This is a genomic window from Rhizobium sp. P32RR-XVIII (genome assembly GCF_012641395.1).
Lineage (GTDB): Bacteria > Pseudomonadota > Alphaproteobacteria > Rhizobiales > Rhizobiaceae > Rhizobium.
The window spans coordinates 1-56,977 of record NZ_JABAIH010000012.1 but is presented as its reverse complement, the minus strand read 5'-3'; the positions used below and the strand labels follow the sequence as shown (position 1 = coordinate 56,977).

The window sequence follows — 56,977 nt, the reverse complement described above, 5'->3', positions numbered from 1 at the left end:
ACGGGACCGCTCGGGTCCCTTCCGGCGATCTGCTCGTCAGCGTTAGAAGGCGGAACCGCGTCAGAGGAGCTGCTTTGTTCCGGCGCTCTTGCCGTCGGAACTTTTCGAACGTTCCTCAAAACGCTCGGAACCTTTCGCAAGGTCTGAGCCCTTCTTGGCCTCCACTTTCTTTTCCTCCGCCGCGGTGGTCTTCCTCAATCCCCGCGCCGCTTGTTTCCCTTTTTCCGTCGGAGCTTGCTCGATACCCATGACATTTCCTCCGCTGCTACTGTGCCAAAGCTTCAACGGCTAAGCTTCCGGTTCGTTCCTTCTATTCGTTGGCCCCTGAGCCTTGCGGCTGCTCCCGAACATTAGACCTCGGAACGTTCGCCTGGCATGTAAGTTTATCTGGAGTGAAAGCATCATAGCTCTGGAGAATTGGCGTTGCTGCCGCACTGGATGAAGGAATGTGAATGCGATTTTTCCGCGACAACGGACTGACCATTGTTCTCCTCACGGCGACACTTGTCACGATCGCCGGCATGCTGCTCAGCGGATGGCAAAGCTTGAACCAGGAGCTTGCGGAACACGGTTTCCCCCAGCTGCCACTGCTGGAATACGCCGGGTCGGGTCATTTCCTCTCGGCACTGTTCGAGAACTGGGAGAGCGAATTCCTGCAAATGGCCACCTACGTGGTTTTGACGGCCTTCCTCTTTCAACGCGGCTCGGCAGAATCGAAAGATCCGGATGACACCTCATCGCAGGACGAGCATGTCTTGGTCCCTGCCCATGATCCTCACGTGCCGGGGCCTTTGAGAGGCGGGCGGCTCGCGCAGAAACTCTACGCCTATTCGCTGGGCATAGTGCTGGTGGTCCTGTTTGTCGCAAGTTTCATTCTTCATCTGTTCGGCAGCGCCCAAAGGGAGGCACTTGAGGCCGCCCTGCGTGGCCACCCGGCGACGAGCCTTGTCGACCATCTGGGCAGTGCGCAATTTTGGTTCGAGTCATTTCAGAACTGGCAATCCGAGTTCTTTTCCACCGCCGTTCTTGTTGTCCTGTCCATATTCCTGAGGTTCAAGGGCTCGCCGGAATCGAAACCCGTCGCCGCACCGCATCACCAAACTGGCGGGTGAAAGCCTAGAACCTTAATTGGCAACTGGTTCAACCCAGTCGCATCGGAAGGCCAGAACGGGCTTCGAAAATCCCTTCAGACGCCGGCGCGTGGCGTGGGCGAAAAGATCTGAGGCGCCGTATTCCCGGAAAATGTTCTCCGATACCAAAATCTGGTCGCTGGAGGCGGCGCCGCACAATCGCGCTGCAAGTTGCACCGTGGAGCCGAACAGGTCGTTACTATCCTCGACGGGCTCGCCGCAATCGAGTCCGATGCGAACATGAATTGGTTCAGGATTGCCGCGGTTGTACCGCTTGAACTCCTGCTGAACCATTCTTGCACATTCGACCGCTGCAGGGATCGAGGCGAACGTCGCCATGATTCCGTCGCCGGTATGCTTCACCTCGCGGCCGGCACAGTGGCCGAGGCACCTGCGCACGAGGGAGTCATGCGCCCTGACCATTTCGGTTGCCATGCGGTCGCCAAGGCGCGATGTCATCGCCGTCGAGCCGACGATGTCGGTAAACAGGATGGCGCGGTGGCCGGCATCCACAGTGGCCGAGGATTGCCCGGGCGCCGGCTTTGGATCGGTAATGCGGCCGAGAAAGGCCTCTACCGCCGACAATGCAACTTCGACGATCTCGCCGGCGACAAAGCCGTGGGCTTCCCGGTGCACACATTGTGCCGTTTCCGCATCGGGCGCATCTACGAGGCAGAACACGGTCCCCCGGGGCTGGTCGTACCAGTAGGTGAGGAATTTGACCCCGTACTGATCCTGAATCTCGATGTCCTTGCGGTGTGCCTCGGCAATGTCGGCGGCTGTGGTTCCCGCGAGATCATGCCGGTCTATGAAGATAGGCATTGGCGCTCTCCTTCCGGAATCCTCCGCATATAGGAGGCATGCATTCTACGGCCTGCATACGAATCCGTCCACATTCTCGAACGGTTGATTTCCGTCATCGCCAGCGGGCCGGGATACGGTCAAAAGCCTCGTCATCACCAGCCTTCCCAACAAGCCTGGGTGCTCTAGCTTTCTGGTTGTGAAAAGGAGGAATGCTATGTCTGACGCTACAAATCAGACGATGCCGACCCGCAAAGTGCTGCGCGGCCGACCTTACAGTATGAGCGAATTTGCTCGGAAATATCGCTTGGATGAAAAGGAAGCCAGGCGGCTTTACGAAAAGTTCGGGCCTTCGGCGACCGAGCTCGACCTCTTGATGGCCGCCAAGCGGAGGCCGCCGAAATTGCCGCCGGACCTCGATTCCTGATGAAAATCCGCACCGGGGGCTGCCTTTGTGGCGCGGTCAGATATGAAGTGAAGGGTGAGCCGCTTCGCGCCGGCCTGTGCCATTGTGCAGATTGCAGAAAGGAGAGTGGCTCGGCCTTCGTCACCTTCGCGGTATGGCCACGCACCGCATTCGACTATTCCGGCGGGGTCGCGACATTTGAAGGCCGCAGCTTCTGTGCGGCATGCGGCGGGCGGCTGTTCTGCCTCACGGAGAACGAGGCGGAACTCAGGCTCGGTTCGCTGGACGAGGCGCCGATGGAAATTGCTCCAACTTATGAAGTATGGATCAAGCGGCGCGAAAGCTGGCTCCATCCGATGCAAGGAACGCAGCAGTACCACGAAGACGCCGACTAAACCGGATTTTCATTACCAAGATTTAATGCATTTTTTCGCTATTCCATGCCGATGCGCCTCTCGCAGTTAGTTCCGGTTCATCTTCGCTATGACTATTTACATGGCGAAGGAGCAGGCGCTCCCATGGTGGTTTGAGGATTTCATGAACGATTCCGAATCCGGAAGCGGCGCGAAAGCCGTATCGGCCAGGCCCGATCTTGCTGAGGTACTGGCAACCTCCGGCAAGCGTGGCCAGGGTCGCCGCTGGCGCGGCCGGCTCATAGCGGCAGCCATCGTCATCGCCGTCGCCGGTAGCGGCGGCTATGCCTATTACGGCCGCAACGGCAATGAATACAGCTATACGACCCAGCCGACAAAGCGCGGCGATTTGACGGTCCTGGTGACGGCAACCGGCTCGGTGCAGCCGACGGAACAGGTCGACATATCGAGCGAGCTTTCGGGCACCGTGCGCGACGTCAACGTCGATTACAACAGCGAGGTGAAATCCGGCGAGGTGCTGGCAGTTCTTGATACGAACAAGCTGGAAGCCGACGTGAAGAGTTCGCGCGCGAAGGTCGTATCCGCCAAAGCGAACGTTGCCAAAGCCGATGCTGACCTGCTTTCGGCGCAGAGCTCGCTGGAACGCTTGAAAAGTCTGGTCAAAAGCAACGTCTCGACGCAGCAGAGCCTTGAGGACGCATCCTACAAATATGAGTCTGCCGTCGCCGCAAAGCAGATAAACGAAGCGGACGTGCTCTCGGCCGAAGCGGACCTGCAACTGGCAGAGGTCAACCTTGCGAAGGCCAAGATCGTTTCGCCGATCGACGGCGTCGTACTGACCCGCTCGGTCAATCCTGGGGCAACCGTTGCCGCCTCGCTTTCGGCACCGGTGCTCTTCACGATCGCCGGCGATCTCAGGAAGATGGAACTCCAGGTGGACGTCGACGAAGCCGATGTCGGACAGATCGCAGTCGGGCAGAAGGCGACCTTTACGGTCGACGCCTATCCGGACAAGACCTTTCCCGCCGAGATCGAGCAGATCCGTTTCGCCTCCGCGACAACCAACAACGTCGTCACCTATAAGGCCGTGCTTTCGGTCGACAACGCAGGCCTGCTGCTACGCCCGGGCATGACGGCTACCTCGGACATCACGGTCGAAGCCGTCAAGAATACGCTGATGGTGCCGAATACAGCCCTGCGCTACGCGCCGCCGGAAACCGCATCACGCGGGCGCGGCATCTTTGCTCTTTTCCGTGCGCCCCGCATCGGCCGGCCGCGCGGAGGCGCTGGCGGCAGCGAGGCCCTGACTGGCGCAAAGCGGCGCGTGTGGGTGCTTCGGAATGGCGTACAGGTGCCGTTGGTCATCCAGGTCGGCTCCTCGGACGGTCAGTTCACCCAGGTCGTCTCCGGTGAATTGAAGGAGAACGATCGGCTCGTGACCGACGCAACGGCGCTGACGCAATAGATGGACAGGAAAATGACCAGTCCGCCGCTTCTCGAATTCAGACAGGTATCGAAGGTCTATGGCCATGGCGAAGCGGCTATCCGCGCGCTCGACCGCGTCGACCTGCGGATCGGTACCCATGAATTCGTCGCGATCATGGGGCCGTCGGGTTCCGGAAAGTCCACGGCGATGAACATCCTCGGCTGCCTCGACGTGCCGAGCGCCGGCGACTACGTCTTCCAGGGCATTTCGACGAAAGGTTTCGACCGGGGGCAACTGACACTGCTCAGGCGCCATATGCTGGGCTTCGTCTTCCAGGGCTTCAATCTTCTCGCACGCACATCAGCGGTCGAGAACGTCGAGCTGCCGCTGACCTACCGGGGGATTGCCGCGCGAGAGCGCCGCGAGCGTGCCATTGAAGCGCTTGGTCTGGTCGGCCTGGCTGGACGTGAACACCACAAGACACAGGAGCTTTCCGGCGGCCAGCAGCAGCGCGTGGCGATCGCGCGGGCGATCGTCACCGAACCCGCCCTGCTTCTCGCCGACGAGCCGACCGGCAATCTCGACACCAGGACCAGCGCCGAAATCATGGATCTGATGACCCGCCTTAACCGGCAGCAGGGCATCACCATCGTCATGGTCACGCATGAGCCGGACATCGCCGTCTATGCGCAGCGGATACTGCGTTTCGTTGACGGAAGGCTCGAAGCCGAGGTTGCGCCTCGGGAGGAGGCGGATCATGTTTCTTGAAACGCTGAAACTCGCGCTGCGCGCCATCAGCCGAAACATGCTGCGCTCCTTTCTCACCGTGCTTGGCGTCGTCATCGGCGTCGCAGCCGTTATTGCACTGGTCACGATCGGCAACGGTACCACCGAGCAGGTCTCCACCGAACTTTCGCGGCTCGGAACCAACATGCTGTTCGTGCGGCCGGGGCAGTTCGGTCCGGGGCGGGCGAGTGCCGAGGCGAGGCGGTTCACCGTCAAGGACGTCGATGCAATCCGCGATCAGCTGACGGGCGTTCGCGCCGTGGCGCCGCTCAACCAGACGACGGCGACGGCGATCTACGGCGGACAGAGCCATTCGACCACCATCATGGGCACAACGAACGACTATTTCATCGCCCAGGACTGGGACATTGCGCTTGGCCGCACATTCGAGGCGGCGGAGGAGCGCGGACGCGCCAGGTGCATCCTCGGTGAAACGGTGCGGTCGGAGCTTTTCGGCGCGGCCAATCCAACAGGCCAGCAGATCCGCGTGGGCAAGGTGTCCTGCAGCGTCATCGGCGTTTTGGCGAAACGCGGGCAATCGGGCATGGGCAACGACCAGGACGATGTGGTGATCCTGCCCGTGAAGGTCTATCAGCGCCGTGTTGGCGGCAGGGCCAATGCCACGGTTCAGATGATCGTCATCTCGGCGCGCGACGGCGTCTCGACCTCGAAGGTGCAGGCGGAAACGGAAAACCTGCTGCGCGAGCGCCGCAAGATCGTTCCGGGCCGCGACGACGATTTCACCGTCAACGACATGACGCAGATCGCCGCGGCGATGACGGGGACGACGACGCTGCTCACCGGACTTCTGGGAGCGGTGGCGGCAATCAGCCTGCTCGTCGGCGGCATCGGCATCATGAATATCATGCTGGTTTCCGTGACCGAGCGCACGCGCGAGATCGGCATCCGACTTGCGATCGGCGCGCTCGAAACGCAGGTCCTGATGCAGTTCCTCGTGGAAGCCATAGCGCTGTCGCTCTTCGGTGGCATTACCGGCATCGTCCTCGGGATGGGGATCGGCTTTGTCTCCGTCACGCTCCTGAAGGTTCCCTTCGTCTTCAGCCCCATGATGATCGCCGTTGCTTTCCTCTTCTCGGCTGCCATCGGCATGATCTTCGGTTATTTTCCGGCTCGCCGGGCCGCACAGCTGAACCCGATTGACGCCTTGCGCCACGAATAAAATGGCTTCACGTTCGCTTTCCTGGCTCTGAATTATCACGGCAGCTTGCCATCCTCATTTCTGCCATGTCACTATGTGATATATCAGTTTGAAGCATGGATCCCGGAATGCAGAATTCGCAGAGCCATTTGGCCTACCTCGCACTGGAGCACGCGATCGTGACGCTGGTGTTGAAGCCCGGCGCGCTCGTGACGGAAAAGCAGCTGATCGATCTGGCAGGACATGGGCGCACGCCGGTACGGGAAGCGATTCAGAAGCTTGCCTGGCAGGGGCTCATCATCGTCAGGCCGCGCGTCGGGTTGCAGATTGCGGAGATCAAGGCGGGTGACCATGCCGATGTCATGCAGGTGCGCAGGGAACTGGAGCCGATCGCGGCATCGCTCGCTGCCGAGCATGCGACGGACGAACAGCGGGCGGCGCTGACCGAATGCGCCCGCGCCATGGCGGACTGTACCGTCAACGGCGATCTTGATGCTTTCTTCGCGGCCGACAAGGCGTTCGACGAAATTCTCGAAGAAGGCTGCCCGAACACCTTCATCACGGTAGCACTCGGGCCCGTGCAGACGCATTCACGGCGTCTCTGGTATTCCACCGCCAATCCGGATCGGATGAACCGCTCGATCTCGCTTCACGTCGCAGTCATTCACGCGATTGAGGCGGGCAGGGTGGAAGAATCGCGCAAGGCAATGGCAACCTTGATCGACTACCTGAGCCACAAATGAAAACGGCTCCGTCTCCGGAGCCGTTCATCAATTCGTGCAAAGACCATCAGCCGACAAAGGCGCGTTCGATGACGAATTCGGCGGGTTTGCTGTTGGCGCCTTCTTCAAGGCCCGCTTTTTCCAGAAGTTCCTTGGTGTCCTTCAGCATGGCGGATGAGCCGCAGATCATGCCCCGGTCGATTGCCGGGTCGAGCGCCGGAACGCCGAGATCCGTGAAAAGCTTGCCGGAGGAAATCAGATCGGTGATGCGGCCGGTGCGCTCGAAATCCTCACGCGTCACGGTCGCATAGTGGCGCAGCTTATCGCCGACGATTTCGCTCAGCAGTTCATCATTGCGGATTTCATCAACAAGGTCGAAGCCGTATTTCAGCTCGGCGACGTCGCGGGTCGTGTGCGTGAGGATCACTTCCTCATACTTCTCGTAGGTTTCCGGGTCGCGGATAAGGCTGGCGAAGGGGGCAATGCCTGTTCCGGTCGAGAACATGTAGAGCCGCCTGCCGGGGGTGAGGGCGTCGAGAACCAGCGTGCCCGTCGGCTTCTTGCGCATCAGGACCTGGTCGCCCGGCTTGATAGCCTGAAGATGCGATGTCAGCGGCCCGTCCGGCACCTTGATCGAGAAGAATTCGAGTTCTTCGGCCCAGGCCGGGCTTGCGATCGAATAGGCGCGGAACACCGGCTTGCCTTCGACCATCAGGCCGATCATCGCAAACTCGCCCGAGCGGAAACGGAACCCCTGCGGCCGGGTCATCGTGAAGCGGAAGAGCCGGTCGGTATAATGCGTGACGCTCAGCACCTTCTCGGCATAGACATTTGCCGGGATGGCGGAGGCGAAATCTTCAGTCTTTGCAGGAGCGTTCATTTTTCTTAATCGGATCCCGTATTCGTCGGATGATCGTGCGGATGCGAGGCAGATATTACAAATCCGCCTGAAGTTAAAGGCAATCCATTCTCCGGCGCGCTACCAAGAGGAAATATGCATGTCATGCTCATGATTCAATGCCTGTGCGCCATGTTGCTTTTGCGCTGGCGAAGCGAAGCAAAGGATGCATATTAGGCCAAAACGCCGCCTGCAGGTTTTAAGCGGCGATAGGCGGTGGGGAAACATGAAGATTTTCAACTACAAGCGCGTTCCTTATGCAGAAATACGCGCGTTTTCCGTCCATATTTTGACGGCATCCGGCTCCTTCCTTGCCTTTCTCGGCGTGGTCGCCGCCGCCGAGCATCGTTTCATCGATATGTTCTGGTGGCTGGGTCTCGCTCTGCTCGTCGACGGGGTCGATGGCCCGATCGCGCGCAAGGTGCGCGTAAAGGAAGTCCTGCCCAACTGGTCGGGCGACACGCTCGACAATATCATCGATTATGTGACCTACGTCTTGCTGCCCGCTTTCGCATTGTATCAGAGCGGCATGATCGGCGAGCCCTGGTCTTTCGTCGCGGCCGGGATGATCGTCGTTTCGAGCGCCATCTACTATGCCGACATGGGCATGAAAACGGATGAGTATTTCTTCTCCGGCTTCCCCGTCGTCTGGAACATGATCGTCTTCACGCTCTTCGTCATCGGTGCCGATGCCGCGACCGCGTTGAGCGTCGTGGTCGTCTCGGTGATACTCACCTTCCTGCCGATCAATTTCCTGCATCCGGTCCGCGTCCAGCGCTTGCGGCCGCTCAATCTCGCGGTCTTCTTTCTCTGGTCGGCGCTCGGCATGTATTCGTTGCTCATGCATTTCAGCATGCCGCAATGGGCGGTTGTTCTCTTCGTGATCAGCGGCATCTATCTCTATTGCATCGGCGCCGTACTGCAGTTCTTCCCGGCGCTGGGCCGCAGCGAATAGGAGACACATATGACAAAGACGCAGGCGATCGCATTCAGCCGCAATGGCGGAGCTGAGGTTCTGGAATATGCCGATATCGACCTGCCGCCGCCGTCCGCCGGCGAGGTGCAGATCAGGCATGCCGCGATAGGCCTCAACTTCATCGACGTGTATTTCCGCGATGGCACCTACAAGGCACCGCATCTTCCCTTCGTTCCGGGCAAGGAAGCCGCAGGCACCGTCACCGTGGTCGGACCGGGTGTGACGGATTTCGCCGTTGGCGATCGGGTTGCCTATGCCGGTGCCGATGGCGCCTATAGCGTCGAACGGAATGTCGCGACCAAGCATCTCGTCAAGGTGCCGGATGGCATTAGTCTGGAGACGGCGGCTGCGATGCTGAAGGGCATGACCGTCGAGTATCTGCTGAACCGGACCTTCAAGGTGGGGCCGCAAACCGTCCTGCTGTTTCACGCTGCGGCAGGCGGCGTCGGGCTCATTGCCGGGCAATGGGCAAAGGCGCTCGGGGCAACGGTGATCGGCACCGCAGGCTCGGAAGACAAGGTGAAGCTCGCGCTCAAGCACGGCTATGATCACGTCATCAATTACCGGACGGAAAACTTTCTCGATCGTGTGCGTGAAATCACCGCCAGCAAGGGCGTGGACGTCGTCTATGACTCGATCGGCCGCGACACCTTTCCGCAATCGCTTGACTGCCTGAAGCCGCGCGGCCTGTTCGTGTCATTCGGCCAATCCTCCGGCCCGATCGAGAACTTCACAATGGCAATGCTGGCGCAGAGGGGCTCGCTTTTTGCGACGAGGCCGACCCTTTTCACCTACATTGCGACGCGCGAGGAACTGACCGCCTGTGCAAACGCGCTATTTGATGTTGTGCTAAGCGGCAAAGTGCGTATCAATGTCAATCAAACCTATCCATTGCGTGAGGTGGGACGGGCTCACACGGATCTGGAAACAAGAAGAACTACCGGAACTACCCTGCTGATTCCATGAAAGATCCGGAACGGACGGATCGGCAGAGAGAAATGAGGGGAACGTGTCGTCATTGAATGCGCTGTCGTCCGGTGCGTTACTGTCGGTTCAGAAGCTGACGAAATTCTTCGGTAGCTTTGCTGCCTGCAATGAAATCGATCTCGATATTGCCCCAGGCGAAATTCACGCGCTTCTGGGAGAAAACGGCGCGGGAAAATCCACGCTGGTAAAGATGCTGTTCGGCGTCCTGGAACCGACCGGCGGCCAAATCTTTTGGTCGGGAAAATCGGTTGCGATCGACTCTCCGGGAGAAGCCCGCAAACTCGGCATCGGCATGGTCTTCCAGCATTTCTCGCTTTTCGAGGCGCTGACGGTCGCCGAAAACATCGCGCTTTCCCTCGATGACAGAATTCCGATCGGCAGGATTGCCGAAGAGGCGAGAGCACTGTCGCGCGCCTACGGTCTGCCGCTCGATCCGCACGCCCATGTCGCCGACCTTTCCGTCGGCGAGCGCCAGCGCATCGAAATCGTCCGCGCGCTGCTGCAGAACCCGAAGCTGATCATTCTCGATGAGCCGACTTCCGTTCTGACGCCGCAGGAGGCGGACAAGCTTTTCGAAACACTCTTCAAGTTGAAGGCGGAAGGCCGCTCTGTCCTCTACATCAGTCATCGTCTCGAGGAGGTGCAGCGTCTTTGCGATCGCGCCACGGTGCTGCGCCACGGCAGGGTGACGGGCATCTGCGATCCGAAGCGCGAGACGCCCGGTTCGCTCGCCAGAATGATGGTGGGTTCCGACGTGGCGAGCGTAACACATCCCGATCGCGGCAATCCAGGTGATGTTCAGCTCGCGGTGACAGGCCTCTCGGTCGCACCTCGCACGCCCTTTGCCATGCCGCTCAAGGATGTATCGCTTGCCGTTCGCTCCGGTGAGATTCTGGCAATTGCCGGTGTCGCCGGAAACGGGCAGGGCGAACTCTTCGACGCGCTGTCCGGAGAGTATCCGGTGGCTTCTGCGGATGCGATCGTCATCCGCAGGCAACCCGTCGGAACAAAGGGCATCGCCGCCCGCCGTCTGCTCGGCGCAGGCTTCGTTCCGGAAGAGCGCCACGGGCACGCCGCCGTTCCAACCATGAGGCTCTCCGATAACCTCGTGCTCGCGCGCAGCCAGTCGGATCGCAAGACCTTCCTGGCAGGCGGTTTCCTCAAAGTGATCCGGCGCGGAGCCGTGAAAAACGCTGCAAGACGCATCTCGGAAGTCATGGATGTTCGCAAGAGCGGCGAGGATCCACCGGCCGGATCGCTCTCCGGCGGCAATCTTCAAAAGTTCATCGTCGGCCGCGAACTGGATCGCCAGCCTGCGGTTCTGGTGGTCAATCAGCCGACCTGGGGCGTCGACGCAGGTGCTGCGAGCCGCATTCGTCAGGCGCTCGTCGATCTCGCACGCGCCGGCTCTGCCGTCATCGTCATCAGCCAGGACCTCGACGAGATATTCGAAGTGGCGACCGAAATCGCGGTCATCTCGGAAGGACGCCTCTCGCCGCCGTTTCCTGCCGGCGAACTGACACGTGAGAAAATCGGCCTGTTGATGGGCGGCCTGCATCAGAGCGGGTCCGGTGCGGAGATCGCCCATGCGCATTGAACTCGAGAAGCGACCCCAGACGTCGAAACTCTTCGGATTCGTTTCGCCGCTCCTGGCATTGGTCCTCACGCTGATTGCAGGCAGCATCATGTTTAGCCTGCTTGGCAAGGACCCCGTCGAGGCGTTGGATGCATTCTTCGTCGAACCTTTGCTCGAGGTCTGGTCGCTGCACGAGCTGGCGATCAAGGCCGCACCGCTGATCCTGATCGCCGTCGGTCTTTCCGTTTGCTACCGCTCGAACAACTGGAATATTGGCGCCGAGGGCCAGTTCACGATGGGTGCGATCGTAGGCTCGATCTTGCCGATTGTCTTCTACGACTGGCATTCGCCGTTGGTCCTGCCGCTGATGCTCATCATGGGCGCGATTGGCGGCGCGCTCTTCGCCGCCATCCCGGCGCTCCTGAAAGCGCATTTCAATACAAATGAAATCCTGACCTCGCTGATGCTGGTCTATATCTCTCAGCTTTTCCTCGATTGGCTGATCCGCGGTCCCTGGCGCGATCCGCAGGGCCTCAATTTTCCGGTTTCGCGTGATTTCGCGCCGGAGGCGATCGTCCCCGCTATTTGGGAAGAGTCCGGACGCGCCCACTGGGCTTTCATCTTCGCGATCCTGGCCGCGATCCTCGTCTGGTTCATGATGCGCTATACGCTGAGGGGCTTCGAAATTGTCGTGCTCGGCCAGTCCGAGCGGGCAGGGCGGTTTGCCGGCTTCTCCTCGAAGGGCATGATCTGGTTCAGCTTCCTGTTTTCCGGCGCGCTTGCCGGTCTCGCCGGCATTTCGGAAGTGTCGGGTTCGATCGGCCACCTTCAGCCGGCGATTTCGCCTGGCTACGGCTTTACGGCTATCATCGTCGCCTTCCTCGGGCGTCTCAATCCGCTTGGCATCATCGCCTCGGGTCTGGTTCTGGCGCTGACCTATCTCGGCGGTGAGGCGGCGCAGCTTTCGATCGGAGTATCGGACAAGGTGACACGTGTTTTCCAGGGGCTTTTGCTCTTCTTCGTGCTCTCCTGCGACACGCTGATCTTCTACAGGATCAGGATCGTCTGGTCGCGCGTTCATCAGGCGGTCGTCGGAAAGGCAGCGGAATGATTTTCGAAGCCATTCTGCTGACCGTCATCACGGCCTCCACGCCTCTCGTGATCGCTGCCCTTGGCGAACTGGTGGCCGAGCGCTCCGGTGTCTTGAACCTCGGCGTCGAGGGCATGATGATCATGGGCGCAGTCGGCGCCTTCGCGGCTGCGCAAGTCACCGGTTCGCCCTATGTCGGGTTGCTGGCTGGGATCGCTACCGGCGCCTTGTTCTCGCTTCTCTTCGGCTTTCTGACGCTGACTCTGGTAACCAATCAGGTTGCGACGGGGCTTGCGCTGACGATCCTGGGGCTCGGTGCGTCCGGCATGCTGGGGGAGCCCTATGTCAGCGTTCCCGGTATCCGGCTGACGCCGATCGCCTTTCCTTTCCTGTCGGAAATCCCTTTGTTGGGGCCAGCCCTGTTCCGCCAGGATATCATCTTCTATCTCTCTATCGCCCTTCTTTTCGGTGTCAGCTGGTATCTCTTCCGCAGCCGAAGCGGCCTTAAGCTGCGCGCGATCGGCGACAACCATTCCTCGGCGCATACGCTCGGCATAGAGGTCATCCGCACGCGCTACCTGGCCGTTATCTTCGGCGGCGCCTGCGCGGGTCTCGCCGGCGCGCAGCTCTCGCTTGTCTATACGCCGCAATGGGTGGAAAACATGTCATCGGGGCGAGGCTGGATCACGCTCGCGCTCGTGGTCTTCGCCTCATGGCGTCCCTGGCGCGTCTTTGCCGGAGGCTATCTCTTCGGTGCGGTCACGATCTTGCAGTTGCACGCTCAGGCCTTGGGCATCGGCATTCCGGCGCAATTCCTTTCAATGCTGCCCTATGCGGCCACTATTGTAGTTCTCGTCATCATTTCTCATAATCGGCGTACGACGTTGATCAATACGCCCGCGTCGCTTGGAAAGGCCTTCGTGCCGGAGCGATAGAAGAACAAAGAAACGGGTTTCCAGAAGATCTTCAAACCAACAGGGGTTATCATGAAGAAAATAGCACTCGCACTCGCCGCGTCGGCAGCCGCGGTTATTGGCGCCGGTTCCGCCCATGCCGCAGACAAGACCAAGATCTGCTTCGTCTATGTCGGTTCGCACACCGACGGCGGATACTCGCAGGCGCACGATCTCGGCCGCCAGCAGGTCCAGCAGGAGTTCGGCGACAAGATCGAAACGCCGTACCTCGAAAACGTTCCTGAGGGTCCGGATGCCGAACGCGCTATCGAGCGCCTGGCTCGCTCGGGCTGCAAGCTGATCTTCACCACATCCTTCGGCTTCATGGATGCGACGGTAAAAGTTGCCGCCAAGTTCCCGAAAGTGAAGTTCGAGCATGGCACGGGTTACAAGACCGGCCCGAATCTCGCCACCTACAATTCGCGCTTCTATGAAGGCCGCTACATTCTCGGCCAGATCGCCGCCAAGACCTCGAAGAACCACGGTGCCGCCTACATCGCTTCCTTCCCGATTCCGGAAGTGGTGATGGGCATCAACTCGTTCGAACAGGGCGCCAAGTCGATCGACCCGGACTTCAAGCTCAAGGTGATCTGGGTCAACACGTGGTTCGATCCGGGCAAGGAAGCCGACGCCGCCAAGGCGATGGTTGACCAGGGAGTCGACGTGCTGACGCAGCACACGGACACGACCGCGCCGATGCAGGTTGCCGAAGAGCGCGGCATCCATGCCTTCGGTCAGGCATCGGACATGATCGCAGCGGGCCCGAAAGCTCAGATGACGGCTATCGTCGACACCTGGGGCAACTACTACTCCAAGCGTATTCACGCGCTTCTGGACGGTACCTGGAAGTCCGAACAGAGCTGGGACGGCCTGAAGGACGGCATTCTAAAGATGGCGCCTTACACCAACATGCCGGATGACGTGAAGAAGATGGCCGAAGAGACCGAGGCCAAGATCAAGTCTGGCGAGCTGCATCCGTTCACCGGCCCGATCAACAAACAGGACGGCACTCCGTGGCTGAAGGCCGGCGAGAAGGCTGATGACGGCACGCTGCTCGGCATGAACTTCTACGTCGAAGGCGTCGACGACAAGTTGCCGCAATAATTCTGCAGGTATTTTTGCTGCTGCCAAGGCGCTCCGGTTCGGGGCGCCTTTTTTGTTGCGCTGCATCCTAAAATAGCAATTTACAAAAGTAATACTATATGATTTTTTCTCTCTAGCCGCGAGGAGCGGCATTTGGGAGAGACAATCATGAAGTTGAAAACTGCACTTTTGAGTGCCACGGTTCTGGCTGCCTGCATGTTCGGTTCCGCGTCTGCGGCCCAACTCGTCGTGGGCTTTTCGCAGATCGGCTCGGAATCAGGCTGGCGCGCTGCTGAAACGACGGTGACGAAGCAGGAAGCCGAAAAGCGCGGCGTTGACCTGAAATTTTCGGACGCCCAGCAGAAGCAGGAGAATCAGATCAAGGCGATCCGCTCCTTCGTCGCCCAGGGCGTCAACGCCATTTTCCTCGCACCGGTCGTTGAAACCGGTTGGGACGACGTTCTGAAGGAAGCCAAGGAAGCCGAAATTCCGGTCATCCTTCTCGACCGTACGATCAAGGCTCCGGAAGACCTCTACCTGACGGCCGTTACCTCCGACCAGGTTCATGAAGGCAAGGTCGCGGGCGACTGGCTCGTCAAGAATGTCGGCGACAAGAAGTGCAACGTCGTCGAGCTCCAGGGCACCACCGGTTCCTCGCCGGCGATCGCCCGCAAGAAGGGCTTCGAGGAAGCCATTGCCGGCCATGACAACTTCAAGATCGTTCGCAGCCAGACGGGTGACTTCACCCGCGCGAAAGGCAAGGAAGTCATGGAAAGCTTCCTGAAGGCCGAGAATGGCGGCAAGGACATCTGCGCCCTCTACGCCCATAACGACGACATGGCTGTCGGCGGCATCCAGGCGATCAAGGAAGCTGGCCTGAAACCCGGCAAGGACATCCTCGTCGTCTCGATCGACTCGGTTCCGGATATCTTCCAGGCGATGGCAGCAGGCGAAGCCAATGCGACGGTCGAGCTCACACCGAACATGGCTGGCCCGGCATTCGATGTGCTCGACGCCTACCTGAAGGACAAGAAGGAGCCGCCGAAGTGGATCCAGACGGAATCGAAGCTCTACACGCAGGCTGACGATCCGATGAAGGTCTACGAGTCCAAGAAGGGCCTCGGCTACTGATCGACGCTTTGGAACCGCACCGGCCCGTCATGGACCGGTGCGGCGTTGCCCACGCGAGCAAGACATCATGTCTGCAACTGCAAGGGCACAAGGGGTCAATATCAGGAAAATACCGAGCCATGATTCACGATTTCGAGAACATTCTCGCCGCGTCCGGAATATCGAAGTTTTTTCCCGGCGCGGTGGCGCTGGACAAAGTTGATTTCACGCTTCGCAAGGGCGAGGTGCATGCGCTGCTCGGTGAAAACGGAGCCGGCAAATCGACGCTCATCAAATGCCTGAGCGGCGCCTATCGCCGCGACGAGGGACGGCTCGCGCTAGAAGGCAGCCAGATCGATCCTGCCGATACGCTGGCCGCTCAGAAGCTTGGCATCGGTACCGTCTATCAGGAGGTAAACCTCCTTCCCAATCTCAGTGTTGCAGAAAACCTTTTCCTCGGCCGCCAGCCCCGGCGTCTTGGGATGGTCGATGCCCGCGCCATGAACCGGATGGCACGCGAGCTCCTGGCGCAATATGGCTTGAACATCGATGTAACGGCGCAGCTCGATCGCTTCTCCGTCGCCGTTCAGCAAGTGATCGCCATTGCCCGGGCGGTCGATCTTTCCGGAAAGGTCCTGATCCTTGATGAGCCGACCGCAAGCCTTGATACCCACGAAGTCGCGATGCTTTTCGACATCGTAAAGAACTTGAAGATGCGTGGGTTAGGCATTGTTTTTATTACGCACTTCTTGGAGCAGGTCTATGAAATCAGCGATCGCATCACTGTGCTCCGCAACGGTAGATTGGTCGGCACCCGGGAGACGGCGGACTTGCCTCGGCAGGCGCTGATCCCGATGATGCTCGGCCGCGAATTGGCCCAGACGGAACAGGCGGCAAGCGAGCGTGCGGTTGCAGTTGGCGATACCAAGTACCGCTTCGAAGGGTATGGCAAGCGCGGCAAGGTGAAGCCATTCAATCTCGACGTTCGCACCGGCGAGGTAGTGGGCATAGCGGGCCTGCTGGGATCGGGACGCACCGAGACTGCGGAACTTCTCTTTGGCATAGAGCGCGCCGATAGCGGCAAGGCCGAGATCGATGGCAAAGCCGTGGCGCTATCAAGCCCGCGTGCCGCGATCATGAACGGCTTTGGCTTTTGCCCGGAAGACCGCAAGACCGATGGAATCATCGGCGACCTGTCGATCCGCGAAAATATCGCGCTGGCGCTTCAGGCTCGCCGCGGGTGGGCGCGGCCGCTTTCGCGCAGCGAGCAGAACGCCCTCGCGGACCAGTATATAAAGGCGCTCGATATCCGCACCACCGACCGCGAGAAGCCGATCCGCCTGCTTTCGGGCGGCAATCAGCAGAAGGCCATCCTGGCTCGCTGGCTTGCTACCAATCCGGATTTTCTGATCCTCGACGAACCAACGCGTGGCATCGATGTCGGAGCCCACGCAGAAATCATCAAGCTGATCGAGGAACTTTGTGCAAAGGGCATGTCTCTGATCGTAATTTCCTCAGAACTGGAAGAGCTTGTCGCCTACAGTTCACGCGTCATTGTTCTTCGCGACCGCGAGCATATTGCCGAGCTTGCCGGAGACCGCGTGACTGCAGCCGCCATCATCGATGCAATCGCAGCCGCTGAAAAGAAAATGGAGGATGCATGAGTTCCTCGCTCAAGGCGCTTGCCATACGCCTCGCGCCGCAATTGATTGCGCTTGCGGTTATTCTTTTGTTGAATTTCATAATGTTCCCGCAGTTTTTTAATGTCGTGGTGCAGAATGACCGCCTCTATGGCAGTCTGATCGACGTTCTCAATCGCGGCGCACCGGTCGCACTGCTTGCGATCGGGATGACGCTGGTCATCGCGACGAAGGGCATCGATCTTTCTGTCGGCGCAGTGATCGCGATCTGCGGCGCGGTTGCAGCATCGTTGATCGTCTCCGGCAATTCGCTTGCTTACACGCTGATCGTGACCCTCGGCACCGGATTGCTTTGCGGCGTTTGGAACGGTTTCCTGGTCGCGATCCTGAATATCCAGCCGATCATCGCCACGCTCGTTTTGATGGTGGCGGGGCGTGGCATCGCCCAGCTGATTACCGAAGGTGTGATCATGACCTTCAATGATCCGGGGCTCATCTTCCTCGGCAGCGGTTCCTTCGCCTACCTGCCGATGCCCGTGGTGATCTGGCTGGTCGCCGGTGCGTTGGTGATCCTGCTCGTCCGCCGCACCGCTCTTGGCATGCTGATTGAAGCAATCGGCATAAACCGCCGGGCTAGCAGGCTTTCCGGCGTTCGCACTCCCGTCCTGCTGATGGCGGTCTACATGCTGAGCGCGCTCTGCGCGGCCGTGGCCGGCATCATCGTTGCGGCCGACATCAAGGGGGCAGATGCGAACAATGCGGGTCTTTGGCTGGAGCTTGATGCGATCCTCGCGGTGGTCGTCGGCGGCAATTCCCTGCTTGGCGGGCGCTTCAGCATTCTTGGCTCGCTCATCGGGGCGATGATTATTCAGGCCGTCAACACCGGCATTCTGCTCTCGGGCTTTCCTCCTGAATTCAACCTCATCATCAAGGCGGTGATCGTCCTGGTCATCCTGATCATCCAGTCGCCGGCGCTGCAGTCCACGGCGATCTTCTTCAGCCGCAAGCCGGAAGTCAGAGCGGAGCTGTCGAAATGAACTCGAAATACCTGCCGCTGCTGGCGACCATCGTCATCTTCGTGCTGTCCTATGTGGCCTGCGCGCTGCAATACCCGAACATGCTGTCGACCCGTGTCGCCGGCAATCTTTTGACCGACAATGCATTCCTCGGCATTGCCGCCGTCGGCATGACCTTCGTCATTATTTCAGGCGGCATCGATCTCTCGATCGGCTCGGTCATCGCCTTCACGGGCGTATTCCTTGCCGTCATCCTGCGGGACACCTCGATCCATCCGCTCGCCGCATTCGCGCTGGTTCTCGTCATCACGGCCGCTTTCGGCGGGTTGATGGGCGCCGTGATCCATTATCTGAAGATGCCGGCTTTCATCGTGACGCTGGCAGGCATGTTCCTGGCCCGTGGCATGTCCTATGTGCTTTCGATCGACAGCATCCCCATCGAGCACGAATACTATTCGACGCTGACCGGCATCTACTACCGCCTCCCGGGCGGCGGACGCCTGACGCTGATCGGCGGCATCATGCTGCTTGTCTTCATCGCAGGCATCTTCATCGCGCATCGCACGCGCTTTGGAGCAAACGTTTACGCGCTCGGCGGCGGCGTCCAGACGGCCGAGTTAATGGGTGTGCCGGTTGGCCCTACCACCATCCGCATCTACGCGCTTTCCGGCTTTCTGGCGGGACTATCGGGAATCGTCTTTTCGCTCTATACCTCTGCCGGCTATTCGCTGGCGGCGGTCGGTGTGGAACTTGACGCCATTGCCGCGGTGGTCATTGGGGGGACGCTGCTGACGGGGGGAGCGGGATTCGTGGCGGGAACTTTTATCGGTCTCTTGATACAAGGGCTCATTCAGACGTACATCACCTTCGACGGGACGCTTTCGAGCTGGTGGACAAAAATCCTTATCGGCCTTTTGCTCTTTGCGTTTATTCTGATGCAAAAGGCCATTCTGTTCGTTTCCAGCCTGAACAAGAGGTACGCCTGACGGAGGACTTGTTACTTGCGCAACCGATTGCTTGAGACACGAAGGAGCGGTCGCAGGACCCGCACCAGCCACGCGCAGGTCGTAGATGAGCTCGGCAAGGCTATCGTGGCCGGGACCTATCCGGTCGGCTCGATTCTGCCTGGCGACGCCGAGCTTGCGCAGCGTTTCAAGGTCTCCAGAACGGTTCTTCGCGAAACGATGAAGACGCTCGCGGCCAAGGGCATGGTTGTCGCCAAGGCGCGGGTCGGCACCCGGGTCACCGAGAAGACCTTCTGGAACATGTTCGACAGCGAGATCATCGCTTGGCATTTCGATCACGGCGTTACCGAAGAATTCCTGTTGCAACTCTACGACATTCGGCTTGCCGTGGAGCCTTTCGCCGCCGGGCTGGTTGCAGAGCGCGCGAACGGCGATGACATCGCCACGCTGCGTGCCTTGGCGCTCGATATGGCCGAACCCGGCCACACGGCAGAAAGTCTCGCGTTCGCCGACCTGAAATTCCATCTGGCAGTCGCGGATGCCTCCCACAATCCGTTCATGCGCACGCTAGGAAGCCTGATCGAGGCTGCACTGGTTGGCATGTTCCGGCTCAGCACGCCGCCGTCCCAGAACGGCTTCGCCAACATCGCCGATACGCATATGCGCATTGTCGATGCGATCGTTGCAGGCGATGTCCCGGCCGCCCGCACGGCAATGGAAGCCGTCATCATCGAAGGCCGGGGGCGCGTTCGCGATGCCTACGCGGCGCTCACCCGGGTCTCGGCCTGACCAATTTCATCTTTGTCGACGGTTCGCCTTGCTGCTATGAGGCAGAACGTTGCCGAACAATGGATTCTCGGAGCCCGCCATGGAACGCACCTGCCTCGCCGTTATTCTTGCCGCCGGTGATAGCACTCGCATGAAGTCCTCAAAATCGAAGGTGCTGCATCCGGTCGCCAACCGGCCGATGATCGCACATGTCGTGGAGGCCGTGGCAAAGGCAGGTATTTCCTCCGTCGCGCTCGTTGTCGGGCGCGATGCCGAAGAGGTCGCCAAGGCAGCCAGCATCGGCGGCGTCGAGGTCGAGGCGCATCTGCAGAAGGAGCGTCTTGGAACCGGGCACGCGGTGCTTGCGGCACGCGAGGCGATTGCCCGCGGCTACGACGATATTCTCGTGACCTATGGCGATGTGCCGCTGCAGACCGAAGGTCCGTTGAGGGCGGCGCGTCAGGCGCTGGCGGAAGGCAGCGACATCGCCGTCATCGGGTTCCATACGGACCGGCCGACCGGTTACGGTCGGTTGCTGGTGAAAGATGGTGAACTGATCGCGATCCGCGAGGAAAAGGATGCGACCGACGCCGAGCGCGCCGTCAAATGGTGCAATAGCGGCCTGATGGCGATCAACGGCCGCAAGGCGCTCGATCTGCTGGCGCGGATCGGAAACGGCAATGTAAAGGGTGAGTATTACCTTACAGACCTCGTCGAAATCGCCCGTTCGCTGGGCGGCCGGGTGACCGCCGTCGATGCCCCGGAAGTCGAAATGACCGGCTGCAACAACAGGGCTGAACTCGCAGCGATCGAGCGTTTCTGGCAGGAGCACCGCCGTCAGGAAATGATGATCTCTGGCGTGACGATGATCGCGCCGGAAACGGTTTTCCTGTCGTACGACACCGTCATCGGTCAGGATGCGCTGATCGAGCCGAACGTCGTGTTCGGTCCGGGCGCGGTGATCGACGGCGGCGCGGTGATCCATTCCTTTTCCCATATTGAAGGTGCGCATGTAAGGGCGGGTGCGGCGGTCGGTCCTTTTGCCCGCCTGCGTCCCGGCGCCGATCTTGGCCAGGGTTCGAAGGTCGGCAACTTCTGCGAGGTGAAGAACGGCCAGATCGGCGAGGGCGCCAAGGTCAACCATCTGACCTATATCGGCGATGCGGTCATCGGAGCGGGTACTAACATCGGCGCGGGCACTATCACCTGCAACTATGACGGCGTGAACAAATTCGAGACCCGAATCGGCGCCAATGCCTTCATCGGCTCGAACAGTGCATTGGTTGCTCCGGTCAGCATCGGCGACGGCGCCTATATTGCATCCGGCAGTGTCATCACCGACGATGTCCCCGCCGATGCGCTCGCCTTCGGCCGGGCTCGCCAGGAGGTGAAGCCTGAGCGCGCCAAGGCAATTCGCGAAAGCGCACTGGCCATCAAGGCGGCAAAAAAAGCCAAGGCTGAGTAACGGCCGGAAATCGAAAGTGACCAGCTGAGCGATTGAGAAATAACAGGAAATCGCTAGGTACTGGTCTCGTTATTTCAAAGCGTTGGGGACATTTTCATGTGCGGTATCGTGGGCATCGTCGGCAGTCGTCCTGTTGCGGAGCGGTTGGTGGATGCGCTGAAGCGGCTCGAGTATCGAGGTTATGATTCCGCCGGTGTTGCGACGATCCACAACGGCGTGATGGATCGCCGCCGCGCCGAGGGCAAGCTCTTCAACCTGGAGAAGCGCCTCGACGCCGAGCCGCTCCTCGGCACGACGGGCATCGCCCACACCCGCTGGGCAACCCATGGCGTTCCGAACGAGACCAATGCACACCCGCACTTCGTCGAAGGCGTGGCTGTCGTCCACAACGGCATTATCGAGAACTTCTCGGAGCTACGCGACGAACTGAGTGCCGATGGTGCGGTATTCGAAAGCCAGACGGACACCGAAGTCGTCGCTCATCTGATGGCGAAGTATTTGCGCGAGGGACTTGAGCCGCGCGCGGCCATGCTCAAGATGCTGAACCGCGTGACGGGCGCCTATGCGCTCGTTGTCATGCTGAAGAACGATCCAGGCACGCTGCTGGCCGCGCGCTCCGGCCCGCCGCTCGCTGTTGGCTTTGGAAATGGTGAAATGTTCCTGGGGTCGGATGCGATCGCTCTTTCACCCTTCACCAGCGACATCACCTATCTTGTCGACGGCGACTGCGCGGTCATCACCCGTGAGGGTGCTACGATCGTCGATTTTTCTGGCAAGCCGGTGAACCGCCCGCGGCAGATTTCCCAGGTGGCGGCCTATGTCGTCGACAAGGGCAACCATCGCCATTTCATGGAGAAGGAGATCTACGAGCAGCCTGAGGTGATTTCCCACGCTCTCAGCCACTACATGGATTTTGCTGAGAACACGATTGCTGCCAATGCATCGGAGATCGACTTCCGGACGGTAAGCAGCCTCGCTGTCTCGGCTTGCGGCACGGCCTATCTCGCTGGCCTGGTCGGCAAATACTGGTTTGAGCGCTATGCCCGCTTGCCGGTCGAAATCGATGTTGCCTCGGAGTTCCGCTATCGCGAGATGCCGCTGCAGCCGTCGCAGGCAGCACTCTTCATCTCGCAATCGGGTGAAACCGCCGATACGCTGGCTTCCCTCCGCTACTGCAAGGACCATGGCCTGAAAATCGGAGCCGTGGTCAACGTTCAGGAGTCGACCATTGCGCGCGAATCCGACGCCGTCTTCCCGATCATGGCCGGCCCTGAGATCGGCGTTGCCTCGACCAAAGCCTTCACCTGCCAGCTGGCGGTCCTTGCATCGCTCGCAATCAGCGCCGGCAAGGCGCGCGGCACCGTCAGCGCGGACGAAGAAAAGGCGCTCGTGCGCCATCTCGCCGAAATGCCGCGCATCATGAGCCGTGTGCTGAACCTCGTGCAGCCGCAAATGGAAAGCCTGTCGCGTGAGCTCTCCAAGTGCCGTGACGTGCTTTATCTCGGCCGCGGGACCAGCTTCCCGCTGGCAATGGAAGGCGCGCTGAAGCTCAAGGAGATTTCCTATATCCATGCCGAGGGATATGCGGCGGGCGAATTGAAGCACGGGCCGATTGCGCTGATCGACGAGAATATGCCGGTCATCGTCATCGCGCCTTACGACCGCTTCTTCGACAAGACCGTTTCGAACATGCAGGAGGTCGCGGCCCGCGGCGGGCGGATCGTCTTCATCACCGACGAAGCGGGCGCTGCCGCGTCCAAGCTGCCGACCATGACGACGATCGCGCTTCCGAACGTTCCCGAGATCATCGCGCCGATGATATTCTCCCTGCCGATCCAATTGCTTGCCTACCACACCGCGGTGTTCATGGGCACCGATGTCGATCAGCCGCGAAACCTCGCGAAATCGGTCACGGTGGAGTGAACCGCAAGGCGGCTGCACCGCTTGTACAAGGTGTCGAATTCTGGCAGCCTCGTTCGGCAGGTGCGGGGGCGCCTGATCACGACATCCGGTAGACCCAAGGGAGTTCATCGCGAGCGATGACGAACAAACTGCACCGATTGCCGATAGCAACGCGCATTAGAAACAACTTCCTGGCGGGCCTCATCATCTGTGCCCCGATCGCGATCACGCTCTGGCTCACATGGTCGATTGTCCGCTGGGCCGACAGCTGGGTGAAGCCGTACATTCCCGCCCGTTACGATCCCGACAGCTACCTGAATTTTGCGGTTCCCGGTTCCGGCCTGATCATCGCGATGATCTTCATCACCATCATCGGCTTCCTGGGGAAAAACCTCATTGGCCGGGGCATCGTGCAGTTCGGAGAGTCGCTGGTACACCGCGTCCCGCTGGTGCGCAGCATCTACAAGAGCGTGAAGCAGATATTTGAGTCGGTGCTGAAGGAGCAAAACAATTCCTTCAAGAAGGTAGGCCTCATCGAATATCCGAGCCCCGGCCTCTGGGCGCTGGTGTTCATCGCCACTGATGCGAAGGGAGAGATCGCTACGAAGTTCAACGCGATGGGGCATGATATGGTCAGCGTCTTCCTGCCGCCGACCCCGGTGCCGACGGCCGGATTTCTGATTTTCGTCCCGCGCGAAAAGATCGTTGTTCTCGACATGTCGCCGGAAGATGCGGCAAAGCTTTTGATCTCTGGCGGACTTGTGGCGCCGGATGAACTTGCAAGCCGGGCCGCGAAGGAAAAGCGTTCCCGCAAACAGTTGCGAGCGCCCGCGGAAACCTGATCCGCACTTCTGAGCCTGTCACGTAAGTATCACGTTGCCGCCCTACACCGCTCTTCGGGAGGCTTTCGGGCGCAATCTCATCGAACAGCTTCATAAACACCGAAGCGAGCCGTTCATATTTCGAAGCGGCCTACGGGCTTGCGTCCTGATGAAATCCTTTCCGAAAAAGCTTTTATCAAGAGGACATTGCCCCATGAAATATTCGTATTTTCTAAGGCTTCGGTTACTGGCCGCAGCCTTGATCACATCCGCCGCTCTGACGCCGGTTGCCGCGCTTGCCGATAATTCTGTCACTGTCGGCGCCACGACTTTCGTCAATAAAGGTCTCGTCGGCATCGGCCGCATGCCGTCGAACCAGCGCGACAAGTTCGGCGAAACCTTTGGCTCCGGTTCCGGCATGTCGATCGACGAGTCGAGCTGGACGCGCGATGGCGATACCTACAAGGGCTCGCTGTGGCTGCTGCCCGACCGCGGTTACAATGCCGTTGGAACGACCGATTATCGCCCACGTCTGAATACGATCGACATTACGTTCACGCCGGTAGCGCCGGGCGCAACGCCTCCGGCCGGCAAGGAGCAGTCCGGCGTTCAGGCTACGCTCGCCGATACGATGATGCTCGTGGACGACAAGGGTGCGGATACGACCGGCCTCGACCCGGAATCCGGCGTTCGCGCAGCCGCCGGCGACATGCCGCCGCTGCCTGAAGCGACGAACGGCAAGGTCGCCCTCGACAACGAAGCGATCATTCGTCTGCCGGACGGCTCCATGTTCATCAGCGACGAATACGGCCCCTATATCTACCGCTTTTCCGCCGATGGTCACCTGATGTCTGCTACCCAGCCCTCCAAGGCGTTGTTGCCGATGCGCAAGGGCACGCTGAGCTTTGCATCGAACAATCCCGGCCCGGGCGCGGCTGCCCCCGATCCCAAGGATCCCGATACCGGCCGTCAGAATAACCAGGGCCTCGAAGGCATGGCGATGACACCGGACGGCAAGTATGTGATCGCCGTGCTGCAGTCGGCGGCCCGTCAGGATGGTGGCGATTCCAGCTCGACCCGCCAGAATACGCGCGCGATGATCTACGACGCCTCCGACCTCGCGCATCTGAAGATGGTGCACGAATATGTCGTGCCGCTGCCCGTCTTCAAGGATGCCAAGGGCAAGACGACCATCGCCGCGCAGAGTGAAATCGTCGCGCTCTCTGACACGAAATTCCTGATGCTGTCGCGCGACAGCGGCAACGGTTCGATGCTGAAGGGCGACACCTCGCTTTATCGCAATATCGGCATCGTCGATGTCTCGGCCGCGACCGACATTCTCGGAACCGATTTCGACGGCGCCAAGCCGGTCGCTCCGAAGGGTGTCGTGGATCCTTCGGTCAAGCCTGCAACGCTGACGCCGTTCATCGACATGAACGACAACGCTCAGCTTGCCCGCTTCGGTCTGCACAACGGCGCACCAAACGACCGCAACAACCTGTCCGAAAAGTGGGAGGCGGTGTCGCTCGTAAGCGTCAAGGATCCAAACCTGCCGGACGACTACTTCCTATTCGTGGCGAACGACAACGACTTCTTCACGCAGGATGGTTTCCAGGTCGGGGCAGCTTACAAGGCCGAAGGTGGTGCGGACGTCGACACCATGTTCCAGGTCTATCAGGTCACCCTGCCGGGACTGTCGGGCAAGTAACCTCTACCGAAACAAGCGGACGCGCATGTCGCGTCCGCACTCAGCCCGCACGCAGGAAGCGGATCGCCTCATCGCGCCGGAATAGATAGAGCAGCGTGCGGATCGCCGTACCGCGTTCGCTTGTCAGGTCTGGGTCGCGCTCGATCACATAGGCGGCGTCCTTGCGGGCGATCTCCAGAAGGTCGGCATGGGCCTCCAGGCTGGCGATCTGAAAGCCGGGCGTGCCCGACTGGCGGGTGCCGAGCACTTCGCCTTCGCCACGCAGTTTCAAGTCCTCCTCGGCGATCCTGAAGCCGTCCTCCGTCTCCCGCATGATCGAAAGCCGAGCGTGGCCGGTTTCGCCGAGCGGCCCCTTGTAGAGCAGGATGCAGGTCGATGCCTCGTCGCCGCGGCCGACGCGTCCGCGAAGCTGGTGCAACTGCGCCAGTCCGAAGCGTTCTGCGTGCTCGATCACCATGATCGTCGCGTCCGGCACGTCGACACCAACTTCGACGACGGTCGTCGCGACGAGCAGCCGCAGTTCGCCGCTTTTGAACGACATCATCACGGCATCCTTCTCCGGCCCGCTCATGCGGCCGTGGATCAGACCGATGCCCGGACCGAGAGCAGAGACAAGCGTGGAATGCCGCTCTTCGGCCGACATCAGGTCGAGTTCTTCGGACTCCTCGACCAGCGGGCAGATCCAGTAAGCCTTCTTGCCTTCGGCAAGCGCGCTCTTCAGCCGCTGGACGATCTCGCCGGTCCGTTCGCTGGGAACCGTTATCGTCTGTATCGGTTTGCGGCCTGCGGGTTTCTCGGTGAGTTTCGAGACATCCATGTCGCCGAAGGCCGCAAGCACCAGTGTGCGCGGAATGGGGGTGGCGGTCATCACCAGCATATGCGGCGAGATACCCTTCGCGGTCAGCCTCAGACGCTGATGGACGCCGAAGCGATGCTGCTCGTCAACGACCGCCAGCATCAGGTTCTTGTAGTTGACGCTGTCCTGGAAGAGCGCATGCGTGCCGATAATGATCTGGGCCGCGCCGGAGGCGATCCGCTCAAGAATGTCGTCGCGCTCGCGCCCCTTGGTTCGGCCCGTCAGCACTTCGATGCCGAGACCGGCAGAGGCCGCGAACTTCGAGATCGTCGCGTGGTGCTGCCGCGCAAGAATTTCGGTGGGCGCCATCAGCACGGCCTGTCCGCCGCTCTCGATCACGGCAGCCATTGCCATCAACGCCACCAGAGTCTTGCCGGAGCCGACATCGCCCTGGAGAAGCCGCAGCATACGGTCTTCGCTAGCCATATCCTTTAGAACGTCGGAAACGGCCTCTGTCTGACTGCGCGTCGGGGAGAAAGGTAGCGTGTCGAGGATTTTCCGGCTGATCTCGCCGGTGGCATGGACAGGTTGCCCGGCGACCTTGCGAAGCCGCTGGCGCACGAGCGAGAGCGACAACTGACCGGCAAGAAATTCGTCATAGGCCAGTCTTCGCCGGGCAGGGGCCTGCGGGTCGATGTCCGTGGGGTCGCGGGGTTCGTGCAGCATATGAAAGCTGTCGGCGGTCGAAGGCAATCCCTGCTTCTGTGTCAGCGAAAGATCAGTCCATTCCGGCAGTTGCGGTATCCGAGGCAACGCCGCCTCGATAATCTTGCGCAGGGTCTTCGGCGAGAGCCCGGCCGTGAGCGGGTAGATCGGCTCGACGAGCGGCAGGTTTTCCGCATCGCTTGCCTTCACGATGTAATCCGGATGGACCATTGTTGCCCGGCCATTGAACCAGTCGATCTTGCCGCTGACGATGACCTCCTCGTCGATCGGGAGTTGTTTCTCCAGCCATCCCGCCTGACCGCGGAAAAAGACGAGCGACAATTCGCCCGTCTCATCGTGAAGGAAGACACGGTAGGGAATATTGCTCTTTCCCCGGGGAGGCGGCTGATGCCGGTCGACACGCGCCGTGATCGTCACAATCGCACCTTGGGGGGCGCGGGCAATTCCCGGTTGGTTGCGCCGGTCGATCAGCGAATGCGGCGCATGGAAGAGCAGATCGATGATCCGGGTATCCTCCGGCGCCTCGCGCCCGAGCAGCTTTACCAACAGCTCGGCGATCTTCGGGCCGACGCCCGGAAGAGCCGAAACGGGGGAAAACAGCGGATCGAGAATGGCCGGGCGCATGCTGCAAAATGCGATGAACATTAGGGCATTGGCAAGGCTGACAAGCCGCTTTCGAGGGGCTATAGAGGCCCATCAACAGGAAGGTAATGCCATGACAGGTGTGACACTCTCGAGTGCCGGTCTCGATCCGCGCCGCCGACGGATACTCTTTCGCTGCTGGCATCGCGGGCTGCGCGAGATGGATCTGGTCTTCGGTCAGTTCGCCGAGGCCGAGATTGCCTCGCTTTCCGAGGCCGAGCTTGACGAGCTGGAAACCATCATGGGCGAGGAGGACAACGACCTTCTGCGTTGGGTCATGGGAACCTGGCCGGTGCCGGAGCGTTTTCAGACACCCATGTTCGAGCGCCTCGCCGCCTTCAAGCCGGATTTTCAGTACCCGGCGGATACCGCATCCAGGAAACCGGAATGATCCCAGGATTTGATGGAAGTAAGCTCGCAGCCGCTGCCGAGCCGCTGACGATCGGCAATGTGCCGTCCGGCCTGGAGCCGCTTCTGCTGGCGGAACTTGCACGCGCCGGCGAGCCCGTCGCCTACGTGCTGTCTGACGGGCAGCGCATGGCCGATCTGGAACAGATGCTCGGCTTCGTCGCCCCCGAGATCCCGGTGCTGACGCTGCCGGCATGGGACTGTCTGCCCTATGACCGTGTTTCTCCGAGCGCCGATACCTCCGCCCGCCGCCTGGCAGCTCTCAGCGGCCTAATCGCTCACCGCAAGAAGCCGCATGCGGCAATCGTCCTCGTGACGGTCAATGCCATGCTGCAGAAGGTTGCGCCGCAGGATGTGATCGAAAGCCTGGGCTTTTCGGCCCGTCCCGGCAATCAGGTCCGCATGGACGACGTCGCCGGCCGGCTGGAGCGCAACGGCTTCGATCGCGTCGCGACGGTGCGCGAAGTCGGTGAATACGCGGTGCGCGGCGGCATTCTCGATGTTTTCGTCCCGGGCGCGGAAGAGCCCGTTCGTCTCGACTTCTTCGGGGATACGCTCGAAAGCATCCGCAGTTTCGATCCGGCAAGCCAGCGCACGACGGGGCAGGTGCGCTCCCTCGACCTCAACCCGATGAGCGAGGTAACGCTGACTCCCGACACGATCAGCCGCTTCCGCAAGAACTACCTGTCGGCCTTCGGTGCCGCGACGCGTGACGATGCGCTCTACCTTGCCGTCTCCGAGGGCCGTCGTTATCCCGGCATGGAGCACTGGCTGCCGCTCTTTTATGAAAAGCTCGAGACGGTCTTCGACTATCTGAAGGGCTTTCGTCTGGTGACGGATCACACCGTCCGCGAGGCGGCGGAAGAGCGCTCCAAACTCGTTCTCGACTACTATGATGCGCGCCTGAATGCCGGCCAGCAGGCAAAGGGTCAGATGGCGCAGGGGACACCCTACAAGCCGATCACGCCCGGCCAGCTCTATCTCGACGGCAAGAGCTTTGCTCAAACGCTGGATGTATTCAATGCCATGCGGATTTCGCCCTTCAACGAGCACGAGGGCGAGGCACGGCGCGTTGTCAATGTCGATGCGCGTCAGGGAGAGCGCTGGGCGCGTACGAGTGCCGAAAGCGGCGACGGCAACGCTGAGCGCGTCAACATCTTCGACATTGTCGTCAAGCACATAGCCGACAAGCGGGCAAGCGGCGCAAAGGTTCTCATCACCGCCTGGACGGAAGGCTCGCTTGAACGCCTGCTGCAGGTCCTAAATGAACATGGTCTGGAACGCGTCAAGACAGTGGAAACTCTGAAGGCCGTCGACTCGCTGGATCGAGGTGAGGCGGCTGCGGCGGTGCTCAACCTCGAGTCTGGCTTTGAGGCCGGCAACCTGATCGTCATCGGCGAGCAGGACATTCTCGGCGACCGCATGGTTCGCCGTACCAAGCGCCGCAAACGCGCCGCCGATTTCATTTCGGAAGTTGCCGGGCTCGATGAAGGCTCAATCGTCGTGCACGCCGAACACGGCATCGGCCGCTTCGTCGGTCTGCGGACGATCGAGGCCGCGGGCGCCCCGCGCGCCTGCCTCGAGCTGCAATATGCCGACGACGCGAAGCTCTTCCTGCCGGTCGAAAACATCGATCTCCTCTCACGCTATGGCGGCGAGAGCACTGAAGTCCAGCTCGACAAGCTCGGCGGCGGCGCATGGCAGATGCGCAAGGCAAAGCTCAAGAAGCGCCTCCTCGACATGGCAGACGCGCTGATCCGCATCGCCGCCGAGCGCCTGACGCGCCATGCACCCGTCCTGACGACGCAGGAAGGGCTTTACGACGAGTTTGCGGCACGCTTCCCCTATGACGAGACGGAAGATCAGGACAACGCCATCGAGGCGGTGCGCGGGGATCTTGCCGCCGGTCGCCCCATGGATCGCCTTGTCTGTGGTGACGTCGGTTTCGGCAAGACGGAAGTGGCGCTTCGCGCCGCGTTCGTCGCAGCGATGAACGGCATTCAGGTTGCCGTCGTCGTGCCAACGACGCTGCTTGCTCGCCAGCACTTCAAGACGTTTTCCGAACGCTTCCGCGGCCTGCCTGTCCGTTTGCAGCAGGCTTCCCGCCTTGTCGGCTCGAAGGAACTTGCTCTTACAAAGAAGGAAGTCGCCGAGGGCAAGACGGACATCGTCGTCGGCACGCATGCGCTGCTCGGCGCTGGTATCAAATTCGCCAATCTCGGCCTGCTGATCATCGACGAGGAGCAGCATTTCGGCGTCAAGCACAAGGAGCGCCTGAAGGAACTGAAGAGCGACGTGCATGTCCTGACGCTGTCGGCCACGCCGATCCCCCGCACGCTGCAGCTGGCGATGACCGGTGTCCGCGAGCTCTCGCTGATCACAACGCCGCCGGTCGACCGCATGGCGGTACGCACCTTCATTTCGCCGTTCGACAGCCTCGTTATTCGCGAAACGCTGATGCGCGAGCATTATCGCGGCGGCCAGAGCTTCTACGTCTGCCCGCGCCTCGCCGATCTCGAAGACGTCCACGCCTTCCTGCGCTCGGATCTCCCCGAGCTGAAGGTGGCGGTTGCCCACGGCCAGATGCCGGCTGGCGAGCTAGAAGACGTGATGAATGCCTTCTACGAGGGACGCTACGATGTGCTGCTTTCGACGACGATCGTCGAATCCGGGCTCGATGTTCCAACCGCCAACACGTTGATCGTCCACCGCGCCGATATGTTCGGTCTGGCGCAGCTCTATCAGCTCCGTGGCCGCGTTGGCCGATCGAAGGTTCGCGCCTTCGCGCTCTTCACGCTGCCGGTCAACAAAGTGCTGACACCGACTGCGGAGCGCCGCCTCAAGGTGCTGCAGTCGCTGGACACGCTCGGTGCCGGCTTCCAGCTCGCAAGCCACGACCTGGATATCCGTGGCGCCGGCAACCTGCTCGGCGAGGAACAGTCCGGCCACATCAAGGAAGTCGGCTTCGAGCTTTACCAGCAGATGCTGGAAGAGGCGGTCGCCGAAGTGAAGGGTGTCGACGAGATCCATGACACCGGCTGGTCACCGCAGATTTCGGTCGGCACGCCCGTCATGATCCCGGACGACTATGTGCCGGACCTGCATCTGCGGATGGCGCTTTACCGCCGCCTGGGCGAGATCACCGAACTCAAGGAGATCGATTCCTTCGGTGCCGAGATGATCGACCGGTTCGGTCCGATGCCGATCGAGGTGCAGCATCTCTTGAAGATCGTCTACATCAAGTCGCTTTGCCGCGTGGCCAATGTCGAAAAGCTCGATGCCGGTCCGAAGGGCGTGGTCATCCAGTTCCGCAACAAGGAATTCCCGAACCCGGCAAATCTGGTTGGCTATATCGCCAAGCAGGGAGCGATGGCGAAGATACGCCCCGACCACAGCCTGTTTTTGAACCGCGACCTGCCGGCGCCGGAAAAACGGCTGCAGGCCGCAGCCGTCATCATGACGCAACTGGCCGAAATGGCCAAGCCGTAGGGCAGGTCAATTCAATCCGGCGCGCGCTTCGGCCTTCGCCTTGGCGATGTCGCGGAGCGCGCCGGCCAGCACGTCCGGCGTCTGCGCGCCGCTGACGGCATATTGCTGGTCGAAGATGAAGAACGGCACGCCATTCACGCCCATCTTCTGCGCGGCGTCGATTTCGGCGATTACCAAGTCCCGGTCCGCGTCGGAGGCAAGCAGCGAGGCGATCACGGCACGGTCGAGACCGGCTTTCTCGGCAATGTCGAGCAACACCGCATGATCGCCGACATTGCGGCCTTCCTCGAAATTCGCCTTGAACAGCGCAGTGACGACGCTGTCCGCTTTGTCGCGATCTTCGATCATCGCCCATTGGATCAACCGGTGCGCATCGAGCGTGTTGGGGCCGATCTTGATCGCCTGGAAATCGAAATTGATACCCACTTCGCGGCCGAGATCGGTAAGCGTCTTATGCGCCTGCGCCACACGCTCCGCGCCGCCGAGCTTCTGTTCCAGCATTGTCTTCTGGTCGACGCCTTCCAGCGGATAGTCGGGGTTCAGTCGGTAGGGGCGCCAGTTGATGTCGACGCCGATTTCATCCTGCACTTCCGCGATCGCAAGCTCCAGCCGCGCCTTGCCCAGATAACACCATGGGCAGACGACGTCCGATACGACGTCGATGGTGATACGTTCCATGGTGGTTTCCTTTCGATATCCCGGAGTCTTTCCAAGCCATCTATGCCCTGACAGGCCAGACTTCAACCGGGCAGGAAAAAGGAACCACTTCCGGCAGACTTATTGGACGCTCTGATCCCACCAAACGGGAAGCTGGTAGCCGTAAAGCGGCGCGCCATCCGGACGGCCGATCCGCTTGTTGCGCGCAATCCATTGCTGGTCCAGATGGTAGAGAGGCAACACGTAATGCCCGGACAGCAATAAACGGTCATGCGAACGGACAGCGGCCGTGAAGTCCTCGTCGGAGCGGGCGGTGAGAATATGCCTGATCAGCGTATCGACATCAGGGTCGGTAACGCCGGCAAAATTTGAACTCCCCTGGCGGTCGCGCGCAGCCGACGACCAATAGGAGAGCTGTTCGTTTCCGGGCGAGAGCGATGACGGATAAGATTTTAGAATAACATCATAGTCGAAACTATTGGTTCTGCTTTGATATTGCGAATCGTCCACAGTGCGGATCGAGGCAGCGATGCCCAAAGCGTGAAGCGAACGCTGATAGGCGATGGCAAGTTTCTCCTGGTCGGCGTTCTGCGTCATGATCTCGAAAGCCAGCAGTTTTCCGTTGGCATCCACCATCTTTCCGTCTTTGATCGAATAGCCGCCTTCTTTCAGCGTCTGCAGCGCTTGCTTCAACACATTGCGGTCGCGCCCGGAGCCGTCGCTTAGGGGAAGCTTGTAGGTGCCGTCGAGAACGGCCGGGTCAATCTTCTCTTTGATCGGGCCGAGCATTTGGATCTCGCGGGCATCGGCCGGAACGCCGAAACTCGACAGCGCCGAATTCTGCCAGAAGCTCTGCGTGCGCTTGTAGGCGTTGGAATAGAGCGTCCTGTTCGCCCACTCGAAATCGAAGATCAGCGAGAGCCCTTCGCGAACTTTGGCATTGGCGAATACCGGGCGCCGTGTGTTGAAGACAAACCCGAACATGCCGCTTGGCAGCTTCGGCTGGAACGTATCCTTGATCACAGTGCCGGAGGAAACTGCCGGGAAGTCATAGGCTGTCGCCCAATGCCCGGGACTGCCGTCGGGATAGACGTCGATATCGCCCTTCTTGAATGCCTCGAAAAGGGTGGTGTCCTGCAGAAAATACTGGACGGTGATCTGGTCGTAGTTGTCCATGCCGACCTTCGAGGGGATATCCTTGCCCCAGTAGTTCGGATCACGTTCGTAGGTGATGCTTTCGCCGGGCTTCACCGTTTTGATCTTGTAGGGCCCGGAGCCGACCGGTGGCACGAGAGTGGTACGGTCGAAAGTTTCCGGATCGATGGCGTGTTTCGGCAGCACCGGCATCAGCCCGAAGACCATCGGCGTTTCGCGGTCCGCCTTGTCGTTGAAGGTGAAGCGCACGCCATGCTCGCCGATCTTCTCCATTTTCGAGACGAGGCTCAGCCGGCTCGCAAAGGGCACGCGTCCCTTGTCGCGCAGCAGTTCGAAGGAGAATATGACGTCCTCAGGCGTCACCGGCTGCCCATCGGACCACTTGGCCTTCGGATTGAGATTGAACTGAATGAACGTGCGGTCTTCATCCCATTCGACCGTCTCGGCAAGCAGCCCATAGAGCGTGAATGGTTCGTCCCGGGAACGCTGCATCAGCGATTCATAGACGAGATTGCCGTATTCCGGATCCCACATGCCGCGCGCCGTGGTTCGCATGCTTTTCAGAATGAACGGATTGAGATTGTCGAAAGTGCCGACGACCCCGTAGGTGATCTTGCCGCCTTTCTTCACGCCCGGATTGACGTAGGAGAAATGCTTGTAGTCAGGGGGCAGGGAGGGTTGGCCATGCATGGCGATGCCGTGCAGCGGGGCCGCAGCAACGGCGCCGCAAAAAAGCGTAAAGGCTATGGGGAGAATGACCCGGAGCATGCTCACAATCCTTTCCGGCAAGGCACGATTCGGCCGAAGACTAGCATGCGCGGCGGAAAATCGAACGTTCACAGGGCGGAATCTTTCGGCCACCCCGAAATTGCCAAAGAAATACTGGATATCTGGATCGCCCCAATGTAACAGGTGTTTCGAAGTTCTGGGGTCATGCATTTGCCTTAATGTTTTAAGAGGTGGAATGCCGAATAGCCCCGGATGGAGAGGACGGCGCATCGCGGTCCCTAATGGGTATCAGGAGACGGAATCCGTTATGTTGTTCAAATCAGATAAGAAAATGCGGGCAGCTCTGTCCGTTCTGGCACTCGCTTTCGGTGTGGCTTCGGCCCCGGTATCCTCCTTCGCACAGGATGCCTCAGCAGACGCACCGGCTCAGGCTGCCGGTGCGCCGCGCCTTGGCTGGTACAAGACCTGCAGCAAGCAGGCGGACAACGATGTCTGCGTCGTTCAGAACCTGATCCTCGCCAATGGCGGCCAGCTCGTCACAGCCGTCGGCCTCATCACGATTTCGGGCAAGATCAACCGCAAGCTTCTGCAGGTATCCGTGCCGAGCGCCCGGCTGATCCCTCCGGGCATCATGATGCAGGTCGACAACAACAAGGGCCAGAAGCTCGACTACGCTGTTTGCCTGCCGGACAAGTGCACCGCCGAGGTTCCCCTGACGGATGCCATGATCGCAGGCCTCAAGAAGGGTAGCGACGTGATCTTCACGTCGATCAATTTCCGCCGCGCGCCGAACCCGATCAAGATTTCTCTCGAAGGCTTTACCGGCGCCTTTGATGGCGAAGCTGTTTCCCCGAACAAGCTTGCCGAAAGCCAGAAGAGCCTGCAGGACAGCATGCAGAAAAAGGCCGAGGAAGCCCGCAAGAAGCTGGAAGATGCGCAGAACGCCGCCAAGGCGCAGTAATCTGCCAGCCGCGAAAGAAAGAACAAGAACCCGGCCCTGCGCCGGGTTTTTTGTTGCCGACAAACAAAAACCCCGCCGGGAGGAGGCGGGGTTTTAAGTCACGACCGATAGCGCCTTAGTGGGCGAAGCTCATCTTGGGCTTGAACTGGCCGGACGGCGCTTGATCGAAAATCTGATAGACCTGCTGATTGCGAAGCGGCACGCCGCTTTCATCGTTCACCAGGTTCTGCTCTGAGACGTAAGCGACATACTCGTTTTCGTCATTTTCCGCGAGCAGATGGTAGAAGGGTTGGTCCTTACTGGGGCGAACTTCGGCAGGGATTGAGTTCCACCATTCTTCCGTATTCGCAAACTCCGGATCGACGTCAAAGATGACGCCGCGAAACGGAAAAACTTTGTGCCGGACCACTTCACCGATACTGAACTTTGCTACTTTTGTCTTCATGGTACGACTTCCTTTCATCACCAGATTTGGTGATTGGGCCTGCACAAATCAAGTTTTTTGCAGGCTTTCGTCACATGAGTGTCACATCACCGGGAGCCTCAGTGACGAGAGAGGAAAGCTCCGCCGGCGACGGAGCTCTCTACTTGGCGATCAAGCCGAATAGTACATGTCGTATTCGACCGGATGCGGGGTCATCTCGAAACGCATTACTTCCGCCATCTTCAACTCGATGAAGGAATCGATCTGGTCGTCATCGAATACGCCGCCCGCCGTCAGGAACTTGCGGTCCTTGTCGAGGCTTTCGAGGGCTTCGCGCAGCGAGCCGCAAACCGTTGGAATCTTCTTCAGTTCCTTCGGCGGCAGGTCGTAGAGATCCTTGTCCATGGCTTTGCCCGGATGGATCTTGTTCTTGATGCCGTCGAGGCCGGCCATCAGCATGGCAGCGAAGGCGAGATACGGGTTTGCCGTCGGATCCGGGAAGCGGACTTCGACGCGCTTCGCCTTCGGATTGGAGCCGAACGGAATGCGGCAGGAAGCCGAGCGGTTGCGGGCGGAATAGGCCAGGAGCACAGGTGCTTCGTAACCCGGGACGAGACGCTTGTAGGAATTCGTCGACGGATTGGTGAAGGCGTTGATCGCCTTGGCGTGCTTGATGATGCCGCCGATGTAATACAGGCAGCTTTCGGAAAGGCCTGCATACTCGTCGCCGGCAAAGGTCGGCTTGCCGCCCTTCCAGATCGACTGGTGCACATGCATGCCAGAACCGTTGTCGCCGAAGATAGGCTTCGGCATGAAGGTTGCCGTCTTGCCGTAGGCGTTGGCGACCTGGTGCACGACGTACTTGTAGATCTGCATCTTGTCGGCGTTGCGGACGAGCGTGTCGAACTTGATGCCGAGTTCGTGCTGGGCAGCGGCCACCTCGTGATGATGCTTCTCGACGGTGACACCCATTTCGCCAAGCACGGTCAACATTTCAGAGCGCATGTCCTGCGCGCTATCGACCGGCGGAACCGGGAAATAGCCGCCCTTGATGCGCGGACGGTGGCCGAGGTTTCCGGTCTCGTAATCGGTGTCGTCGTTCGACGGCAGCTCGCTGCTGTCGAGTTTGAAGCCGATATTGTAGGGATCGGCCTTGTACTTGACGTCGTCGAAGACGAAGAATTCGGCTTCCGGACCAACGAAGATGGTGTCGCCGATGCCGGATGCCTTGAGATAGGCTTCAGCTTTCTTGGCGGTGCCGCGCGGATCGCGGTTATAGGCTTCGCCCGAAACCGGATCCAGAATATCGCAGACGATGACCATGGTAGACTGCGCGAAGAAAGGGTCCATGTGAACCGTTTCCGTATCCGGCATCAGCACCATGTCGGACTCATTGATGGCCTTCCAGCCGCCGATCGAGGAACCGTCGAACATGACCCCGTCGGCGAACATGTCTTCATCGACACAGGAAACGTCCATTGTGACGTGCTGCAGCTTGCCCTTGGGGTCGGTAAAGCGCAGATCAACGAACTTTACGTCGTTTTCCTTGATCTGCTTAAGAATTTCGTTCGCGGTCGCCATAGATCTCCCTTTCAATTTATAACGTGATACTCAATGTTGAAGCCGAGCCGGGGCCAGCTCAGATAGCGTCGACGCCGGTTTCGCCGGTGCGGATACGAATGACTTCTTCGATGTTGGATACGAAGATCTTTCCGTCTCCAATCCGGCCGGTCTGCGCCGCCTTGCGGATGGCGTCGATGACAGCTTCCGCGTTCTCGTCGGCAAGCACGACTTCGACCTTCACCTTTGGCAAAAAGTCGACGACATATTCGGCGCCGCGGTAAAGTTCCGTATGGCCTTTCTGGCGACCGAAGCCCTTCGCTTCTGTGACAGTGATGCCTTGCAGGCCGACTTCCTGAAGGGCTTCCTTCACTTCGTCGAGCTTGAAAGGCTTAATGATCGCTTCGATCTTTTTCATGAGAAAATGACTCTCCGCTTCTCCCGTTAACGCGGGCAAATTGCCGCTCGAAAACCATGATGCAGGTATCATGCCAGTCGCAGCGCAGGAGAACCAGAAAATGCGCGAATTATCCCCAGATTCGCAAATCCGAGGGCATTTCCAAGGAATTTTCGAACAAAAACTGATGAGAATGGCCCTGAAAAATGAAAAAATGACGCAGAATTCGAAAAAACTCTAGAGGAGCCGGGCTGCGGCTCGCGCGCCTTCGGTGAGTAATAAATATGCAAATGGCGTATTTTTATGCATTTGCTTGACCGCAAATGCGGTTGTTTTTTAGGCGTTTTTTGAATTGAATGAGCACATGGCTGAGCAACTGAGTGATCTCCTTCTTACCCCTGCAGAAATGGCGGCCGCGGATGCCGCTGCGGCTCAATCGGGAATTTCGTCTTTCGGGCTGATGGTGACGGCGGGCGCCGCTGTGGCAGCTGTCGCCCTGCGGCTCTACCCGGGCGCCCAGCGCTTCGCCGTCCTCTGCGGCCCCGGTAATAACGGTGGAGACGGGTATGTGGCCGCGCGCCTCCTTGCCGAGAGCGGCGCAGCGACCACCGTCTTTCATCTGGGTGACCTTGCGAGGCTTCAGGGCGATGCCGGGCGCACAAAGGCCGAATGCCCGCTCACGCCGCAGCCGCTTGACACGTATGAGCCGAGGCAGGGGGATGTCGTCATCGATGCGATCTTCGGGGCGGGGCTCGGAAGGGATGTGCCGCCAGAAGTGCGATCCGTGATCGAACGGGTGATGGATGCCGCGGTCCCCGTCCTTGCCGTCGACCTGCCATCGGGTGTCGATGGCCGCAGCGGCGAGGTCCTGGGCGCGGCGTTCAAGGCAGATCACACCGTCACGTTCATGACGCGCAAACCCGGCCACCTGCTGATGCCGGGCAGAGAGCTGTGTGGAAAGATCGAAGTGGTCGGCATCGGCATTCCGGGCCGCATCATCAAAGCTTGCTCCTCCGAAAGAGTCGGCGAGAACACTCCGGCCAGATGGAAGCACCTTCTGCCCGCGGGGAAACTGGAGACGCACAAATACAAACGAGGACACCTTGCCGTTTTCTCGGGCGGAGCGGGGAAGACCGGCGCGGCGCGAATGACCGCGATGGCTGGACTGAGAGCGGGGGCAGGTCTCGTGACCATCGCCTCGCCGGTGGAGGCCACTGCCGAAAACAGCGCTCACCTGACCGCCATCATGTTGCGTATCATCGACAACGAGACCGCGCTGCGCGACTGGCTGGGCGATGAGCGCTTGCAGACCTTCGTGCTCGGACCAGGTTTCGGTATCGGCGCAAAGGCAAGAGCTCTCGTCGCCGCATTGCGCGATCGCCATCTGGTGCTCGACGCAGACGGCATCACCTCATTCAAAGAGAGCCCGCAAGAGCTTTTCGATCTCTTCGCCGAAGGCGAACCGCATCTCGTTCTGACGCCGCACGAAGGCGAATTCGCGCGCCTCTTTCCGGATATCGCCGCCGACGGGAAACTCAGCAAGGTCGACAAGGCACAAGCGGCGGCAAAGCGGGCCAACGCCGCGATCGTTTATAAGGGCGCAGATACCGTCATTGCTTCGCCGGACGGCAGAGCACTGATCAATACGAACGCGCCCATCTGGCTCGCAACGGCAGGCTCAGGCGATGTGCTCGCCGGCATCATCGGCGCGCATCTGGCGCAGGGTCTGCCCGCGTTTGAAGCCGCCGCGGCCGGCGTCTATCTCCACGGCGAAGCTGCACAGCGCGCCGGCAAAGGTTTGACCGCCGAAGATCTCGTCGCCCATGTCCTGCCGTTATAGCAGAGCTATCTGCCGACCTCTTCCTGAAGAGCGATCGCCCCGAACGGCGCGTTGACCTTGCCCTCGTGGATCATAAAGGCAAAGACATCCCGCGGTTCGCTCTTGACCTTTCGGTCTTTGTCGATCAACGGCAGATCGTCCGGCACCTTGCCTTCGGCCCAGGTCTCGAGCCTTTTGGCCCATGCCTTCAGGTCCTTGGCAGGATAGCAGGTCTTGATCTCGTCCGAGCCCTTTTGCAGCCGGGCATAGACAAAATCAGCCGTCACGTCGGCGATCATCGGATAGTCGAAATGCTCGGCCACGACCGGCGCAACGCCGTATTTCGCAAGCAGAGCGACGAATTCCGGCATCTTGAAGGAGTCGTGCCGGACCTCGACGACGTGCCGCAACGGCAGGCCGTCCTGCTTGTCGGGCAACAGCTTCAGGAAGGCTTCGAAATCCTCGGCATCGAACTTCTTGGTCGGCGCGAACTGCCAGAGGATCGGCCCCAGCCGGTCGCCGAGCTTCGTCAGCCCTTGTGTCAGGAAACGCTCCATCGATTCACCTGCTTCGCCAAGGACGCGCCTGTTGGTCACGAACCGGCTGGCTTTCAGCGAAAAGATGAAACCGTCCGGCACGTCGGCCGCCCATTTCGCGAAGGTCTCGGGCTTCTGCGAGCTGTAATACGTGCCGTTGACCTCGATGACCTTCAACTTGCGGCTGGCGTAGTTGAGCTCGTCCTTCTGCCTGAGGTCGGCCGGAAAGAAATGCCCGCGCCAGGGTTCGAAGGTCCAGCCGCCAATGCCGACGCGGATCGTACCGGAGTTGCTCATCTATGTCCCCCACTGCGCCATGGCGCGTCTTGTTTCCCGAACGGCTACTCCGCCGCCACTACAGTCTTCTTCACCGGCCGGCGTTCCAGCAGTTCCCTCAGGAACTGGCCGGTATAGGACCGGGGCTCCTTGACGATCGCTTCCGGCGTGCCGGACGCGACGATCTCGCCGCCACCATCGCCGCCCTCCGGGCCGAAATCGAGCACCCAGTCGGCCGTCTTGATGACTTCGAGATTATGCTCGATCACCACGACGGAATTGCCTTGGTTGACCAATTCGTGCAGCATTTCGAGGAGCTTCGCGACATCGTGGAAGTGCAGCCCGGTCGTCGGCTCATCCAGGATATAGAGCGTGCGACCCGTCGAGCGTTTCGAAAGCTCCTTGGCGAGCTTGACGCGCTGTGCCTCGCCGCCCGAAAGCGTATTCGCCTGCTGACCGACCTTGATATAGCCGAGGCCGACGTCCTTGAGCGACTGCAGTTTGTCGCGCACGGCAGGTACCGCGGCGAAGAATTCGACGCCTTCCTCCACCGTCATGTCGAGCACGTCGGCAATGGACTTGTGCTTGAACGTCACTTCCAGCGTTTCGCGGTTGTAGCGCTTGCCGTGGCAAACGTCGCAGGTCACGTAAACGTCCGGCAGGAAGTGCATCTCGATCTTGATGACGCCGTCGCCCTGGCAGGCCTCACAGCGTCCGCCCTTGACGTTGAACGAGAACCGGCCCGGCTGGTAGCCGCGCGCCTTCGCCTCGGGCAGGCCGGAGAACCAGTCACGGATCGGCGTGAAGGCTCCGGTGTATGTCGCGGGGTTCGAGCGGGGCGTGCGGCCGATCGGCGACTGGTCGATATCGATCACCTTGTCGATATGCTCGAAGCCGTCAATCCGATCATGATCGGCCGGAATTTCGCGGGCACCCATGACGCGGCGCGCGGCTGACTTGTACAGCGTCTCGACCAGGAAAGTGGACTTGCCGCCACCCGAAACGCCTGTCACGGCGGTGAAAACGCCGAGCGGAATGGATGCGGTGACGTTTTTCAAATTGTTGCCGCGGGCGCCGATCACCTTGATCTCGCGGCCCTTCTTCGGCTTGCGGCGTTCGTCGGGCACCGGCACGCCGAGTTCGCCCGAGAGATACTTTCCCGTCAGCGACTTGGGGTTCGCCATGATGTCCTGCGGCGTGCCATGCGCGACGATCTGGCCGCCGTGCACACCAGCCGCCGGACCGATGTCGACCACGTCGTCGGCCGTCAGGATGGCATCCTCGTCGTGTTCGACGACGATTACCGTATTGCCGATGTCGCGCAGATGTTTCAGTGTCTCGAGCAAACGCGCATTGTCGCGCTGATGCAGGCCGATCGACGGCTCGTCGAGAACGTAGAGTACGCCGGTCAGGCCGGAGCCGATCTGGGAGGCGAGACGGATGCGCTGGCTTTCACCGCCCGACAGCGTGCCGGAATTGCGCGACAGACTGAGATAGTCGAGGCCGACGTCGTTCAGGAAGCGCAGGCGCTCCCGGATTTCCTTCAGAATACGGACGGCAATCTCGTTCTGCTTGGCCGAGAAGACGGCGGGCAGCGTCTCGAACCAATCGCGGGCCTTGCGGATCGACATCTCGGTGACCTGGCCGATATGCAGCTTGTTGATCTTCACCGCCAGTGCCTCCGGCTTCAGGCGGAAACCGTTGCAAGCCGGGCAGGGGGCTGCCGACATGAAGCGCTCGATCTCCTCCCGCGCCCAAGCGGAATCGGTCTCCTTCCAGCGGCGTTCGAGATTGGTGACGATGCCTTCGAAGCTCTTGTGCGTGGTATAGGACCGCGCGCCGTCGGCATAATGAAACTCGATCTTCTCGTCCGTGCCGTTCAGAATGACGTCCTGAGCCTTTGCGGACAGGTCGCTCCACCGCGCCCCAAGCTTGAAGCCGTAGTGTTTGCCGAGCGCTTCCAGCGTCTGATTGTAATAGGGCGAGCTCGACTTCGCCCAGGGTGCAATCGCGCCGTCGCGCAGCGTCCGCTCCGGCTCGGGAACGATCAGGTTGGCATCGATTTTCTGCTGCGCACCGAGACCATCGCAAGTGGGGCAGGCGCCGGCGGGATTGTTGAACGAGAAGAGCCGCGGCTCGATTTCCGGGATGGTGAAACCGGAAACAGGGCATGCGAACTTCTCCGAGAAAAGCACCCGCTCATGCGTCTCGTTCAGCGACTTGTTGGCGGACCCGCCCGCAGCGGTTTCTTCCGCCGGCAGCGGCTTGTCCGCGAATTCGGCGACGGCCAATCCGTCTGCGAGCTTCAGCGAGGTTTCGAAACTGTCTGCCAGGCGTGATGCCATGTCCGGGCGCACGACGATACGATCCACGACGACATCGATGTCGTGCTTGTATTTCTTGTCGAGTGCCGGAACGTCGGCGATCTCGTAGAATTGGCCGTCGACCTTGACGCGCTGGAAGCCCTTCTTCATCAGCTCTGCCAGCTCTTTCTTATACTCGCCTTTACGGCCGCGCACGATCGGAGCGAGAATATAAAGACGCGTACCTTCCTGGAATTCGAGCACGCGATCGACCATCTGGCTGACGGTCTGGCTCTCGATCGGCAATCCGGTCGCCGGCGAGTAGGGAACGCCGACGCGCGCGAAGAGCAGGCGCATGTAATCGTAGATTTCGGTGACCGTCCCGACCGTCGAGCGCGGATTGCGCGAGGTCGTCTTCTGCTCGATCGAGATCGCCGGCGAAAGGCCGTCTATCTGGTCGACGTCCGGCTTCTGCATCATTTCCAGGAATTGGCGCGCATAGGCCGAAAGGCTTTCGACATAGCGCCGCTGGCCCTCCGCATAGATCGTGTCGAAGGCGAGCGAAGATTTGCCCGACCCGGAAAGCCCGGTCATGACGATGAGTTTGTTGCGCGGCAGGTCTAGGTCGATGCCCTTGAGATTATGTTCGCGCGCGCCGCGGATGGAAATGGTCTTCAGTTCACTCATCGTATTTTGCTTCTGTGCTGGAACAAGCCCCTTATTTAGTGATGCCGTTTGGCGAGTCGAGGCTAAATGTCGGGAAGGCTCTATGCTTTTCGATTCTACTGACAGTTATTGACAGCATCATAGCGATAAACTAGAACAAATAAAGAACAAAATTCCTTGTGGATGAACCGGTGATGGACGCCCAAGGCGGGGGCTCTATAGTTTAAGGTATGCCGAGTGTTTCAAGCGCCGCCGGGCAGGGCGGCAGTAAGGTGAATAGGTATGGCTGGCAGCGTAAACAAGGTAATTCTGATCGGAAACGTGGGTGCCGACCCCGAAATCCGCAGGACGCAGGATGGCCGCCCGATCGCCAACCTTCGCATCGCGACCTCGGAGACCTGGCGGGACCGAAATTCCGGCGAACGGCGCGAAAAGACCGAATGGCACACCGTCGTCGTCTTCAACGAAGGTCTCTGCAAGGTCGTCGAGCAATATGTGAAGAAGGGCGCCAAGCTCTATATCGAAGGGCAGTTGCAGACCCGCAAGTGGCAGGACCAGACCGGCAACGACCGCTATTCGACGGAAATCGTGCTGCAAGGCTTCAATTCGACGCTGACGATGCTCGATGGCCGCGGCGAGGGCGGCGGCGCAAGCTCCGGCTTCGGCGGCGGCCGTGGCAGCAGCGATTTCGGTGGTGGCGGCAACTACGGGGACGATTACGGCGCGCCGTCACAGCCGGCCGGCCGCGGCGGTAGCAGCAGCGGTGGCGGCGGCAACTTCTCGCGCGATCTGGATGACGATATTCCGTTCTGAGGTGGTTGTTCCTCAGTGTCGCGAAAACAGACGGCCGCGTCGGCGCGGCGTCGCGTTTTGATGCTGTCGCCTTTGGGACCGATGTCGAATAATGCTTTGAGTTTTGGCCTCCCCGATACACTCACAGTTTAGTTACGCGCCATAGACGAAAAATTACTGTCAACTTCATCTGAGATCCGCTTTCTGGATCCCGGTGTCCTGGCTCGTGCATTCACGGCCGACCAAAGGAGGATGACATGAGTTCCCATCAGAAGATGACGCGCCGCTTTAGGGCTGTGCCCCTCGGTATTGCGGTGTTATTGACAGCAGGGGTATGCCTTCGCTTTGCAGCAGTTGCGGCCGAGGAGCCGCACGTCATTCCCGCCCCCGTGCAGGATGAGAAGCCGGGCGCCGGTCTCGAGACGGCTGTATTCGCCGGTGGCTGCTTCTGGGGCGTGCAAGGCGTCTTCCAGCACGTCGACGGCGTGGTCAGCGCGACGTCGGGTTATGCGGGCGGCGTCAAGTCTTCCGCGCAATACGAGACGGTGAGCACCGGTAGCACAGGTCATGCCGAGTCCGTTCAAGTCGTCTTCGACCCTGCAAAGGTAAGCTACGGCCATCTCCTGCAGATCTACTTCTCCGTCGCTCACGATCCGACGCAACTCAATCGACAGGGCCCGGATACGGGCACCCAGTACCGCTCCGCGATATTCCCGCAAAGTGACGACCAAACGAAGGTCGCCAAGGCCTATATTTCCCAGCTCGATCATGCTCGGGTCTACGACGCGGCCATCGTCACCAGGATCGAAACCGGCAAGAGCTTCTATCCCGCCGAGGCCTACCACCAGAATTTCCTGACCAACAATCCAACCTATCCCTATATCGTCATCAACGATCTTCCGAAGATCGAGAATCTTAGGCAAATCTTCCCCAAGGACTACCGCTCGGAGCCTGTGCTTGTTGCGCAAGACGGCAAGTGACCCGGTGCGCGAAAGCCCCATGCCGCGCGGCGCACGAGGCGCGTCTTGCCATCGTCACGCAGGGGACTGGCTAGCGGGGACTCAAGCCGTCATCGGCCATTTCCAGTAGCACATCATCCGCCTGCGGACTGACGTTCCGTTCTGTGTGTCAGGTCAAAAGCGCTTGAAGCGTGATGACAACAAGAAACGCGGCGACGATCGCTAAAGCGAACAGTTTGACTTGGCGATCGGCCTTTTCGAAGACACGGAAGTGCGCTCCCCGCTTCGGGCCACGGCGATGTTGCCCTATGTGAGCGGCGTTAGAATGCAGTTGTTTCTTTTTTTCCGACGTCGCGGCCTCCCTCGGAACGGCGTCATTGCATCAGTCCACCCCAATGAACTGCTCGATTATATGCCACGTCAAGGTAGCATCAAAATGGATACCTGCTCGTGCACCGCCCTTTTGCGCTCCGCCGACTTTGAAGATAGCCGAGACTCGGCGCTCTAGTTCACGGCCATCGCTGCCTTCACACCATCCACTACGAACTGCGCCGCAAGCGCCGCAAGAATGACGCCCAGCAGGCGGGTGAGGATCGCCCGGCCGGTGACACCAAGAAAGCGGTCGAGCCGATCGGCGACCACGAGCGCGGCAAGCATCAGCAGCAGGTTGGCCGCAATCACGATAAGAAGTTGTGCGCGCTCGACGGAGCTTTGCAGCGAACCGGCAAGCAGGATCGTCGCCGAGATCGCGCCCGGGCCGGCAATAAGGGGGAGCGCCAGTGGGAAGACCGCTATGTTCTGGATGTGATCCTTGGTGATCGCCACCTCGCCAGTCTTTTCCTTGCGGTCCTGCCGCTTTTCAAAGACCATCTCAAAGGAAATCCAGAAGAGCAGCAGCCCCCCGGCAATGCGGAATGCGCCGATCGAGATGCCGAGGACGCCAAGCACGCTTGCGCCGAACAGCGCAAAGACGGCAAGGATGATGAAAGCAATCACGGAGCCGCGCAGCGCCACCTGTTTGCGCTGGCTGCGGCTCATGCCCATGGTCAGCCCCAGGAAGATCGGCGCAAGCCCAGGTGGATCGATCGTGACAAGCAGCGTCGTGAAAGCGTTGATCAGTTGGTCGGCGCTTGCCATAATCTCTCCGGAACACCATATGAAGGTTGGGTTTTCGCAATTGTGAAGCGAGGTTTTCCATTTGGCAAATGCCGGGCGACAGCCTGGTCTCGAAAGCCGGGCGAATCGCCTGATTTGCCGCCTTTCCGCCGCAAAAGCCTGTTCAAAACTTCCGCTCAAATTGGCGTGAGACAACCCTTTCCGCTATACATCTTCCAGTGATTCTACAAAGAGATCGTGATCTGTTTTGACTGAACAAGCACCCCCAGGCGGCGGGAAGCTCCCGCCAGGCATCGAGCCCATCTCCATCATGGAGGAAATGCAGCGGTCGTATCTCGATTACGCGATGAGCGTCATCGTCAGCCGCGCCCTGCCGGATGTCCGCGACGGCCTTAAGCCCGTGCACCGGCGCATTCTCTATGGCATGTCCGAGCTCGGCATCGACTGGAACAAGAAATACGTCAAGTGCGCTCGTGTCACCGGTGACGTGATGGGTAAATACCATCCGCACGGCAACATGGCGATCTACGATGCGCTCGCGCGCATGGCGCAGAACTGGTCGCTCCGCCTGCCGCTCATCGACGGCCAGGGCAACTTCGGTTCCGTCGACGGCGACCCTCCGGCGGCCGAACGTTACACGGAATGCCGCCTGCAGAAGGCGGCGCATTCGCTGCTCGATGACCTCGACAAGGAAACGGTCGATTTCCGTGACAACTACGACGGAACGCTCTCCGAGCCCGTCGTGGTGCCCGCGAAGTTTCCGAATCTTCTCGTCAACGGGGCAGGCGGCATTGCCGTCGGCATGGCGACGAACATTCCGCCGCATAACCTGTCCGAAGTCATCAACGCCTGCATTGCGCTGATTGACGATCCGGCGATCGAATTGCCGGAGCTCATGCAAATCATCCCCGGGCCGGACTTTCCGACCGGTGCGAAGATCCTCGGCCGGTCGGGTATCCGCTCGGCTTACGAGACCGGCCGCGGTTCCGTCATTATGCGCGGCGTTGCCGTGATCGAGCCGATGCGCGGCGACCGCGAGCAGATCATCATCACCGAGATCCCCTATCAGGTGAACAAGGCGACGATGATCGAGAAGATGGCCGAACTGGTGCGCGAGAAGCGCATCGAAGGCATCTCCGACCTTCGCGATGAATCCGACCGCCAGGGTTACCGGGTCGTCATCGAGCTGAAGCGCGATGCCAATGCCGAAGTCATTCTGAACCAGCTCTATCGCTACACGCCGCTGCAGACCTCATTCGGCTGCAACATGGTTGCGCTGAACGGCGGCAAGCCGGAGCAGCTCAATCTGCTCGACATGCTGCGCGCTTTCGTTGCCTTCCGCGAAGAGGTTGTTAGCCGGAGAACGAAATTCCTTCTCCGCAAAGCGCGCGAGCGCGCGCATGTGTTGGTAGGCCTCGCGATTGCGGTCGCCAATATCGATGAGGTGATCCGCGTCATCCGCCAGGCGCCGGATCCGCAGTCCGCCCGCGAAGAGTTGATGACGCGCCGTTGGCCCGCCGAAGACGTCGAGAGCCTGATCCGCCTCATTGACGACCCGCGCCACCGCATCAACGAGGACCTGACTTACAATCTTTCGGAAGAGCAGGCGCGCGCCATCCTCGAGCTGCGTCTTGCCCGCTTGACGGCACTCGGCCGCGATGAAATCGGCGACGAACTCAACAAGATCGGCGACGAAATCAGGGATTACCTCGAAATCCTGTCGTCGCGTGTCCGCATCCAGACCATCGTCAAGGACGAACTGAAGGGGGTGCGCGACGAGTTCGGTACGCCGCGGCGCACCGAGATCATCGATGGCGGTCTGGAGATGGACGATGAGGACCTGATCGCCCGCGAAGACATGGTCGTCACGGTTTCGCACCTCGGTTATATCAAACGCGTGCCGCTCACTACCTACCGCGCACAGCGCCGCGGCGGCAAAGGCCGGTCCGGCATGACGACGCGCGACGAAGATTTCGTTAGCCGGCTATTCGTGGTCAATACCCACACGCCGGTTCTCTTTTTCTCCTCGCGCGGCATCGTCTACAAGGAGAAAGTCTGGCGCCTGCCGATCGGCACGCCGACCTCGCGCGGCAAGGCCCTGATCAACATGCTGCCGCTGGCACCCGGCGAGCGCATCACCACCATCCTGCCGTTGCCGGAGGATGAGGATAGCTGGGATAGCCTCGACGTCATGTTCTCGACGACGCGCGGCACGGTTCGCCGCAACAAGTTGTCCGATTTCGTTCAGGTCAACCGCAACGGCAAGATTGCGATGAAGCTCGATGAGGAGGGCGATGAAATCCTCTCCGTCGAGACCTGCACCGAGCATGACGACGTTCTGCTGACAACGGCGCTCGGCCAGTGCATCCGCTTCCCGGTAGATGACGTCCGTGTCTTTGCGGGCCGCAATTCGATCGGTGTACGCGGCATCAACCTTGGAGAAGGCGACAGCATCATCTCGATGACCATCGTCGGCCATGTCGATGCCGAGCCATGGGAACGTGCAGCCTACCTGAAGCGTTCGGCCGCCGAACGGCGTGCGACGGGCGTGGATGAAGAAGATATTGCATTGGTCGGCGAGGAAGTCACCGAAGAGGGACAGTTGCTCGACGAGCGTTACGAGGAATTGAAGGCTCGCGAGCAGTTCGTGTTGACGGTGTCGGAGAAAGGCTTCGGAAAGCGCTCCTCGTCCTACGACTTCCGCATCTCCGGCCGCGGCGGCAAGGGGATTCGCGCTACCGACACATCGAAGACGGCCGAAATCGGCGAACTGGTTGCAGCCTTCCCGGTCAACGACGGCGATCAGATCATGCTTGTCTCGGACGGGGGCCAGTTGATCCGCGTGCCGGTCGGCGGCATTCGTATCGCCAGCCGCGCAACGAAGGGGGTTACGATCTTCTCCACGGCCAAGGATGAGAAGGTCGTCTCTGTCGAGCGCATCACAGAGCCTGAAGATGACGGCGAGGACGTCGCCGAAATCGTCAACGAGACGCCGATCGAGCCGGAAGCGGCGCCGCCAGCAGCGGAAGGCGACGCATCGCCCCCAGCAGAAGAATAACTCAAACCAGATTGTGGTTTGAAAACCGGGCGGCTTCTGCCGCCCGTTTTTTTATGTGCTGAAGGGTGCGGCGCATCTTCGTAAATTGAAAAAAGCCGGACGCTGGGGTGCGTCCGGCTTTGCTGATTCACGTTCGCGAGCGAATGCGCTCAAACAGATTGTCAGAATGCTTTATGCTTCTCGTTGAATGCCTTCGCATCTTCACTCTCACGGCGAAGCGCCGAAATGGTCGACGCCACAGACACGATGAACATGCCGCTAATAAGAACGGTAAGAGCAGTCAAGATCGTGAACATGGCAGTTCCTTCCGAAGTAGCGTTCGCTCCTCAGTACTGGCTGATCATCGCCGTTCGGGTCGATGCATAAGGGCCATATACCTTGGATGTATCAGTCTGCTGATCGTAGAGTGCGATAGTGGCAGTAAGCATTCCCGTGATCATTGCCATCCAGAATACATTGATGATGGTAATCTTATCGGGCATTTTTTCTTCCCTCGTACCGCGTATCATCTACGCTTCGGTTAATGAACGTGTCCGTCTGATAATAGTTCCAGCGGATGTTGACCGGTCGTTTACCAAGCAAGGTCTGAAGCCATCTTGAATGCCTCATTCATCTGGCGTTCAGATTCGCTGCCTGGCTCAACGCATTCTGCCGAGCTTCCGCATGATGACATGGTGCTCCCTCACTTCGGCGCGCACCCAGCCCGCCGCGCGACGGTCCTGCATATACGCCCAGGCCACCTCTGCAAGCAGGGAGAGAACGACGGCGAGGGCAACGATCAAAATCAGCATGTCATCATCTTTCGAGTAACGCCCGGCTTGGCGTTGATGTTTCCGATTGTGCAGGTTGCATCTGAAACGGCGTTGAACACTGCATTCATCCGGCGTTCAGCCGGCTGAATGACTTGCGGGACGCGGGTATCCATGACAAAAGGCCTCGAACGAAACGGTCGGGTCCTATGACGACAGCTTTTTACCCGGGGTCCTTCGACCCGATCACCAACGGACATCTGGATGTGCTCGTCCAGGCGCTGAACGTTGCAGAACGAGTTGTCGTCGCAATCGGCATCCATCCCGGCAAGGCGCCGCTTTTTTCCTTCGAGGAGAAGGCGGAGCTGATCCGCAACGCTATCGCCGAGGCCTTGCCGCAGCGGAGCGGCAGCATCTCGGTCGTTTCCTTTGACAACCTGGTCGTGGATGCGGCGCGGGCGCACGGCGCGACGCTGCTCATTCGCGGCCTTCGCGATGGTACCGACCTCGACTATGAAATGCAGATGGCGGGCATGAACCGTCAGATGGCACCGGACGTCCAGACCATCTTTCTGCCGGCAGGCACGGCCTCGCGGCCTATAACCGCCACATTGGTGCGTCAAATCGCGGCCATGGGCGGCGATGTCAGCGCCTTTGTGCCGGCTGCCGTTTTGAAGGCCCTTCAATCCAAGCGCAAATCTTGAGGCGTTTTCCGCCGCAACGGAGCTCACATGAAACTCTTTTCTATCGCATTTGCCGGCGTGCTTTGCCTCGCGTCCTTCGTGGGTAGCGCTTTTGCCCAGTCGGCTGATCACACTTTGACGATCCAGCTCAAGGATGGTCCGGTCGTGATCCAGCTCCTGCCCGATGTCGCTCCCAAGCACGTCGCCCAGATCGAAGCGCTGGCGAAAAAGGGTGCCTATGACAATGTCGCCTTTCACCGCGTGATCGACGGCTTCATGGCGCAGACCGGCGACGTGCAGTACGGCAACATGGCCAAGGGTTACGATCCGAGCCTGGCAGGCACCGGCGGCTCCGATATGCCGGACATACCGGCCGAGTTCTCCAAGACGCCGTTCGTACGCGGCACGGTCGGCATGGCGCGTGCCCAGGATCCTAATTCAGCAAATTCGCAATTCTTCATTATGTTCGCTGATGGTTCGTTCCTGAACGGCCAGTACACGGTCGTCGGAAAGGTCGTCTCCGGCATGGAGAATGTCGACAAGATCAAGCGAGGGGAAGGCCAGAACGGCGAAGTCAAGGATCCCGATCGCATGGTCAAAGTCACGGTCGGCAAGTAATTCCAAGAAAACGAGGAGAGTAAGAATGGCCGAAATCAAAGATCCGGAAAACACCGTGATCCTGGAAACCACCAAGGGTAAGGTGGTCATTCAGCTTTTGCCGCAGGTGGCACCGGAACACGTGGCGCGCATCAAGGAGCTTTCCCGCGAGAACGCTTACGACGGCGTGGTCTTTCACCGCGTGATTGCCGATTTCATGGCACAGACCGGCGACGTGCAATATGGCAAGAAAGGCGGCGAGAACTTTAACCCGAACCGCGCCGGCATGGGCGGCTCGTCGAAGCCGGACCTCAAGGCTGAGTTCTCCGCAACGTCGCACGTCCGCGGCACTTGCTCCATGGCCCGGTCGCAGAACCCGAACTCGGCAAACAGCCAGTTCTTCATCTGCTTCACCGATGCGCCGTGGTTGAACAAGCAGTATTCCGTCTGGGGCCAGGTCATCGAAGGCATGGACGTCGTCGACGCGATCAAGAAGGGCGAACCGGTCAGTGATCCGGACTCCATCGTCTCCATGCGGGTTGCCGCCGACGTCTGATTGTGATTTCTGCTGAAACCCGCCCTTGCGTGAAAGCGTGGGGCGGGTTTCGCTTTGCCTGGAAGTGCCTGATGCGTGTAGACCTTTTTGATTTCGAACTGCCGGATGAACGGATCGCCCTACGGCCGGCCGAGCCGCGCGACAGCGCGCGCCTGCTCGTCGTCGATCCGCATGCCGAAACCATGTTCAGCGACCATATTGTCAGCCAGCTTCCCTCGTTCCTGCGGGCAGGGGATGCGCTTGTCTTCAACGATACGAAGGTTATTCCGGCCCAGCTCGAGGGCATTCGTTATCGCGAAGGCGCGCCCGGCCAGCAGGTCTCCGCGACATTGCATATGCGCATCGGCACCAGCCGCTGGAAGGCCTTTGCCAAGCCCGGCAAGCGTATCAAGATCGGCGACCGCATCGCCTTCGGCCACAGCGGCGAAAGCTGCTTCCTCGGCCAGCTCGATGCGACCGTCGAGGAGAAGGGCGAGGGGGGTGAAGTTACGCTTGCCTTCGATCTGTCGGGCCCGGCACTGGACGAGGCGATCGCCGCCGTCGGCCATATTCCGCTACCGCCCTATATCGCCGCAAAGCGCGCGGAAGACGAGCGCGACCGCACCGATTACCAGACGATCTACGCCCGCGACGAGGGTGCCGTCGCAGCCCCCACCGCCGGCCTGCATTTCACTCCCCGGCTCTTCGAAGCGCTGGATAAGGTTGGGATCGAACGTCATTTCGTGACACTGCATGTCGGCGCCGGCACCTTCCTGCCAGTCAAGGCCGACGACACCGACGACCACAAGATGCATCTCGAAAGCGGCTATGTCAGCGCCGAAACGGCCGCAAAGCTCAACGCCGTCAGGGCGAGGGGCGGGCGCATCGTCTGCGTCGGCACGACCTCGCTGCGGCTGATCGAAAGTGCGGCCGGGGACGATGGCGAAATCAAAACCTGGGCGGGCGCCACCGGCATCTTCATCACACCCGGCTACCGCTTCAAGGCGGTCGACATCCTGATGACCAATTTTCATCTGCCGCGTTCGACGCTCTTCATGCTGGTTTCCGCCTTTGCAGGCTTCGAGACCATGCAGGCAGCCTATAAGCACGCCATTTCGACAGGCTATCGCTTCTACTCCTATGGCGACGCGAGCCTTCTTTTCCGGAAAGACCAATGACCGAGAATTTCCAGTTCACGCTCAAGAAGACAGATACCGGTGCGCGCCTCGGCGAAATTTCCATGCCGCGCGGCACGATCCAGACACCGGCATTCATGCCGGTCGGCACCGTCGGCACGGTCAAGGCGATGTATCTCGATCAGGTCCGCGAGACCGGCGCCGATATCATCCTCGGCAATACCTATCATCTGATGCTGCGCCCGACGGCTGAGCGCGTCGCGCGCCTTGGTGGCCTGCACAAGCTGATCCGCTGGGAACATCCGATCCTGACGGATTCCGGTGGTTTCCAGGTCATGTCTCTCGCAGGGCTGCGCAAGCTCGACGAGCAGGGCGTCACCTTCAAATCGCATGTCGACGGCAGCCTGCACCATATGTCGCCGGAGCGATCGATCGAGATCCAGGGCCTGCTCGGCTCCGACATTCAGATGCAGCTTGACGAATGCGTCGCGCTCCCAGCCGAGCCGCGTGAAATCGAGCGCGCGATGGAGTTGTCACTGCGCTGGGCCGAACGCTGCAAGGACGCCTTCGGCAAGCAGCCGGGCAAGGCGATGTTCGGCATCGTGCAGGGCGGCGACATCCCGGCACTTCGCATCCGCTCGGCCGAAGCGCTGACCCAGCTTGACCTCAAGGGCTACGCGATCGGCGGCCTCGCGGTTGGCGAGCCGCAGGACGTCATGCTGAAGATGCTCGAGGAAACGCTGCCTGTGCTGCCGGGCGAGAAGCCGCGTTACCTGATGGGCGTCGGCACACCGGACGATATCCTGAAATCGGTCGCCCGCGGCATCGACATGTTCGACTGCGTCATGCCGACCCGTTCCGGCCGCCATGGCCTGGCCTTCACCCGTCGCGGCAAGGTCAATATCCGCAACGCCCGCCACGCCGAGGACATGCGTCCGCTGGACGAGCAGTCTAGCTGCCCGGCGTCACGCGACTATTCCCGCGCCTATCTGCACCATCTCGTTCGCGCCAACGAAGCGCTGGGCGGCATGCTCTTGTCCTGGCACAATCTTGCTTACTATCAGGAGCTGATGCAGGGCATCCGCAAGGCGATCGCCGAACGCCGCTTTGCCGACTTCATGGCGGAAACCCAGGAAGAATGGGCGAGGGGTGATCTCGAGCCGGCCTGAGGCTCAGATACCTTTGCTGTCTGTATTCGGCATGATCTGCACGCCGTTGATCTTGTAACTGCCGTCGGGCTGCCGGGTCATCTGGTAGATCGCCGTCCAGTCCTTGCCGTCGCGGCCCGATATCAGCACCTCATGATAGATCGTCGCCCCACCGGCGATCGACCTGCTGCGGCCGAAGGCATAGTTGCCGGGATGATAGACCGGCTCGTAGCTCTTCTTCACCATCGCAAAGAAGGTGGTCTTGTCCGGATACATCGCCTTGATGCCGGGCGCTGCAAAGGAATAGGCGGTATCGGCATCGTCCTTCAGGAACGCCGTGATCTGATCCTCGATGACATGGCGCGTCGTTTCGAGCGGATCTTCGGCTCGCGCAGGCATGGAAGAGATGACGAATGCGGCACACAGAAGAAGCACTGCGGATAAAGCGCGCATGGATTAATCTCCGGCCATATAGAGCGGAGTGTAGGGCATTTGCGGGAATTGGAAAGTGCCGCAGCCGGTGCTTTTCTCACCAGCTGCCGCCGGTCTCTGGAGCCTCAGTTCCAGCGCCGGAAGAGGGCGCTGGCATTGACGCCGCCGAAGCCGAAGCCGTTGCTGATCGCCTATTCCCCGGCAAGCTTGCGCGCCGTCTTGCCGACGATGTCGAGCCCTTCGGCGGCGGGGTCCGCTTCCTCGAGATTGCGTGTCGGCGGCATGACCTGGTCGCGCAGCGCAAGGATCGTGAATATCGCCTCGAGCCCACCGGCCGCGCCCAGCAGATGGCCGGTCGCGGATTTCGTGGCGCTGATCGCAATCTCGCCATTGCGGCCGAAGACCGTGCCGATGGCCGCCATCTCCCCGCGGTCGCCGACAGGCGTGGAGGTCGCGTGCGCATTGAGATGCTTGATCTCCGAAGGCGCTATTCTGGCCTGCCGGATTGCCGCCTCCATTGCGCGGCGCGCCCCGTCGCCGTCCTCCGGGCCTGCCGTCATGTGGTATGCGTCAGCCGCCGTGCCGTAGCCGACAAGCTCGGCGAGCGGCGTTGCGCCGCGGGCGAGGGCGTGTTCCAGGGTCTCGATGACGAGGATGCCGGCCCCTTCGCCCATCACGAAGCCGTCGCGGGCGGTATCAAACGGGCGCGACGCAAGTTCCGGCCTGTCGTTGAAGCCGGTCGAGAGCGCCCGTGCCGCCGCGAAGCCGCCAAGGCTCACCTTGTCGATACAGGCCTCGGCACCGCCGCAGATCGCCACATCGGCTTCGCCCGATCGTATCAGCCGGGCCGCGTCTCCGATCGCCTGGACGCTCGCGGCACAGGCGGTCACGGGCGCGCCGAGCGGACCCTTGAAGCCGTAACGGATGCTGACCTGGCCGGCTGCGAGGTTGACGAGGAACGAGGGGACGATGAAGGGCGACAGCCGCCGAACGCCGCGCGTTTCGGCCGTGCGGACCGCATCGGTGATCGCCGGAAAGCCGCCGACGCCTGAGGCGATGATGGTCGCGGTACGCTCACGCGAGACCGTATCCTGCGGCATCCATCCGGCCCGGCGGACGGCTTCTTCCGTTGCGCCCATCGCGAACTGGATGAAGCGGTCCATCTTCTTCTGATCCTTGGGCGGAATGTAGCGGTCCGGATCGAATCCGGCCTCGGCGTCCTCGGCAGCAGACGGCACGACGCCGCCAACCTTGGCCGGCAGCTCGCCGACGATATCGTCGGGCAGAACCCGCAGCCCCGAACCGCCAGCAAGCAGCCGCTGCCAGGCGGTTTCAACGCCCGCGCCAAGCGGCGACACCAGTCCCATGCCGGTCACGACGATCCGATCCATGCTCTCTTTCCTTCTTAGGCATCAATGCCGAGATACCAGGCCCTGACGCGCGCAATGCGTTCGCGGTCGCTTTCCTCGGCCGCCGGGCCGGGAAGCAGGCAGGTATTTTTGGGAGTAAGTTCTTCGCCGGTCTCGGCGTCGACCAGCTTGGTGTGCCGTTCCGTGCCGGACGCTGCATTGCCAAGGAGAAAGGCAAGGTCGTCCTCAGGCACATGGCGGCGGCCCCACGAAAAGAGCGCCATCAGAACCGGGAAGAAGTCCCGGCCCTTGTCGGTCAGCACATATTCATGGCGAGCGGGGCGCTCACTGTAGAGCCGCTTCTCGAAGATGCCTTCCTCAACCAGATGCGCCAGCCGGCGGGTCAGGATGTTCGGGGCAACGCCGAGGCTCTTCTGGAACTCGTCGAAGCGCGTCAGCCCTTGAAACGCATCCCGCAGGATCATGATGCTCCACCAGTCGCCGACGCTATCGAGAGCGCGCGCCGCCGGGCATTTGAAACTGGCAAAACTTGTCCGTTGCATGATGCAAGTCATTATAGAAGATACTTGCATCATGCAAGTATCTTCTCAACCTGCATCGCCGGCAAAGATGCGGGCAAGCAACACGCCGGTGACGAGTACGCCTGCGGCGAGGAAGATCGTGTCGCCGAGCGTTCCGATGTAGAGCGGCCCGATATTGGCAAAGAGCAGAAAGGCGATGAGGAAGTTGAGCCAGCCCCAGATGACGTTGGTCTCGGGCGAACTGAGGCTGGAGCTGCTCATCCGGACGAACGGCGTGCGAAACGGCCGGCCGCTAACGCCGGCAACGAAATGCGGAATACCGTTGGTCATGAACGCAGCGGCGATGAAGTGAACGATGTAAGCGATCCAGGGCAAGAGAATCTCCGATGTGGGCGTCTGCCGGTTGTAGATTGAGGAAGCTTCGTCGAAGGCAAGGGCGGTCGTCTGTTTGGAGAAGCTCACCCAAGTGCATCATGCCTGTTTTGCAGGGTAGGGGATCAGACCTCTTCGTGCAAATGCGCCATGAACACTTCGGCTGGTGTTTTATAGCCGAGGCATTTTCGAGGCTGGTCGTT

General features: G+C 60.3%; 52 protein-coding genes and 1 pseudogene. 34 read left to right on the top strand and 19 right to left on the bottom strand.

The window, feature by feature from the left end:
* Positions 1–60: 60 nt before the first annotated feature.
* Complete coding sequence (locus HGP14_RS25955; RefSeq protein ID WP_168832755.1) at positions 61–249, bottom strand: hypothetical protein; 189 nt, start codon at positions 247–249, stop codon at positions 61–63.
* Between the two features lie 203 nt (positions 250–452).
* On the opposite strand from HGP14_RS25955, the gene HGP14_RS25950 reads away from it, so the two are divergent.
* A complete protein-coding gene (locus HGP14_RS25950; protein ID WP_168832754.1) occupies positions 453–1,112 on the top strand; it encodes a DUF6766 family protein in 660 nt (219 codons plus the stop codon).
* A gap of 12 nt (positions 1,113–1,124) precedes the next feature.
* On the opposite strand, the gene HGP14_RS25945 is transcribed toward HGP14_RS25950, so the two are convergent.
* On the bottom strand, positions 1,125–1,952 hold the full coding sequence (locus HGP14_RS25945; RefSeq protein WP_168832753.1) for a nickel-binding protein: 828 nt from the start codon (positions 1,950–1,952) through the stop codon (positions 1,125–1,127).
* Positions 1,953–2,148: 196 nt separating this feature from the next.
* On the opposite strand from HGP14_RS25945, the gene HGP14_RS25940 reads away from it, so the two are divergent.
* From HGP14_RS25940 to HGP14_RS25915, 6 genes are all read left to right on the top strand, one after another.
* Positions 2,149–2,358: a hypothetical protein gene (locus HGP14_RS25940; RefSeq protein ID WP_168832752.1), complete on the top strand. Its 210-nt coding sequence runs from the start codon at positions 2,149–2,151 to the stop codon at positions 2,356–2,358.
* Positions 2,358–2,732 carry a GFA family protein gene (locus HGP14_RS25935; RefSeq protein ID WP_168832751.1) on the top strand — a complete coding sequence of 125 codons (375 nt, stop codon included), beginning with the start codon at positions 2,358–2,360 and terminating at the stop codon, positions 2,730–2,732. Before HGP14_RS25940 ends, HGP14_RS25935 begins: the two co-directional genes overlap by 1 nt.
* Before the next feature lie 142 nt (positions 2,733–2,874).
* A complete protein-coding gene (locus HGP14_RS25930; RefSeq protein WP_168832750.1) occupies positions 2,875–4,176 on the top strand; it encodes an efflux RND transporter periplasmic adaptor subunit in 1,302 nt (433 codons plus the stop codon).
* Between the two features lie 12 nt (positions 4,177–4,188).
* Positions 4,189–4,905: an ABC transporter ATP-binding protein gene (locus HGP14_RS25925; protein ID WP_168832749.1), complete on the top strand. Its 717-nt coding sequence runs from the start codon at positions 4,189–4,191 to the stop codon at positions 4,903–4,905.
* Positions 4,895–6,103, top strand: coding sequence for an ABC transporter permease (locus HGP14_RS25920; protein WP_168832748.1), 1,209 nt, complete (start codon positions 4,895–4,897; stop codon positions 6,101–6,103). The genes HGP14_RS25925 and HGP14_RS25920 overlap by 11 nt, the downstream gene beginning before the upstream one ends.
* A 107-nt stretch (positions 6,104–6,210) precedes the next feature.
* Entirely contained in the window at positions 6,211–6,825 is a 615-nt protein-coding gene (locus tag HGP14_RS25915) for a GntR family transcriptional regulator (protein ID WP_168832747.1), read from the top strand.
* A 46-nt stretch (positions 6,826–6,871) separates the two neighbouring features.
* On the opposite strand, the gene HGP14_RS25910 is transcribed toward HGP14_RS25915, so the two are convergent.
* Positions 6,872–7,684, bottom strand: a complete 813-nt coding sequence (locus HGP14_RS25910; protein WP_168832746.1) for a ferredoxin--NADP reductase — start codon at positions 7,682–7,684, stop codon at positions 6,872–6,874.
* A 244-nt stretch (positions 7,685–7,928) separates the two neighbouring features.
* Here HGP14_RS25910 and pcsA point away from each other — a divergent pair, with 244 nt between their 5' ends.
* The 15 genes from pcsA to HGP14_RS25835 all read left to right on the top strand — a co-directional run bounded on the left by pcsA (position 7,929) and on the right by HGP14_RS25835 (position 25,762).
* A complete protein-coding gene (gene pcsA / locus HGP14_RS25905) occupies positions 7,929–8,657 on the top strand; it encodes a phosphatidylcholine synthase (RefSeq protein WP_168832745.1) in 729 nt (242 codons plus the stop codon).
* Positions 8,658–8,666: 9 nt separating this feature from the next.
* Entirely contained in the window at positions 8,667–9,644 is a 978-nt protein-coding gene (locus tag HGP14_RS25900) for a quinone oxidoreductase (RefSeq protein ID WP_168832744.1), read from the top strand.
* A gap of 52 nt (positions 9,645–9,696) precedes the next feature.
* A complete protein-coding gene (locus tag HGP14_RS25895; protein ID WP_168832847.1) occupies positions 9,697–11,262 on the top strand; it encodes an ABC transporter ATP-binding protein in 1,566 nt (521 codons plus the stop codon).
* A complete protein-coding gene (locus HGP14_RS25890; protein ID WP_168832743.1) occupies positions 11,252–12,352 on the top strand; it encodes an ABC transporter permease in 1,101 nt (366 codons plus the stop codon). Before HGP14_RS25895 ends, HGP14_RS25890 begins: the two co-directional genes overlap by 11 nt.
* Positions 12,349–13,266: an ABC transporter permease gene (locus tag HGP14_RS25885; protein ID WP_168832742.1), complete on the top strand. Its 918-nt coding sequence runs from the start codon at positions 12,349–12,351 to the stop codon at positions 13,264–13,266. The genes HGP14_RS25890 and HGP14_RS25885 overlap by 4 nt, the downstream gene beginning before the upstream one ends.
* A 51-nt stretch (positions 13,267–13,317) precedes the next feature.
* Positions 13,318–14,388, top strand: coding sequence for a BMP family ABC transporter substrate-binding protein (locus HGP14_RS25880; RefSeq protein ID WP_168832741.1), 1,071 nt, complete (start codon positions 13,318–13,320; stop codon positions 14,386–14,388).
* 147 nt (positions 14,389–14,535) lie between these two features.
* A complete protein-coding gene (gene ytfQ / locus HGP14_RS25875) occupies positions 14,536–15,498 on the top strand; it encodes a galactofuranose ABC transporter, galactofuranose-binding protein YtfQ (protein WP_168832740.1) in 963 nt (320 codons plus the stop codon).
* Between the two features lie 119 nt (positions 15,499–15,617).
* Positions 15,618–17,141, top strand: coding sequence for a galactofuranose ABC transporter, ATP-binding protein YtfR (ytfR, locus tag HGP14_RS25870; protein ID WP_168832739.1), 1,524 nt, complete (start codon positions 15,618–15,620; stop codon positions 17,139–17,141).
* Complete coding sequence (locus HGP14_RS25865) at positions 17,138–18,154, top strand: ABC transporter permease (RefSeq protein ID WP_168832738.1); 1,017 nt, start codon at positions 17,138–17,140, stop codon at positions 18,152–18,154. Before ytfR ends, HGP14_RS25865 begins: the two co-directional genes overlap by 4 nt.
* Positions 18,151–19,119, top strand: a complete 969-nt coding sequence (gene yjfF, locus HGP14_RS25860; protein ID WP_168832737.1) for a galactofuranose ABC transporter, permease protein YjfF — start codon at positions 18,151–18,153, stop codon at positions 19,117–19,119. Before HGP14_RS25865 ends, yjfF begins: the two co-directional genes overlap by 4 nt.
* Positions 19,120–19,134: 15 nt before the next feature.
* Positions 19,135–19,887 (top strand): FadR/GntR family transcriptional regulator, encoded by a 753-nt coding sequence (locus HGP14_RS25855; protein WP_168832736.1) that lies wholly within the window; start codon positions 19,135–19,137, stop codon positions 19,885–19,887.
* Between the two features lie 79 nt (positions 19,888–19,966).
* Positions 19,967–21,331 (top strand): bifunctional UDP-N-acetylglucosamine diphosphorylase/glucosamine-1-phosphate N-acetyltransferase GlmU, encoded by a 1,365-nt coding sequence (gene glmU, locus HGP14_RS25850; RefSeq protein ID WP_168832735.1) that lies wholly within the window; start codon positions 19,967–19,969, stop codon positions 21,329–21,331.
* Positions 21,332–21,427: 96 nt separating this feature from the next.
* The gene (gene glmS, locus HGP14_RS25845; RefSeq protein ID WP_168832734.1) at positions 21,428–23,254 is read left to right on the top strand and encodes a glutamine--fructose-6-phosphate transaminase (isomerizing); all 1,827 of its coding nucleotides are present in this window, start codon (positions 21,428–21,430) and stop codon (positions 23,252–23,254) included.
* A 116-nt stretch (positions 23,255–23,370) separates the two neighbouring features.
* The gene (locus tag HGP14_RS25840; protein WP_168832733.1) at positions 23,371–24,075 is read left to right on the top strand and encodes a DUF502 domain-containing protein; all 705 of its coding nucleotides are present in this window, start codon (positions 23,371–23,373) and stop codon (positions 24,073–24,075) included.
* Positions 24,076–24,268: 193 nt separating this feature from the next.
* A complete protein-coding gene (locus HGP14_RS25835) occupies positions 24,269–25,762 on the top strand; it encodes an esterase-like activity of phytase family protein (protein ID WP_168832732.1) in 1,494 nt (497 codons plus the stop codon).
* A gap of 40 nt (positions 25,763–25,802) precedes the next feature.
* On the opposite strand, the gene recG is transcribed toward HGP14_RS25835, so the two are convergent.
* Positions 25,803–27,908 (bottom strand): ATP-dependent DNA helicase RecG, encoded by a 2,106-nt coding sequence (gene recG / locus HGP14_RS25830; RefSeq protein WP_168832846.1) that lies wholly within the window; start codon positions 27,906–27,908, stop codon positions 25,803–25,805.
* Between the two features lie 91 nt (positions 27,909–27,999).
* Between recG and HGP14_RS25825 the strand changes: the two genes are divergently transcribed.
* A complete protein-coding gene (locus tag HGP14_RS25825) occupies positions 28,000–28,317 on the top strand; it encodes a succinate dehydrogenase assembly factor 2 (RefSeq protein WP_168832731.1) in 318 nt (105 codons plus the stop codon).
* Positions 28,314–31,823, top strand: a complete 3,510-nt coding sequence (gene mfd / locus HGP14_RS25820; protein ID WP_168832730.1) for a transcription-repair coupling factor — start codon at positions 28,314–28,316, stop codon at positions 31,821–31,823. Before HGP14_RS25825 ends, mfd begins: the two co-directional genes overlap by 4 nt.
* A 6-nt stretch (positions 31,824–31,829) precedes the next feature.
* Here mfd and HGP14_RS25815 read toward each other — a convergent pair whose 3' ends face one another.
* Positions 31,830–32,501, bottom strand: a complete 672-nt coding sequence (locus HGP14_RS25815; RefSeq protein ID WP_168832729.1) for a DsbA family oxidoreductase — start codon at positions 32,499–32,501, stop codon at positions 31,830–31,832.
* Positions 32,502–32,600: 99 nt separating this feature from the next.
* Complete coding sequence (locus HGP14_RS25810; protein WP_168832728.1) at positions 32,601–34,403, bottom strand: extracellular solute-binding protein; 1,803 nt, start codon at positions 34,401–34,403, stop codon at positions 32,601–32,603.
* Between the two features lie 268 nt (positions 34,404–34,671).
* Here HGP14_RS25810 and HGP14_RS25805 point away from each other — a divergent pair, with 268 nt between their 5' ends.
* Complete coding sequence (locus HGP14_RS25805) at positions 34,672–35,325, top strand: invasion associated locus B family protein (protein ID WP_168832727.1); 654 nt, start codon at positions 34,672–34,674, stop codon at positions 35,323–35,325.
* Positions 35,326–35,440: 115 nt separating this feature from the next.
* On the opposite strand, the gene hspQ is transcribed toward HGP14_RS25805, so the two are convergent.
* From hspQ to HGP14_RS25790, 3 genes are all read right to left on the bottom strand, one after another.
* Positions 35,441–35,770 carry a heat shock protein HspQ gene (gene hspQ, locus HGP14_RS25800; protein ID WP_168832726.1) on the bottom strand — a complete coding sequence of 110 codons (330 nt, stop codon included), beginning with the start codon at positions 35,768–35,770 and terminating at the stop codon, positions 35,441–35,443.
* A gap of 150 nt (positions 35,771–35,920) precedes the next feature.
* Positions 35,921–37,330 (bottom strand): type I glutamate--ammonia ligase, encoded by a 1,410-nt coding sequence (gene glnA / locus HGP14_RS25795; RefSeq protein WP_168832725.1) that lies wholly within the window; start codon positions 37,328–37,330, stop codon positions 35,921–35,923.
* A gap of 58 nt (positions 37,331–37,388) precedes the next feature.
* On the bottom strand, positions 37,389–37,727 hold the full coding sequence (locus tag HGP14_RS25790; RefSeq protein ID WP_018900556.1) for a P-II family nitrogen regulator: 339 nt from the start codon (positions 37,725–37,727) through the stop codon (positions 37,389–37,391).
* Between the two features lie 343 nt (positions 37,728–38,070).
* Here HGP14_RS25790 and HGP14_RS25785 point away from each other — a divergent pair, with 343 nt between their 5' ends.
* The gene (locus HGP14_RS25785) at positions 38,071–39,546 is read left to right on the top strand and encodes an NAD(P)H-hydrate dehydratase (protein WP_168832724.1); all 1,476 of its coding nucleotides are present in this window, start codon (positions 38,071–38,073) and stop codon (positions 39,544–39,546) included.
* Between the two features lie 5 nt (positions 39,547–39,551).
* Here the strand turns inward: HGP14_RS25785 and HGP14_RS25780 are convergent, their stop codons facing one another.
* Both HGP14_RS25780 and uvrA read right to left on the bottom strand, forming a co-directional pair.
* Positions 39,552–40,358, bottom strand: a complete 807-nt coding sequence (locus HGP14_RS25780; RefSeq protein WP_168832723.1) for a DUF72 domain-containing protein — start codon at positions 40,356–40,358, stop codon at positions 39,552–39,554.
* A 44-nt stretch (positions 40,359–40,402) separates the two neighbouring features.
* Positions 40,403–43,327, bottom strand: coding sequence for an excinuclease ABC subunit UvrA (uvrA, locus tag HGP14_RS25775; protein WP_168832722.1), 2,925 nt, complete (start codon positions 43,325–43,327; stop codon positions 40,403–40,405).
* Between the two features lie 261 nt (positions 43,328–43,588).
* On the opposite strand from uvrA, the gene HGP14_RS25770 reads away from it, so the two are divergent.
* Positions 43,589–44,119: a single-stranded DNA-binding protein gene (locus HGP14_RS25770; RefSeq protein ID WP_168832721.1), complete on the top strand. Its 531-nt coding sequence runs from the start codon at positions 43,589–43,591 to the stop codon at positions 44,117–44,119.
* Positions 44,120–44,355: 236 nt separating this feature from the next.
* Complete coding sequence (gene msrA, locus HGP14_RS25765; protein WP_168832720.1) at positions 44,356–45,078, top strand: peptide-methionine (S)-S-oxide reductase MsrA; 723 nt, start codon at positions 44,356–44,358, stop codon at positions 45,076–45,078.
* 483 nt (positions 45,079–45,561) lie between these two features.
* On the opposite strand, the gene HGP14_RS25760 is transcribed toward msrA, so the two are convergent.
* Positions 45,562–46,194, bottom strand: a complete 633-nt coding sequence (locus HGP14_RS25760) for a MarC family protein (RefSeq protein ID WP_168832719.1) — start codon at positions 46,192–46,194, stop codon at positions 45,562–45,564.
* A 226-nt stretch (positions 46,195–46,420) separates the two neighbouring features.
* Here HGP14_RS25760 and gyrA point away from each other — a divergent pair, with 226 nt between their 5' ends.
* On the top strand, positions 46,421–49,231 hold the full coding sequence (gene gyrA, locus HGP14_RS25755) for a DNA gyrase subunit A (protein ID WP_168832718.1): 2,811 nt from the start codon (positions 46,421–46,423) through the stop codon (positions 49,229–49,231).
* 161 nt (positions 49,232–49,392) lie between these two features.
* Here gyrA and HGP14_RS36300 read toward each other — a convergent pair whose 3' ends face one another.
* The 3 genes from HGP14_RS36300 to HGP14_RS25745 all read right to left on the bottom strand — a co-directional run bounded on the left by HGP14_RS36300 (position 49,393) and on the right by HGP14_RS25745 (position 50,022).
* On the bottom strand, positions 49,393–49,527 hold the full coding sequence (locus HGP14_RS36300; RefSeq protein WP_281408123.1) for a hypothetical protein: 135 nt from the start codon (positions 49,525–49,527) through the stop codon (positions 49,393–49,395).
* Between the two features lie 30 nt (positions 49,528–49,557).
* On the bottom strand, positions 49,558–49,713 hold the full coding sequence (locus tag HGP14_RS25750) for a hypothetical protein (RefSeq protein WP_168832717.1): 156 nt from the start codon (positions 49,711–49,713) through the stop codon (positions 49,558–49,560).
* Between the two features lie 156 nt (positions 49,714–49,869).
* Positions 49,870–50,022 carry a hypothetical protein gene (locus HGP14_RS25745; RefSeq protein WP_246704582.1) on the bottom strand — a complete coding sequence of 51 codons (153 nt, stop codon included), beginning with the start codon at positions 50,020–50,022 and terminating at the stop codon, positions 49,870–49,872.
* Between the two features lie 167 nt (positions 50,023–50,189).
* On the opposite strand from HGP14_RS25745, the gene coaD reads away from it, so the two are divergent.
* From coaD to tgt, 5 genes are all read left to right on the top strand, one after another.
* Complete coding sequence (gene coaD, locus HGP14_RS25740; protein WP_168832716.1) at positions 50,190–50,684, top strand: pantetheine-phosphate adenylyltransferase; 495 nt, start codon at positions 50,190–50,192, stop codon at positions 50,682–50,684.
* Positions 50,685–50,711: 27 nt separating this feature from the next.
* Complete coding sequence (locus tag HGP14_RS25735; protein ID WP_168832715.1) at positions 50,712–51,281, top strand: peptidylprolyl isomerase; 570 nt, start codon at positions 50,712–50,714, stop codon at positions 51,279–51,281.
* A gap of 25 nt (positions 51,282–51,306) precedes the next feature.
* A complete protein-coding gene (locus HGP14_RS25730) occupies positions 51,307–51,816 on the top strand; it encodes a peptidylprolyl isomerase (protein WP_168832714.1) in 510 nt (169 codons plus the stop codon).
* 71 nt (positions 51,817–51,887) lie between these two features.
* Positions 51,888–52,973: a tRNA preQ1(34) S-adenosylmethionine ribosyltransferase-isomerase QueA gene (gene queA, locus HGP14_RS25725; RefSeq protein WP_168832713.1), complete on the top strand. Its 1,086-nt coding sequence runs from the start codon at positions 51,888–51,890 to the stop codon at positions 52,971–52,973.
* Complete coding sequence (gene tgt, locus HGP14_RS25720) at positions 52,970–54,100, top strand: tRNA guanosine(34) transglycosylase Tgt (RefSeq protein ID WP_168832712.1); 1,131 nt, start codon at positions 52,970–52,972, stop codon at positions 54,098–54,100. Before queA ends, tgt begins: the two co-directional genes overlap by 4 nt.
* A 3-nt stretch (positions 54,101–54,103) precedes the next feature.
* Here tgt and HGP14_RS25715 read toward each other — a convergent pair whose 3' ends face one another.
* The 4 genes and pseudogenes from HGP14_RS25715 to HGP14_RS25700 all read right to left on the bottom strand — a co-directional run bounded on the left by HGP14_RS25715 (position 54,104) and on the right by HGP14_RS25700 (position 56,777).
* Complete coding sequence (locus tag HGP14_RS25715; RefSeq protein WP_168832711.1) at positions 54,104–54,532, bottom strand: DUF4864 domain-containing protein; 429 nt, start codon at positions 54,530–54,532, stop codon at positions 54,104–54,106.
* Positions 54,533–54,636: 104 nt separating this feature from the next.
* Positions 54,637–55,902: pseudogene (fabF, locus tag HGP14_RS25710) on the bottom strand (beta-ketoacyl-ACP synthase II).
* Positions 55,903–55,916: 14 nt separating this feature from the next.
* Positions 55,917–56,423 carry a winged helix-turn-helix transcriptional regulator gene (locus tag HGP14_RS25705; protein ID WP_168832710.1) on the bottom strand — a complete coding sequence of 169 codons (507 nt, stop codon included), beginning with the start codon at positions 56,421–56,423 and terminating at the stop codon, positions 55,917–55,919.
* 45 nt (positions 56,424–56,468) lie between these two features.
* Positions 56,469–56,777: a hypothetical protein gene (locus HGP14_RS25700; RefSeq protein WP_168832845.1), complete on the bottom strand. Its 309-nt coding sequence runs from the start codon at positions 56,775–56,777 to the stop codon at positions 56,469–56,471.
* Positions 56,778–56,977 lie beyond the last annotated feature (200 nt).

Bases quoted from the DNA above. Each gene is read 5' to 3' on its own strand.
- pcsA (WP_168832745.1), top strand. From the start codon at position 7,929: ATGAAGATTTTCAACTACAAGCGCGTTCCTTATGCAGAAATACGCGCG.
- HGP14_RS25730 (WP_168832714.1), top strand. From the start codon at position 51,307: ATGGCCGAAATCAAAGATCCGGAAAACACCGTGATCCTGGAAACCACC.
- HGP14_RS25890 (WP_168832743.1), top strand. From the start codon at position 11,252: ATGCGCATTGAACTCGAGAAGCGACCCCAGACGTCGAAACTCTTCGGA.
- glnA (WP_168832725.1), bottom strand. From the start codon at position 37,330: ATGGCGACCGCGAACGAAATTCTTAAGCAGATCAAGGAAAACGACGTA.
- msrA (WP_168832720.1), top strand. From the start codon at position 44,356: ATGAGTTCCCATCAGAAGATGACGCGCCGCTTTAGGGCTGTGCCCCTC.
- HGP14_RS25780 (WP_168832723.1), bottom strand. From the start codon at position 40,358: ATGAGCAACTCCGGTACGATCCGCGTCGGCATTGGCGGCTGGACCTTC.
- HGP14_RS25750 (WP_168832717.1), bottom strand. From the start codon at position 49,713: ATGCCCGATAAGATTACCATCATCAATGTATTCTGGATGGCAATGATC.
- HGP14_RS25810 (WP_168832728.1), bottom strand. From the start codon at position 34,403: ATGCTCCGGGTCATTCTCCCCATAGCCTTTACGCTTTTTTGCGGCGCC.
- HGP14_RS25865 (WP_168832738.1), top strand. From the start codon at position 17,138: ATGAGTTCCTCGCTCAAGGCGCTTGCCATACGCCTCGCGCCGCAATTG.
- uvrA (WP_168832722.1), bottom strand. From the start codon at position 43,327: ATGAGTGAACTGAAGACCATTTCCATCCGCGGCGCGCGCGAACATAAT.
- HGP14_RS25930 (WP_168832750.1), top strand. From the start codon at position 2,875: ATGAACGATTCCGAATCCGGAAGCGGCGCGAAAGCCGTATCGGCCAGG.
- HGP14_RS25715 (WP_168832711.1), bottom strand. From the start codon at position 54,532: ATGCGCGCTTTATCCGCAGTGCTTCTTCTGTGTGCCGCATTCGTCATC.
- recG (WP_168832846.1), bottom strand. From the start codon at position 27,908: ATGCGCCCGGCCATTCTCGATCCGCTGTTTTCCCCCGTTTCGGCTCTT.
- HGP14_RS25815 (WP_168832729.1), bottom strand. From the start codon at position 32,501: ATGGAACGTATCACCATCGACGTCGTATCGGACGTCGTCTGCCCATGG.
- HGP14_RS25760 (WP_168832719.1), bottom strand. From the start codon at position 46,194: ATGGCAAGCGCCGACCAACTGATCAACGCTTTCACGACGCTGCTTGTC.
- HGP14_RS25785 (WP_168832724.1), top strand. From the start codon at position 38,071: ATGGCTGAGCAACTGAGTGATCTCCTTCTTACCCCTGCAGAAATGGCG.
- HGP14_RS25885 (WP_168832742.1), top strand. From the start codon at position 12,349: ATGATTTTCGAAGCCATTCTGCTGACCGTCATCACGGCCTCCACGCCT.
- coaD (WP_168832716.1), top strand. From the start codon at position 50,190: ATGACGACAGCTTTTTACCCGGGGTCCTTCGACCCGATCACCAACGGA.
- HGP14_RS25940 (WP_168832752.1), top strand. From the start codon at position 2,149: ATGTCTGACGCTACAAATCAGACGATGCCGACCCGCAAAGTGCTGCGC.
- HGP14_RS25735 (WP_168832715.1), top strand. From the start codon at position 50,712: ATGAAACTCTTTTCTATCGCATTTGCCGGCGTGCTTTGCCTCGCGTCC.
- HGP14_RS25945 (WP_168832753.1), bottom strand. From the start codon at position 1,952: ATGCCTATCTTCATAGACCGGCATGATCTCGCGGGAACCACAGCCGCC.
- mfd (WP_168832730.1), top strand. From the start codon at position 28,314: ATGATCCCAGGATTTGATGGAAGTAAGCTCGCAGCCGCTGCCGAGCCG.
- HGP14_RS25825 (WP_168832731.1), top strand. From the start codon at position 28,000: ATGACAGGTGTGACACTCTCGAGTGCCGGTCTCGATCCGCGCCGCCGA.
- glmS (WP_168832734.1), top strand. From the start codon at position 21,428: ATGTGCGGTATCGTGGGCATCGTCGGCAGTCGTCCTGTTGCGGAGCGG.
- ytfR (WP_168832739.1), top strand. From the start codon at position 15,618: ATGATTCACGATTTCGAGAACATTCTCGCCGCGTCCGGAATATCGAAG.
- HGP14_RS25900 (WP_168832744.1), top strand. From the start codon at position 8,667: ATGACAAAGACGCAGGCGATCGCATTCAGCCGCAATGGCGGAGCTGAG.
- HGP14_RS25790 (WP_018900556.1), bottom strand. From the start codon at position 37,727: ATGAAAAAGATCGAAGCGATCATTAAGCCTTTCAAGCTCGACGAAGTG.
- ytfQ (WP_168832740.1), top strand. From the start codon at position 14,536: ATGAAGTTGAAAACTGCACTTTTGAGTGCCACGGTTCTGGCTGCCTGC.
- HGP14_RS25915 (WP_168832747.1), top strand. From the start codon at position 6,211: ATGCAGAATTCGCAGAGCCATTTGGCCTACCTCGCACTGGAGCACGCG.
- HGP14_RS25955 (WP_168832755.1), bottom strand. From the start codon at position 249: ATGGGTATCGAGCAAGCTCCGACGGAAAAAGGGAAACAAGCGGCGCGG.
- hspQ (WP_168832726.1), bottom strand. From the start codon at position 35,770: ATGAAGACAAAAGTAGCAAAGTTCAGTATCGGTGAAGTGGTCCGGCAC.
- HGP14_RS25805 (WP_168832727.1), top strand. From the start codon at position 34,672: ATGTTGTTCAAATCAGATAAGAAAATGCGGGCAGCTCTGTCCGTTCTG.
- HGP14_RS25880 (WP_168832741.1), top strand. From the start codon at position 13,318: ATGAAGAAAATAGCACTCGCACTCGCCGCGTCGGCAGCCGCGGTTATT.
- HGP14_RS25950 (WP_168832754.1), top strand. From the start codon at position 453: ATGCGATTTTTCCGCGACAACGGACTGACCATTGTTCTCCTCACGGCG.
- HGP14_RS25770 (WP_168832721.1), top strand. From the start codon at position 43,589: ATGGCTGGCAGCGTAAACAAGGTAATTCTGATCGGAAACGTGGGTGCC.
- tgt (WP_168832712.1), top strand. From the start codon at position 52,970: ATGACCGAGAATTTCCAGTTCACGCTCAAGAAGACAGATACCGGTGCG.
- glmU (WP_168832735.1), top strand. From the start codon at position 19,967: ATGGAACGCACCTGCCTCGCCGTTATTCTTGCCGCCGGTGATAGCACT.
- HGP14_RS25920 (WP_168832748.1), top strand. From the start codon at position 4,895: ATGTTTCTTGAAACGCTGAAACTCGCGCTGCGCGCCATCAGCCGAAAC.
- HGP14_RS25745 (WP_246704582.1), bottom strand. From the start codon at position 50,022: ATGCTGATTTTGATCGTTGCCCTCGCCGTCGTTCTCTCCCTGCTTGCA.
- HGP14_RS25910 (WP_168832746.1), bottom strand. From the start codon at position 7,684: ATGAACGCTCCTGCAAAGACTGAAGATTTCGCCTCCGCCATCCCGGCA.
- HGP14_RS36300 (WP_281408123.1), bottom strand. From the start codon at position 49,527: ATGTTCACGATCTTGACTGCTCTTACCGTTCTTATTAGCGGCATGTTC.
- HGP14_RS25840 (WP_168832733.1), top strand. From the start codon at position 23,371: ATGACGAACAAACTGCACCGATTGCCGATAGCAACGCGCATTAGAAAC.
- HGP14_RS25935 (WP_168832751.1), top strand. From the start codon at position 2,358: ATGAAAATCCGCACCGGGGGCTGCCTTTGTGGCGCGGTCAGATATGAA.
- HGP14_RS25705 (WP_168832710.1), bottom strand. From the start codon at position 56,423: ATGCAACGGACAAGTTTTGCCAGTTTCAAATGCCCGGCGGCGCGCGCT.
- queA (WP_168832713.1), top strand. From the start codon at position 51,888: ATGCGTGTAGACCTTTTTGATTTCGAACTGCCGGATGAACGGATCGCC.
- yjfF (WP_168832737.1), top strand. From the start codon at position 18,151: ATGAACTCGAAATACCTGCCGCTGCTGGCGACCATCGTCATCTTCGTG.
- HGP14_RS25835 (WP_168832732.1), top strand. From the start codon at position 24,269: ATGAAATATTCGTATTTTCTAAGGCTTCGGTTACTGGCCGCAGCCTTG.
- HGP14_RS25925 (WP_168832749.1), top strand. From the start codon at position 4,189: ATGACCAGTCCGCCGCTTCTCGAATTCAGACAGGTATCGAAGGTCTAT.